We start from the raw sequence: 45,972 nt of genomic DNA on the forward strand, positions 1-45,972 counted from the left end.
CATATGACACATCTATTGATCAAGTTAAAGAATTATTAACTGATATAGCTAAAAACCATGCTTTAATTCTTCAAGATAAAGATATCTTTGTAAGACTTAGTAAACATAACTCAAGCTCTTTAGACTTCACAATGAGGGTTTGGGCTAAGAAAGAAAATTACTGGGATGTTTTCTTTGATTTACAAGAACTTGTTAAAAAGAGATTCGATCAAGAAGGAATTGAAATCCCATACAACAAACTTGATGTTTATCAAAAATAATTAAACGAGGTGCATATTTTTGAAAAATTTTATTTTAACTTTAAAAGAAAGCATAATTAATGGAAATAGTATTACTTTTGATGATGCTGAAAAACTTATAAATTTAGATATAGATATTAATAAAAACGAAATTCTTTTTCTATCAGATTGTGCAAATGAAATTAGAAAATTCTTTTGTGGAGAAAAATTTAACTTATGCACTATAATGAATGCTAAATCAGGAAAGTGCCCAGAAGACTGCAAATATTGCGCTCAATCTGCCCACTTTAAAACGGCTTCACCTGTTTATCCTCTAACTAATAAAGAGGAAGCTTTAAATTTAGCTTTAAATGTTGAGAAAGAAGGAGCTAATCGTTTTGCATTAGTCACTAGTGGTCGAGGATTACTTACAGAAAAAGATACCTTAGAAGTTGCAAATCTTTATAAATATATGAAAAGAAATAGTAATATTCATCTATGTGCTTCACATGGATTACTTACTAAAGAATCTGCAAAATCTTTAAAAGAAGCAGGGGTAAAAACATATCACCACAATTTAGAAACTTCTAGAGATTTTTATGATAAAATCTGTACAACTCATACATATCAAGATAGAGTTGATACAATTCTAATAGCCCAAGAAGCTGGTCTAGAAGTTTGTAGTGGGGGAATTTTTGGTTTAGGAGAAAGTAGAGTCGATAGATTAAATATGGCTTTTGAACTAAAAAATTTAAATGTCAAATCTATACCCCTAAATTTTTTAACACCTATTGCAGGAACACCTATGGCCGATTATTCTCCTTTAGACCCTATGGAAATTATTAAAACAATCGCTGTTTATCGTTTCATAAATCCAGATTCTTCTTTAAGATATGCTGGTGGAAGACTTCAACTTGGCGATTTAGAAATTCAAGGAATTAAAGGTGGAATCAATTCAGCTTTAACTGGAAATTTTCTTACAACAACAGGAAGCACTATAGCCTCTGATAAAGAGATGGTTGTTAAGGAGGGATTTACCCTTGATAAATAAACTAAAAACAGGATACTTTATTATAGGGACAGACACTGATATAGGGAAGACGTATGTGTCTTCCCTTATTTTTAAATCTTTAAAAAACTATAATATCGGTTATTATAAACCACTTCAAACAGGATGCTATTTTGAAAATGAAAAATTAGTTCCATTAGATCCAAAATTTTTATGTGATTTTACTGGAACAACTTTAAAACCTGAAATGACTACTTATCTTTTCAAAACTCCTGTGTCTCCTCATTTAGCTTCTGAGTTAGAAAATATTCCTATTTCTATGAACTCTATCTTTAATCAATGGGATATTTTAAAATCTAAGTACTCAACAACTTTTATAGAAGCTGCTGGAGGTATATACGTTCCAATAATACGGAATAAATATTTTATGTTTAATTTTATAAAAGATTTAAATCTATCAGTAATACTCGTTTGTTCTACAAAAGTTGGAGCTATAAACCACACAATGTTAACTCTTAGCTTTTTAAAAGAAAAACAAATACCTATTCAAGGTATTATTTTTAATAATTATACAAAAGAATTTTATGAAGATGACAATATTAAAGTTGTTTTAGAAACTAGTCAAATTAACAATCATCTTATTATCCATAATGGTGATACTATAATTCCTGAACAAACTCTCATTTCATTTTTAGAAAAATAAAAGAGGTCAAAAATTTGACCTCTTTTTTATACTATCTATTTTTTAATAAACTTTTTCCTGGAATTCCTGGTTTTGTCATTTCAAAAGGATTTAAAATTATATCTAACTCCTCTTTTGTTAACAATTTTCTTTCTAAAATTAAATCTACCACTGAAACTCCTGTCTTTATAGATGTTTTTGCTATATCTGCTGCATTTTTGTATCCTATATGTGGATTCAAAGCTGTTATTGTTCCAACACTCATATCAACTAATTGCTGACATCTCTCTTTATTTGCTGTAATTCCAATTAAACAATTATCTATTAAAGTATTAACTCCATTCTTTAAAATTTCTATCGATTGGAATAAGTTAAAGAACAATACTGGTTCAAATACATTTAGCTCTAACTGACCTGCTTCTGCTGCTTTTGTTACTGTCTGATCATTTCCAAATATTTGGAAACAAACTTGGTTCATTACTTCAGGAATTACTGGATTTACTTTTCCAGGCATTATTGAAGATCCTGGCTGTTGTTGAGGTAAATTAATTTCTGCTAATCCTGTTTTTGGTCCTGATGCCATTAATCTTAAATCATTTGCCATTTTTGATAAATTTACAGCAGCTACTTTTAATGCTGAAGATAACCATACAAAACTATCTAAATTTCTTGTTCCATCAACTAAGTCATCAGCTTGAACAAAATCAACATTAGTTACCTCAGACAAAATTCTAACAACATCCTCTACATACTTTGTATCAGCATTAATTCCTGTTCCTACTGCAGTTGCTCCCATATTAACTGTTTTTAAATCTTCCAAAGCTATCTTTATTCTCTTTATATCTCTAGCTATTGGTTGTGCATAAGCTTTAAACTCTTGTCCTAATCTAATTGGCACTGCATCTTGAAGGTGTGTTCTTCCCATTTTTATAACATTATCAAACTCTATACTTTTATCTAACAAAGTTAAATTTAATCTTTCTAAAGTTTTTAATAACTCTTCTGACATCATTTGTAAAGCTAATTTTCCTGCAGTTGGAATTACATCATTTGTAGATTGTCCATAATTTACATGATCATTTGGATGAACTTTATCATATTTCCCAAGTTCTCCTCCTAGTAACTCTCCTGCTCTATTAGCAATTACTTCATTCATATTCATATTCATTGATGTTCCTGCTCCACCTTGAATAACATCAGTTATAAACTGATCCATAAATTTACCATCTATTATCTCTTCAGAAGCTTTAACTATAGCATTTACAACATCCTCGTCCAGCATTCCTGCTTCTAAGTTTGCTATAGCTGAGGCTTTCTTTACATATGCTAAAGCTTTAATAAAATCATTTCCTAATTTATACCCCGTAATATGGAAATTATTTTTCCCTCTTAATGATTGAACTCCATAATAAGCCTCTGCTGGAACTTGTATTGTTCCAATAGAATCACTTTCTAATCTAAACTTTTCCAATTCTTTCACCATCCCTTTATTTTCCCCAGAACATAAAACATCAAACTATAAAACTTTATTTTCATTTTATTCTTTTTTGAAAATAAACATTTCGTTCTTTATTCGTTCATTCGTGCTTTTATGTTTTAAAGTATACTGTTTTTTTTATAAAAGTCAAGTGTTTTTTATGGATTTTTTATTTTAACAATATAAAAGTGTCATCTTTAGTTACTTCTTCTTTTACCTCAAAATATTCTGGATTCTCAGCTTCTAATTTTTTCAATTTTAGAAGAGTTCTTCCTAGGTGATGTTCTAACATTCCTCTTAATTTATCTATATCTTTTTTTTCCAAGGCCTCTAAAATTTCCTCATGCTCTTTAACAACTGATATATCACTTGTTTTATTTTTAGCGTTTAGAACTCTTACTCTTTGATAATGACCTGTTCCATTTAATGCTAATTCCCACAATCCTGGAATTCCAGCTTTTTCAAAAATCATCTTATGAAAATCATTATCCATTTTATGAAACTCTAGATAATTACGGTTTCCCTCACAATAAACCCTTTGCATCTTTATATTTGTTCTTAAATCCTCTATAAATTCTTCATCTAAAGCTTCAATAACTCTTTCAAAAGCTGCAGTTTCTAAGGCAACTCTCAACACTTTTGCTTCTAAAACTTTTTGAGCGCTAATTTTTGTTACAAATGTTCCTTTTTGTGGAATACTTTCAATCAGTTGATCATGCTTTAATAATATCAAAGCTTCTCTAATAGGAGTTCTACTCATTCCCAATTTTTCACCTATTACTTTTTCACTTAATTCACTTCCAGGTTTTAAATTTAATTCAAATATATTTCTTTTTAATATTTTATATGCGTAAGCTGAGTTACTATTTTCTCTTGACATTTTTCCTCCTCGTTTATTTTTTCACATTTAATTTTAAATAATATATCTTTATAATAAAATATACTAGTTAGTTTGTCAAACTCAATATTTCAACAAAAAAAATAGAGGTGATATACACCTCTATTTTCAATTAAAGTTCAAATCCATATGGTAATAATTCTTCCATTGTCATTAGTTTATAATCTCTTTTTAGATTTCCTAAGATGATTATTGTATCATCATCTGCAAACTCTTTTATAACCTGTCTACATGCTCCACAAGGACTTACTGGTCCTGTTGTGTCCGCAACTACAGCTATTAACTTTATTTTTCTCATACCTTTACTTGCCGCTGCAAAAACTGCACTTCTTTCAGCACAGTTAGAAAGTCCATATGATCCATTTTCAATATTAGCACCTGAAGTTTCATTTCCATTTTCATCTACTAATACTGCTCCAACTTTAAATTTTGAATAAGGAGCATAGGCATTCTCTCTAGCAACAATAGCTTTATCTACATATTCTAAAATTAACTTTTCATTCAATTCTTTTTTCATATTATTACTCCGCTACACTTTCTAATGCTATTTCAATCATATCTGTTAAAGTTGTTTGTCTTTCTTGAGATGTTGTTTCTTCACCAGTAACCAAAGAATCTGAAATCGTTAATATCGTCAAAGCTTTTGCATTATATTTTGCTGCTATTGTATACAGTGCTGCTGTTTCCATCTCAACACAAAGCACACCAAACTCTGCCCATTTTTTATACGATTCAAAATTGTCTCCATAGAACTCATCTGCAGTTAAAACATTTCCACCTTTAACTTCTATTCCTTTTGCCTTTGCAGCTTCAGCTGCCTTCATAAACAGTCCAAAATCTGCTGTTGGTGCATAATCTGCCCCTCCAAATCTCAATCTATTCATTCCTGATGTTGTTGATGATGACATAGCTAATATTACATCTCTTATTTTAACATCTTCTCTATAAGATCCTGCTGTTCCAACTCTAATTAGATTTTTTACTCCATACTCCCTAATTAATTCATTAACATATATTGAAATTGATGGAACTCCCATTCCTGTTCCCTGTACAGAAACTCTTTTCCCTTTATAAGTTCCTGTATATCCATACATTCCTCTAACTTCATTATAACAAACTACATCTTCTAAAAAAGTTTCTGCTATCCATTTAGCTCTTAATGGATCTCCTGGTAATAATACTGTTTCTGCTATTTCTCCTTTTTTTGCTCCTATATGTACGCTCATTTTACCCTCCTAGTTTTCCTTTTATTTTATAATTTTATCAGCAAAACTTCCTTTTAAATTAGTTTTTCCTAATAAAAGATCTTCTACAGTTGCTGCTATTGTTGAGAATCCATTTTGAATTCCTAAATCAACGTTTTCTTTTAACTTCTTTCCATATACTAATAATGGAATATACTCTCTTGTATGATCACTACCTTTATAAGTTGGATCACATCCATGATCTGCTGTTAATATAAGAAGTTCATTCTCTTTTAAATTTTCCATAATTTCTGGAAGATAATTATCAAACTCTTCTAAAGCTAATTTATAACCTTTTGGATCTCTTCTATGTCCATACTTCATGTCAAAATCAACTAAATTTGTAAATATAATTCCTTTTGTATCTTTTTTTAATTCTTCAATAGTTTTTAAAATTCCATCTAAATTATCTTTGTTAGTTCCTCTACTTTCAGTTATTCCTACTCCAGCAAATATGTCACTAGTTTTTCCAATTCCAATAACATCTAAACCAGAATTTTTAACTCTATCTAGCATACTCTCAATTGGTGGCTCAACTGAATAGTCATGTCTATTAGACGTTCTTACAAACTCTCCAGCTTTCTTACCAGTATAAGGTCTTGCAATAACTCTTGCCACAGGAGATAAGTCACTACAAATTTCTAAAGCTTTTTTACAAGCTGAATAAAGTTCATCTAAAGATATCATCTCTTCATTAGCAGCTATTTGAAACACTGGATCAGCTGATGTGTAGACAATCCAAGCCCCTGTTGCTAATTGCTCCTCTCCATATACATCTAAAACATCTGTTCCAGAGTATGGTAAGTTACAAAGCACTTTTCTTCCTGTTGCCTTTTCAAACGCTTCTATTGTTTCTTTTGGAAAACCATTTGCATAAGTTGGAAATGCTTTTTCTTGAACAATTCCAGCAATTTCCCAGTGTCCTGTCGTCGTATCTTTTCCCTTCGAAAGTTCAGCTGCTTTTCCATATGCACCTTTTGCATTCTCAACTTCATCTACACCTAAAATTTCTGTAATATTACCTAATCCTAGCTGCTCCATGTTTTTTAAATTTAATCCACCTGTTGCAAGAGCTATATTTCCCAATGTATTTGTTCCTTCATCTCCAAACTCTTTTGCATCTGGTAAAGCCCCTATTCCAGCACTATCTAGCACTATTAAAGTAACTCTTTCTATTTTTTCCATAACTACACATCTCCTTTTCTATAAGGTAACAAAAGGCTGATCAAAAATGACCAGCCCCTCATTTATTATTTATCGCTTACTTTGATTTCTCCAGCCATTAATTTAGCTTTGATTTCCTCAAATTTAGCTAGTTTATCTGCACCTATAATCTCTTTTGTAAATTCGAAGTTAGTTACTCCAACTCCATTTTCTTTTGCTCCGTAAACAGCTAATCCTGGTACGAATTCACCTTTAGTTAAAGCTTTAACTGTATCGAAAACTCCAACATCAACATTTTTTAACATAGATGTTAAAACTGTTCCTGGTTCAACTGCATCTTGATTTGAGTCAACACCAATAGCAAATACACCCTTCTCTTTTGCTGCTGCTATAACTCCCATTCCTGTTCCACCAGCTGCATGATATATTACATCTGCACCTTGGTTAATTTCAGAAATTGCATTCTCTTTACCTCTTACTGGGTCATTAAATGGATTTGGTCCTGTTGTATATACAGAGAAGAACTTAACTTTCGGGTTAACATACTCTGCACCCTGTTTAAATCCTACTTCAAATTTCTTAATTAAAGGATTCTCCATTCCTCCAACAAATCCTACTGCATTATTTTTAGTCATTAATCCAGCTATAACTCCAACTAAGAAAGATCCCTCTTCCTCTTTAAATACCATAGATTTTACATTTGGTAAATCTATTACATCATCAATCATTAAAAATTTAGCATCTGGATAATCTGCTGCTACTGTTCTTGCTGATTCTGTCATTTGGAATCCTGTAGCAATTATTAAATCATATCCTGCTTCAGCATACTCTCTTAAGAACTCTTCATCTTCAGCAGGTGATGCTGGTTCTACATATTTAAATTCAATTCCTAAATCCTTTTGTGCTTGCTCTAATCCTCTGTAAGCAGCATCATTAAATGACTTATCCCCTAATCCTCCAGTAGAAAGAACTATTCCTACTTTAGTTGGTTTCGCTGCAAATAATCCAATTGCTAACATCATTGACATTACAAAAGTAACTATTTTTCTCATTAATACCCTCCTAAATAACTTTATACTAGTAGAATTTTAACATATTATTTACCTAAATCAAAGAAAAATTTACTATTATTTCATCATTTTTCCTAATGTGTATATTAATTCGTCGATTACTTTGTTCTCTTCATTATTTTTTATCCCTGATACAACACACTTTCTCAAGTGATTTTCTAATATTACTTTTGCTATTCCATCTAATGCCGCTTTTGCTGATGATATTTGATTTAAAACATCATCACAATAAGCATCCTCTTCAATCATTCTTTTTATTCCTCTAATCTGTCCTTCCACTCTATTAGCTCTAGCGATTAATTTCTTTTTATCACCACAGATTTTATTTGAACAATTATCTTCCATAAATCCTCCTGTTACTATTTAAACCATTTCAATCTTAAAGCATTCGATACAACAGAAACAGAACTCATAGCCATAGCTGCCCCTGCTATCATAGGATTTAACAGATGTCCTGTGAATGGATATAATATTCCAGCTGCTACAGGTATTCCTAATCCATTATAAATAAATGCCCAAAATAGATTCTGTTTTATATTTTTCATTGTCGCTCTACTTAATTCTATAGCTTTTGGTACATCTTTTATATTTTTACTCATTAAAACTATATCAGCACTTTCTAAAGCTATATCAGCTCCACCACCAACAGCTATTCCTATATCTGCTTGAGTTAATGCTGGAGAGTCATTTATTCCATCTCCCACCATTGCAACTTTTTTACCTGCAATTTGAAGCTTTTTTATTTGCGAGTATTTTTGCTCAGGGGAAACCTCCGCTATCACTCTTGTAACTCCTACCTCTTTAGCTATAGCTTTAGCTGTTCTTTCGTTGTCACCAGTTAACATTATAACATCAATTCCAATATTTTTTAACTCTTCAATTACACTTTTAGAACTTTCTCTTACTTTATCTGCTATGGCAATCATACCTAAATATGTATCTTTAGCAGCTATATATATCACTGTTTTTCCTTGATCAAAAAGTTCCTCTCCCTCTTTTATATGCTCATCTATATTTATAGAATATCTATCCATTATTTTTTTATTTCCTACAATTACTTCTACATCTCCAACAGGTGTATCTTCTAAAGTCCCTGTTACTCCCTCTCCTGTTATAGAGTTAAAACTTCTTACACTAAACATATCTAACTTTCTTAAATTAACCTCTCTTATAACTGCATCAGCCAATGGATGTTCTGAGTTTTGTTCTAAACTTCCCACAACTTTTAAAAGTACATTTTCTTCTAGTCTATTTGAAAGTATATTTGTCACTGTTGGTTTTCCAACTGTTATTGTTCCTGTTTTATCAAATACAACAGTATCAACTTTACATGTTTTTTCTAAAGCCTCTCCTGATTTTATTAAAATTCCTAATTCAGCACCTCTACCCGTTCCAACCATTATAGCTGTTGGAGTTGCCAAACCTAACGAACAAGGACAAGCTATTACTAAAACAGATATTAATATAGTTAATGCAAATACACTTGGTGTAGCATTTAAAGATACTAATCCTAAACTTCCTACAATATACCAAATTAAACTTGATATTATAGCTATCCCTATAACTATTGGTACAAAATAGCTTGATATTATATCAGCCATTCTTGCTATTGGAGCTTTTGACCCTTGAGCATTTTCAACAAGTCTTATTATTCTTGAAAGAGTTGTATTCTCACCTGTTTCAGTAACTTTCACTTTCAAGCTTCCTGTTCCATTTATTGTTGCACCATAAACTTTACTTCCCTCTATTTTTTTTACAGGAATACTTTCACCAGTTAGCATAGCTTCATCAACACTAGAAATTCCATCTACAACAACTCCATCTGTAGGTATAGATTCTCCTGGTTTAATTAAAAGAACGTCTCCAACTTCTACCTCTTCAATATCCACAGTTACCACTTTACCATCTCTAAAAAGGTTTGCTCTTTTACTTTGTAAGCCCATCAATTTTTTTATAGCTTCTGATGTTTTTCCTTTGCTTACATTTTCTAAATATTTACCCAAAGAAATCAAAGCAATTATTACTACACCTGATTCATAATAAAGATTATGAACAAACTGAATATCACCTTCGTATATTTTAAACGTTCCATAAATACTATATACAAAAGCTGCTCCTGTTCCTAAAGCTATTAAAGAATCCATACTAGGAGCTTTCGATTTTAACTTTTTAAATCCTGATATATAAAAATCTCTCCCAACATAAACAACAGGTATAGAAAGTATTAATTGAACCATTGCAAAAAGTAATGGATTTACATCATAATGAATTACATTTGGAACTGGTAATCCTATCATACTTCCCATAGATATATAAAAAATTATTGCTCCGAATATTATTGCTACTAAAAATTCATTAAACTCTTTTTTTAATTCTAATTTTTTCTCTTCAGCCCTTCTATCAACGACTTCTTCTGTTATTCTTTCTCCAGTATATCCAAACTTCCCTATCATATGAAAAATTTCTGATAATTTTACTATAGTTGAATCGTATGAAACTGTTGCTTTTTCTGTGGCTAAATTAACAGCTATTGATTCTATCCCTTTCATCCCTGAAACAATTTTTTCAACTGTTCCTACACAACTTTGACAATGTAAACCTTTTATAATAAATGTAACTGTTTTTAAATCTTTAATCTCATCTAAGCTATATCCTAAAGGTACTATTTTATTTTTTACTTCATCTTCTTTTATAACTTTTTCATCAAATTTTACAACTAACTCCTCAGTAGCCAAATTCACTCTAGCTTCTTCAATACCATTTGTTGATTTTAATATTTTTTCAATTAAAGCTACACAACTTTGACAAGTTACATTTCCAACTCTATATCTTTTTTCCACTTTAAACACCTCCTATTTTATAGGGTACACCCCTATAGTATGATAATAGCATATTAATAAAAAAAAATCCACTTTTTTTAGTGGATTTTTACTTTTCTAATTCAACAGTTACTTTCAATCTTTTTAAACCTGTTTGAATAGCTTTTATTTTAAATTTACTGATACCTTTAATTTCTAAAAGTTCTTCAGTTGAAGCTTCTTGAATTTTAGATAAGTTACCATAATTATTTACTATTTTATCTATATCTCTCTTCGTTAATTTTGTTATTTTATCTAAAATTCTATATCCTTTTGGTGTCACTCTATTTCCTAAAGCTGAATATGTTTTTCCATAATCTAATACTGCTGATAATTTTTCTAACTCTTTTAATTCATCATCTGTAAGTTTAGATAATCTATCTGTTATCTCATCTAAATCAAAAGGAGCATTTGAGTAATTCCAATAATCTCTTAAGAAATCCTCTTTTTCACTTTCAATATCCTGAATTAAATCGTTTAGATGTAATCTAACAAGTCTTCCATCTACTCCTAATTCTGTCATATAGGCATTCATCTCTTGGAATATTCTTGTTACCTTTTCAAATCTTTGAAGCACAACAGTTACTTCATACAATGTTACTAAATCATCTAATTCAAGAATTGTTAAGTTTCCTAAAGCTTTATCTAAAACAAAACGATAACGCTCTAATGTATTTAGTCCTTGAGAAGCTTCTCCCATTAAATCTGAAGTACTTCTAAGTCTATGCTTCATTTCGCCTTTATATATTGTTACAACTTTTTTTCTTTCTGATACAGCTATAACTAACTTATCTGTTTGTTTAGCTACTCTTTGAGCGGTCCTATGTCTTGTTCCACTCTCATTTGTAGAAAATCTCATACTTGGTTGCAAATGTACATTTGCAGAGTGTATTCTTGTTATATCAGAGTCTAATATTATAGCTCCATCCATTTTACAAAGTTCAAATAGTTTTTCTGGTGTATATTCACAATTTATTTCAAATCCACCATCCATTATTTTCTGAACTTCAGAATCTAAACCGACAACTATTAAAGCTCCCATTTCACCATCTAAAACGTTATATATCCCCTCTCTTAACTTTGTCCCTGGAGCCAAAAGAGAAAGAATCTCTAAGAATTCTGGGTTATTCATCTTTACTCATCCTCTCTAAAAATTCTTCTAAATTTTTTAAATATATTATTTTCAATTTATAACTATTTTTTTCAATCTCTTTTCTGTTAGCCTCAGGAACGTACACACCTTTAAAACCAAGTTTTTCAAGTTCTCTTAATCTTCTATCTATAAAAAATGCTTTTCTAATTTCACCTCTTAACCCCAGCTCCCCTATAGCTGCTATTTTTTGACTAATAGCTACGTTTCTATATAAAGAAACAATTGATATAAGAGCTCCTAAATCAGCTGCTGGATCATTTATAGAAAGTCCACCTGGTATATTTATAAAAAGATCTTTCATTCCCAAATGTAATCCCATTCTTTTTTCTGCAATTGCTGTTAATATTTGCATTCTATTTCTATCAAATCCCTGAACGATTCTTTTCGGAATTCCAATAGTACAATCAGTAAGCAGTGTTTGAATTTCCAAAAGAAAAACTTTGGTTCCTTCTAATACTGGTACCACCATACTACCTATATTCTTTTCATCTCTTTCACTTAAAAAAAACTCTGATGAATTCTTTACTTCGTGTATCCCTGTATCTTCCATACTAAATACTGCTAACTCATTTGTAGATCCAAATCTATTCTTCAAACTTCTCAATATTCTGTAAAAAAGCCCTTCTTCTCCTTCAAAATGAAACACAGCATCCACCATATGTTCAAGTAACTTTGGTCCAGCTACCTTTCCATCTTTTGTTATATGACCAACTATAAAAAACGAAACATCATTCTTTTTAGCAAGTTCAATTATTTTTAAAGTACACTCTCTTATTTGAGTTGGTGTTCCTGGAATAGAGTCTACCTCTGAATTATACAGTGTTTGGATGGAATCAACAATAACTATTTTAGGTTTTTTTGTAATAACATACTCATATATACTTTGGATATCAGTTTCTGACATCAAATATAAGTTTTCTGAATATATTCCAAGTCTCTCTCCTCTAGACTTTATTTGAGCAGGTGATTCCTCCCCAGATACATACAAAACATCGCCATACTCTGTATACTCTTTAGCTGTTTGTAAAAGAAGTGTTGATTTTCCAATACCAGGATTTCCAGTTATTAAAACAACCTCTCCCTTTACTAATCCTCCACCTAAAATCCTGTCAAATTCAGAAATTTTAGTTTTATATCTAAAGTTTTTTTCTAATTGTACATTGGCAAAAGATACTACTTTTTCCTGTATATTAACAAGGGAATTTGTAGATGACTTTATGCTTTTTGCTGCAATTGGTGAAATTTCAATCTCTTCTTCAAAAGTTCCCCATTCTCCACAGCCATCACATTTACCCATCCACTTTATCGTTTTAAATCCACACTCACTACATACATAAAAACTCTTTGCCTTTGCCATTTTTACTCCTCAAATCTTTTTTTTATCTTCTCTATTACAACTTCATCTAAATAATTATCTAATTTCCCTTTATATAACGCTAATTCTCTAACAACTGAAGAGCTTACATATAAATATTCTTTTGATGCTGGAATAAAAACTGTTTCAATTTCACCATTTGAAATATCATAATTTCCATATGCCAGTGATAGCTCATACTCATAATCAATAACTGCTCTCAATCCTCTAATTATATACTTACAACCTATCTCATTCATATAATTAGCTAGAAGACCACTGTGTTCAACTACTTCTATATTTTCTATATCTTTTAAAACTTCCTCTACCATCTCTTTACGCTCTTCTAAAGAAAACAAAGTTTTTTTTGTACTATTATTTAAAACTGCAACAATTAATTTATCACACATTTTACTTGCTCTTTTTATTATCTCTTTATGACCTTTTGTTATTGGGTCGAATGTTCCTGAGTATAAAGCTAATTTCATCCTGCACCTAACTTTCTAATAGTATTTCGTAATCTTTTAGTAAATCTCTATTTTTTGTTGTTATTTCTATTGTTTTTCCAGAAGCTTGCAAAAGAGATTTAATAAAATCAAAATATATCTCCTCTATTTTTTCTTTAACTGAAGATTTTGTGATTATCTTTACATTTTTTATATCTTTTTCACTAACTATGTCTTTTAGTTCTTTTATTATATTTTCTACAATAGCTCTACTTCCCTTTATTTTCCCTGTTCCTTTACATAGTGGACATTCGTCTTGAAAATAGTAACTCAAAGGTTTTCCTAATCTTTTTCTAGTCATCTCTACTAGTCCTAAATCTGTAAAATGAATTATATTTGTTTTAACTCTATCTTTTGCTAAACTCTCTTCTAATACTTTCAATACTTTTTGTTTATCTTCTTCAACTTTCATATCAATAAAGTCAATAATAATAATTCCACTTAAATTTCTTATTCTCAGCTGTCGAGCTATTTCTACTGCTGCTTCTATATTGGTTTTAACTACGGTTTCCTCTAAATTCATAGTTCCTATATTTTTTCCAGTATTAACATCTATACTTACCAAAGCTTCTGTCTTTTCAATTACAATAGAACCACCACACTCTAACATTGTTGTTACTTCTAGTGATTTTTCTATCTCTTTTTGAATACCATATTTATAAAATATCTCCTCTTTTTCTGTATAGAGTTTTATTTTCATTTTTGGTATCCCTTCACTAAAAGCTCTTATATAGTCTATGATCTCCCAATAAACATCTTCATTATCTACGACTATTTCATCAATATCATTACCTATAATATCACGTAAAACTTTACTAACAATACCATTGTCTTTATATAGTAGCTCACCTGTTTTTGCTTTCTTTATTCTAACCTCTATCTCTTCCCATTTTTTTATTAGATATTGCAATTCTTTTTCAAAATGGTAGATACTTTTTCCTTCGGCTGCTGTTCTTATTATAACACCCATACCCTCTGGAACTATTTCTGAGAATAACTTCTCTAGTCGTTCTCTTTCTGTTTCATCTTTTATTTTTTTCGATATAGCTATATGATTATTATTCGGCATTAAAACCAAAAATTTCCCAGGTATAGTATAGTGCGTTGTTACTCTTGCACCCTTACTACCTCTAGGATCACTTAAAACTTGAACAACTACTTCATCTCCAACATTTAATAGCTCTTCTATTGGTTTTCCGCTATTTACTATTCCAGTTAAATATTTTTCTTCAAAATCTCTCAAATCCTTAACATACAAAAATCCATTTTTTTCAAGTCCAATATTGACAAAAGCTGATTCCATACCTGGAAGAACATTAGCAACTTTACCTTTGTATATGTTCCCATTTAATGTTCCTTCACCCTCTCTTTCAATATGAACCTCCATAACTTTTCCATTTTCTAAAACAGCAGCTCTTGTTTTAAATTTATTGGTATTTATTATCACTTGGTTCATTTATCTCTCCCCTAAGAACCTGTTTCCATGAGTAAATTTTTTCATTTATTTTGATTCTATCTATCTCTAACATATTATTCATTTTTATTACTAAATCTTTTCCTAATTTTTCTCGATTAATTTTATTTATACCTACAATTTTGGAAACATTCTTTTCATTAATTTCTACTTCTAATTTTTTTTCTCTATCATATATCTCTTTAAGAAAATCATAATATATCTCTCCAACCACTAGCTCTCTAAAAGCTGGATGGAAAGGTCCCCCTAAAACATTTTCATTATCATTTAATTCCTCTGTTGGTTGTAAACCAACTCTAACAATGTTTATATCATTATAATCTAAAAGCGAATATATTTTTTTACACCTTTTAACAGCCTCTTCTAAACTTAACGGAATATAACTCCCATTTTTAAACATATCTGCCATTTCAGTTTCTTTTATAACTAAAGTTGGGTAAATTCTTGCAATATCTGGTTTTAATTCAACTGTTTTAATAGCACTAGCTAAATCACTTTCATCAGTTGATCCTGGTAATCCCAGCATAAGCTGTATTCCTAATTCAATTCCAGCTTCTTTTATTAATTTTGCAGCTTCATATACTTTTTCCATTGGATAAAATCTATGTGTTTTTATCAACACCTTTTCATCTAAAGATTGAACTCCTAACTCTACAGTTGTAACTCCGTATCTTTTTAACATATCTACTATTTTTTTGTCAATATAATCAGGTCTTGTTGATAATCTTATTCCATCAATCAAACCATTTTTTATATATTCAAAAACTACAGATAGATACTCTTCTTGTAATTTTATAGAAATTCCTGTAAAAGTTCCACCAAAAAAAGCCACCTCTTTCTTGGATTTTTTTGGAAGAGTTTTTAAGTATGTTTCAATTATATTTTTTATATCCTCTGTGGTTACGTCTGTCTCTCTACCATTTATCTTTTTTTGATTACAAAATACACAATCATTAGGACATCCAAAATGACTTATAAAAATTGGAATATTATAATGTTTCATAAAGCTTTACTCCTAACTTTTTACAAATATCTTTTGCTGCCGATTGTTCTGCACTTTTTTTATTTTTACCTTTTCCATAACCTTTTAAATCATCTTTTATAACTGCAACAACCTCAAAAACTTTTAAATGATCTGGTCCAGCTTCACTAACTACTTGATAAGTTGGAATTATTTTGTATTCTTTTTGACTATACTCTTGTAATATTGTTTTAAAATCTAAGATATCCTCATTTTCATTTATATGTTCAATTGGATACTTTAAAAATTTCATAGCTATATCTTTTGCCACTATAAAGTCTGAATCTAAATATATAGCACCTAATATTGCTTCAAAAACATCACCTAATATCGAATTTCTTTCTCTTCCACCAGTTAACTCTTCACCTTTACTCAGCATTAAATATTGTCCAAAATCTAAACTTTTTGATATTCTTGCCAATACAGGCTCACTTACTACCATAGCTTTTAGTTTCGCTAAGTCTCCCTCTAAAGCATTTGGGTAACTTTTATATAAATATTCTGTCACAATAAGATCTAGAACTGCATCTCCTAGCAGTTCTAGTCTCTCATTATTTAGTTTTCTATATTTAGCGTGTTCGTTTCCAAAAGATCTATGGATAAGTGCATTTTTTAACAACTCCTTATTTTTAAAGGCATAACCTATTTTATCCTCTAATTCTAAGTATGATCTTTTCACTTATCTCTCTCCTTTTTACTTATATTTTCTCATAGCGATTACAGCATTGTGTCCACCAAATCCTAATGAACTTGACATTCCAACTTCTATTTCTCTTTTTACCATTTCATTTGGTGTATAGTTTAAATCTAATGCTGGATCAGGATTATCTAAATTTATTGTTGGAGGCACTACTCCTTCTGCTATTGATAATGCTAAAATTACTCCTTCAATTCCTCCAGCTGCTCCTAGCCCGTGACCAGTAGCTCCTTTTGTTGAAGATATATTCATAGTATATGCTGAATCTCCAAAAGCATCCTTTATAGCTGCAGTTTCATTTCTATCATTTGCAGGTGTTGATGTTCCATGAGCATTAATGTATCCTACTTCTTCTGGTTTTATATTCCCCTCTTCCATAGCCATAATAAAAGCTCTAGTAGCTCCTTCTCCACCTTCTGCTGGTGATGTAATATGGTATGCATCACAAGTTTCTCCATAACCTACTACTTCTGCATATATCTTTGCTCCTCTAGCTTTTGCTGATTCTAACTCTTCTAAAATTAGAACTCCTGCACCCTCTCCCATTACAAATCCATCTCTGTCAGCTGTAAATGGTCTTGAAGCTTTTTCAGGCTCATCGTTTCTTGTTGATAATGCTTTCATATTTGCAAATGCATTTATTGCAAATTTTGTAATACATGCTTCTGTACCACCTGTAATCATTGCATCTGTTCTTCCTGATTTTATCATTTCATAAGAATCACCAATTGAATGAGTTCCTGCAGCACATGCTGTTACAACAGCTTTATTTGGTCCTTTTGCACCAAAATAAATCCCAACATTTCCTGATGCCATATTATTTATCATTGCTGGTATTGTAAATGGAGATATTCTTCTTACACCTTTTTCTAACATTGTTCCATATTGATCTTCAAAAATTTCTATTCCACCAATTCCTGATGATACTATTGTTCCAACTTTAGTTGCATTTTTATCATCTATAACAAGTCCTGAGTCTTCTAATGCCATTTTTGCAGCGGCAATTGCAAATTGTGTATTTCTAGCTAATTTTTTTACTTCTTTCTTTTCTATTCCAAACTCTGTTGGGTCAAAGTCAGTAACTTCTCCAGCTATTTTAACGGCACTTTCTGTTGTATCAAAAGATTTAATCTCTTTTATTCCACATTTTCCAGCCTTAATAGCTTCCCAAGATTTTTCCGTCCCAGTACCTAGTGAAGTTATTAAACCAACTCCTGTTACAACTACTCTTCTCATTATTTATCCACCTCTTCGTTATTTTTCCAAAAAATATAACTAAAGGGGTACTTTCATACCCCTTTAAATTTATCTTACTTATTTGACTCAATGTAGTTTACAACGTCTTGAACAGTTTTAATTTTTTCTGCTTCTGTATCAGGAATCTCTACGTCGAACTCCTCTTCGAAAGCCATTATTAACTCAACTGTATCTAATGAATCTGCTCCTAAATCCTCTACGAAGTTTGCCTCTAAAGTTACTTGATCAGCGTCTACTCCTAATTGCTCTACAACTATTTCTCTTATTTTATCTAACATGTGTTTTCCTCCTAATTTTTAAATTATTTATATTAATATATTAGCAAATTTAATATATTTTTTCAAGTTTTATAATCTTTAGTATTTTATACTAAATCTGAAAGTTTTTCAATATTGATAACTTCAATCTCTTTATCAATCTTTTTTATTAAACCATTTAATACTTTTCCTGGTCCAATTTCATATATGGTAGTTACTCCTGCTTCTTTTAAAGCTAATATTGTATCAACCCATTTTACTGGTCCAAAGCTTTGTCTATATAATTCATCTTTTAATTCATCAACTTTTGTAATCTCTTTTGCTGTTGTATTAGCAATTAAAACTACTGAAGAATCTTCAAATTTAAATTCTTCTAAAGCTTCTTTTAATATTTCACCAGCTGGCTGCATTAAGCTTGAGTGAAATGGTCCAGAAACTGATAGTTCCATAGCTCTTCTTGCTCCTGCTTCTTTTAAAGCTATACAAGCTTTTCCTATCGCTTCTTTTTCTCCCGCTATTACAGTTTGCTTAGGTTCATTGAAGTTAACTGCCTCAGCTATTCCGTCTACTGATTTTAAAGTTTCAACTATTTTATCAGCATCAAGTCCAATTATCGCTGCCATTGTTCCTGCAACTTCTCCTGATACCTTGCTCATTGCTTTTCCTCTTAAAGAAGTTAGCTTTACAGCATCTTCCATAGATAAAAATCCTGCTGATCCAATTGCTGCATACTCTCCTACAGAGTGCCCTGCTACATAATTTGGCTCAATTCCTTTTTCTCTTAACATTTTTTCTAAAACTAAACTCATTGCTACTATTGCAGGTTGAGTATTCTTAGTATCTTTTAATTCTTCTTCACTACCTTCAAACATAACTGATTTCAAATCAAAATCTAAATTAGAGAAGATTTTATCAAACTCTTTTTTAGCTAATTCATTATTTTCATAAAGTTCTTTTCCCATGCCAACATACTGTGTTCCTTGACCTGGAAAAACAAAAGCTATTTTGCTCATATTAACTCCTTTTTTATAAATAACATGTGTTTTTTAATATACCATATTATTACTACTCTGTCAATTTTAAATTTAGTAAGACCACTTAATTATCATTGAAGCATATGTTAATCCTGCTCCAAATCCTGTTAATGCTATTGTATCTCCTTTTTTTACAAGACCTTTATCTAAAGCTTCACCTAAAGCTAATCCAATTGAAGCTGATGATGTATTCCCTAATTTATTTAAGTTTAAATAAAACTTATCCATTGGAATTTCTAATCTTTTTGAAGCTGCCTCTATTATTCTAACATTCGCTTGATGTGGAAATACCATATCTATATTTTCTGCTTTTAAATTAGCTCCCTCTAACGCTTCTAATGTTGCTTTTGGAAGAGCTTTTACAGCAAATTTAAATACATCTTGTCCTTTCATTTGTAAGAAATTTGATCTCTCATCTAAAACTTCTTGACTTAACGGTTTTCTTGTTCCTCCTGCTGGTGTTCTAAGAGCTCCTTTTACATCAGCTTCCGCTCCTAAGAACTGTGATAACATTCCGTATCCCTCTTCTACTTCAGCTACTACTGCTGCTGCTGCTCCATCTCCAAATAAAACACAAGTATTTCTATCTTGCATATCTACACACTTAGATAGAACCTCTGCTCCTATTACTAATATTCTTTTATTCATTCCAGAAGCAATTAAACCTTTTGCCATCGTTAAAGCATAAACAAATCCACTACATGCTGCATTTATATCTACTGCTGCTGCGTTTATAGCTCCTATTAACTCTTGTACAACACATGCTGTACTTTGAATTGGATAATCAGGCGTTGTTGTTGCTAGAATTATCATATCAATATCTTCTGCAGAAAGTCCTGCTTTTTCTAAAGCTTTTTTTGATGCTTCTGCTCCTAAGTCTGATGTGGCTTGATCTGCACTTGCAAACCTTCTTTCTTCTATTCCTGTTCTTGTTCTAATCCACTCATCTGATGTATCTATAATTTTTTCAAAATCAAAATTTGTCATTACATTTTCTGGAACATAAGTTCCTAACCCTATTATACCTACATTTTTAAGCTTCATCGCTTCCTCCTTGATTCTGTTTCATTACCTCTGTTAATCTATCTATAAATTTGTCTTCTGCAAACTTATTGGCAACTTTTAAAGCATTTTTGATTCCTCTAGCTGTTGAGTTTCCATGAGCCTTTATAGAAATTCCATTTATTCCTAAAAAAAGAGCTCCTCCATACTCAGATGAATCCAGCTTTCCTTTTAATTTTTTTAAAATAGGTTTTAATAAAAGAGCCCCTATTTTTCCTAAAGTACTTTTATTTATTTCTTCTTTTAAAATTGAAAATATAAATTTAGCAGTTCCTTCTGCTGTTTTTAAAACCATATTTCCAGTAAAACCATCAGCTACAATGACGTCGACTTCTCCATCCATCATCTCTCTACTTTCAATGTTTCCTATAAAATTTATTTTATCATTACTTTTCAAAAGATGGAAGGCCTCTCTTGTAATTTCATTACCTTTTCCTTCTTCAGTTCCTATATTAAGCAATCCAACTTTAGCATTTGAAACACCAAACATCTCTTCATAATATAGAGTTCCCATTGTTGCAAATTGATTTATAAACTCAGGTCTACAATCAGCATTTGCTCCCACATCCATTAAAACAATATCTCTTTTTTTACTTGGAAATATTGTTGTTATTGCTGGTCTTAAAACTCCTTTTATTCTTCTAAGTTTAAGTTGACTAGCACTTATTAATGCTCCTGTATTTCCTGCTGAAACTGATGCTTCAACCTCTCCAGATTTCACTAATTCTAACATTCTATTCATAGACGAGTCTTTTTTAGTTCTTACAGCTGACATTGGATCATCTGTCATCTCAATAATTTCTCTAGCATCGTAAATTTCTATTCTATTTTTATCATAAGTATACTTCTCTAATTCTTCTTGTATTTTTTCTTTTTTTCCAACTAAAACCACAGTTAAACCTTTTAGTTCATCCAAAGCTTGTATAGCACCTTTTACTGTTTCTAAAGGCGCAAAATCTCCACCCATGGCATCTAAAGCAATTCTCATATTTTCTCCTCAATCAATATATAATTATTAACTATTATATCATATTTTTGGAAATAAAAAAAAGCAAGATTTAACTATCCCGCTTTTTTTTATAAGATATTACTCTACTTCTGTAGCTAATACTTGCTTTCCGTTGTAATCTCCACATGCAAGACAAACTCTGTGCGGTCTTCTTGGTGCTCCACATTTGTCACAAGTTGCTAAAGTAGAACCTGTTAATGCGTGGTGAGATCTTCTCATGTTTTTCTTAGCTTTCGAAGTTTTCTTCTTAGGTACTGCCATCTTAGTTTCCCTCCTAATACATTCATATTTAAAAATTTAAAATTTTATGTCTAATAATTGCTGCCATCTTGGGTCAACATCCTCTTTAGAGTATTTTTCTACTTCAGAAGTATCTGAACACTCTGGAAGACATGCCTCATATTGTGACAAATCAAGTATTATATATTCTCTAACCAGATCAGAGATATCTATTTCGCTGTTTATAGCTTCTTCAAAATGTTTGTCTCCAAACTCCTCTTCTGGCTTCAGACTAGATATATACTTAGAATATTCTTTTGGATCTAGATATTCTCCTTTAAATTCTCCTTGAATTAAAGGTTCTATTTCTGCTAAACATCTAACACACTCTAATCTTAGTACTGTTCTATAAGACCCTTCAATTACATAACCATTTCCCTCTTTATAGGCTTTTCCTTTTATAGTTACACCCTCTGGAGTGTCCATAGAATCCATAGTCTTCTCAACATAATCAAAGGCTACCTCTGATTCATTAATAATTTCACTAAGCTTGATTATCAATGTTATCCTCCTTATAATTACAATACCTTAATATTTTACTAGTTTTTTTAAAGGTTGTCAAGTAATTTTTCTTAACAACCTTTTATATTTTATACATTAAATAAAAACTCCATTAAGTCCCCATCTTTTACAATGTATTCTTTTCCTTCTAGTCTTAGAACTCCTGCTTCTTGAGCTCCTTTCCATCCAGAACACTTTATAAAGTCCTCATATCCAACTACTTTTGCTCTAATAAATCCTCTTTCAAAATCTGTATGGATTTCTCCAGCTGCCTTTGGAGCTGTATCTCCTATCTTTATAGTCCACGCTCTTACTTCTTTTACTCCTGCTGTGAAATAAGTTTGTAGTCCTAATAGTTTAAATCCTGCTCTGATTAATCTATTTAATCCTGGCTCTTCTACTCCTAAAGCCTCTAAAAACTCTTTTTTATCCTCTTCTTCCATCTCTTGAAGTTCTGATTCTACTTTTGCAGATACTACAACAACTTCTGCTCCTAAACCTGCTGCATATTCTTTTACCTTTTCTACATATTCATTTCCTGTAGCTAATTCATCTTCTGATACATTTGCTGCAAACATCATTGGCTTTTGTGTTAAAAGTTGATATGTTCTCATTAACTCTTGCTCTTCAGGTGTTAATGCAAGTGTTCTTAACATCTTATACTCATCTAAATGTGCTTTACACTTTTCTAAAACTGGCATTAATGCTAAAGCTTCTTTATTTTTTGCTTTGAACAATTTTGATTGCTTTTCTATAGCTTTTTCAACAGTTTCCACATCAGCTAAAATAAGTTCTCCGTTTATAATTTCAATATCTCTTATCGGATCTACACTTCCACTTACGTGAATAATGTTCTCATCTTCAAAACATCTAACAACTTGACAAATTGCAGCAGTAGTTCTAATGTTTGATAGGAATTTATTTCCTAGACCTTCACCTTTTGCTGCTCCTTCAACTAAACCTGCAATATCCACAAATTCAACTGTTGCGTGCTGAACTCTTTGAGGATTTATTATTTTTGATAACTCATCTAATCTTTGATCTGGAACTGTTACCATTCCTACGTTTGGTTCTATTGTACAGAACGGATAGTTTGCTGCTTCTGCCGCTCCAGCTTTTGTTATTGCGTTAAAAAGAGTTGACTTTCCAACATTTGGAAGTCCTACTATTCCTATACCTATCATTTTAGAGATTCCTCCTGAAATTTTATTTTACTTTAGATTTTACCATATATAAAACCTTTTGTAAATAAAAAAACCCTCACTTTATTTAGTAAGGGTTTTAATTTTTAAGCTTTTTCACCTACACAATTTTCTACAGTTGCCTTTTTTAATCTTACTTTTGGTTCACTTGGTAATCCAAATCTTGGAATAAATCTATCTAATCCTGTTAATGTTGCTATTAAAATTGTTGATACTGCTATTAATGCTAAGAAATTGAATTTGATTATATCCATTGCACTAAATTTATATAATGGATAAACAGCTTGAGCTATTCCTAAATAAAATCCTATATATACATGCCATGGAATTAGTTGTGATCCAAACACTCCTAGAGCATCACTAAATGTCGCATTTCTAAGTCTTAATGTTTCAATATCCTCTGGTGAACCTTCAACATTTTTCTCAACAATCTCTCTTATAATTGGTCCCATAGTAACTATCTGAGCCATCTCATCTGCTAAACCAGCATTTCCTAATATAGATAGTACTCCATTACAAAACATCAATTGTCTTACATTTTTTGAAACTGCAACCACTATATTTGATAACGGTCTAAACGCATCCATCAACTTCATTATTCCACCGAATGCTGCAACCCACATCATCATTACAATTACCCAAGATCCTGCACCCTCAAATCCAGAATATAGTAGATTTAAAAATGCACCTGTACTTTCAACTGTTCCTGCAAACATACCTAATATATATGCTGCAAATATTCCTATGAACAAACATAAAAGTGTTGTTAATCCTCTAAACGCTGCTATCAAAACAAGAATTAATGGTATTATCATATAAGTTGGTACACCTGTTTTTACTTGATTTAGTAACGTAACTGCAGACTCTCTTTTTTCAGCAAGTACTGTCCAAACCTCTTCTGGTATTTGTCCAATAGCTGTTGCTGCATCTCCTGTAGTTGTAGGTAATCCCATTGCTACTCCAGCTACATAAAAAGCTACAATTCCTAATATTAAAACTAGTCCAGACCAATATCCTTGGTGTCTTATTCTCTTTATTACTTCAACTTTTTGAATTCCAGAACTTACAATTGTTGTATCTGATATAAGTCCTATGTTATCTCCAAAACATGCTCCACCAGCTATTGCTCCTACTGTTAAAGCAATATTCCCTCCAACAATATGGTTAAGCCATAAAAATATCGGTGCACAAGCAGCAAATGTTCCCCAGCTTGTTCCTGTTGCTATTGATAAAACTGATGTTACGATTATTCCTACAACTGCTACTGTTCTCCCTGTCAATCCCACATTTAAAGCTAAATTTATAATAGAAGCTCCAACCCCTGTTGACATGAACACTTCTGCCATAGCATATGCTACCATTAAAATAAAAAATGCAACCTGCATCTCTTTTGCATTATTTATAACTGCTTCAATTATATCATTTACTTTCTTCTTTTCAACAAATCCTGCAACTAATGCTGCATATACTGTTGCTATAGGTGCTGCTATTAAAGCATCATATCCCATAAACATTAACATTGCTAATATAGCAACTGGACTTAATTTTAATAGTTCTGTTATTCTGTTCATCCTAAAACCTCCAAGTTTAATTTTATATTTTAGTTTCACTGAAATTTTAGGTAAAAAAAACTACCGTATGGAAAATACGGTAGCTAATCTGCAAAATATATCACAAATTTTGGATAGCACAACACCAGATTCTATCTGATGACAGTCATATGAATATTTTTCACATGCCCAACAAAGATTTTTGACTTAATCTTCATTTCGGCGAACTTCCCTTTCTCTCAACTTCAGCGCTCTGTCCAGCTCTATTGAGTTACTCTTGTTATTCGCAACCTCTACCTAAAATATTAAATTTTCGAAACTTTAAATTATAGTATCATTATTTGTTTTCTCTGTCAATTATTTTTTTATTAAAGAAACTCCATTCATTTCAGCTGGTTTCTCAATATTTAATATTTCTAACATTGTTGGAGCCACGTCAGCTAACTTTCCATGGTTTAGTTCTCCTTTAAAATTATTAGAAACATATATAAATGGTACCTCATTTGTTGTATGCGCAGTAAATGCCTCATTTGTTACTGGGTCTACCATTTTTTCAGCATTTCCATGGTCAGCTGTTATTAATACTGTTCCATCTAATTCTAGAACTTTATTAACAATCTCTCCCACACCTTTATCAACAGCTTTTATTGCTTTTACAGCTGCGTCAAATACACCAGTGTGTCCAACCATATCAGGATTAGCAAAGTTCATTACAATAACATCAAACTTATCAGAATCTAATGCTTCTAAAACTTTCTTTGTTAATTCTGGAGCTGACATTTCTGGTTGTAAGTCATATGTTGCAACTTTTGGAGATGCAACTAATATTCTCTCTTCACCTTTGAATTCAGTTTCTTTTCCTCCGTTAAAGAAGAAAGTAACGTGTGCATACTTTTCAGTTTCAGCTGTTCTTAACTGAGTTAAGTTGTGATTTGATATAACTTCTCCTAAAGTGTTAGTTATGTCTTTATCTGTATAAATGATTTCTGCATCTATAGTTGAATCATACTGTCTCATGCAGTAGTATTTAGGCTCTAAATATTCTCTTTGGAATCCTTTAAAGTCTTTATCTGTTAAAGCTCTTGTTATTTGTCTAGCTCTATCTGGTCTGTAATTGAAATTAATTACAACATCACCTTTTTTGATTTCTCCAGATTTTGTTAATAAAACTGGCTTTATAAATTCATCTGTTATTTTTTCAGCATATGAATCTTCTATAATTTGTTCAGGAGTTTTTTCAGTTACTTCTACTTTTCCAACTATAGCATCATAAGCCTTTTCTGTTCTATCCCAGTTAGTATCTCTATCCATTGAAAAATATCTTCCAGAAATAGTTGCAATTTCTCCTACTCCTATCTCTTTTATTTTTTCTTCTAATTTTTTTATAAACTCTAATCCTGAAGTAGGAGCAGTATCTCTTCCATCCATAAATGCATGGATATATACTTTTGTTAATCCTGTTCTTTTTGCCATCTCTAATAATCCAAATAGGTGATTAATATGAGAGTGAACTCCTCCATCTGATAAAAGTCCCATGAAATGAATTGCTTTATCATTATTTTTAGCATAGTTAAATGCTTCTACAACTTTAGCTTTTTCAAAAAATTCTCCATCTCTAATCTCTTTTGTAATTTCTACTAGAGGTTGATAAATAACTCTTCCAGCACCTAAATTTAAGTGTCCTACCTCAGAGTTACCCATTTGTCCTTCTGGTAATCCTACAGCTTCTCCAGATGCTTTTATTAATGTATGTGGATAAGTATTAAATAATCTTTCAAAATTTTCTGGTTTTGCTTCTGCAATAGCATTTTTTTCTGTTGCATTTGGGTTGTATCCCCAACCATCAAGAACCATTAACATTAAAGGTTTTTTAGCCATTTTTTAGCCTCCTAATTTTTATTATCTTGCTCCTGCTTTTATAACTTGAATAAATGTTGGTGCATCTAACGAAGCTCCTCCTACAAGTCCACCATCTATATTTTCCATTGCTAATAACTCTGCTGCATTTTTAGCATTCATTGATCCTCCATATTGGATTGTCATTTCTGATGCTGCTTCTGCTCCAAACATAGCTATTAATACATCTCTAATCTCTTTATGAGTCTCTTCTGCCATTTCTGGTGTAGCTGTTTTTCCAGTTCCTATAGCCCATACTGGTTCGTATGCCACAACAACTTTAACTGCCTCTTCAGGTGTTAATCCTGCTAATCCTTCTCTAATTTGCTTTTCGTTTACTTCAGATGTTTTTCCTGATTCTCTTTCCTCTAATTTTTCTCCAATACATAATATTGGAATTAAATCGTGAGCTAAAGCTGCCTTTACTTTTTCATTAATGAAAGCATTAGACTCATGGAAATACTCTCTTCTTTCTGAATGTCCTAATATAACGTATTTTACTCCAATTTCTTTTAACATAACTGGTGATATTTCTCCTGTGTATGCTCCTGAATCTTTTGGATGCATGTTTTGTGCAGCTATTGCAACATTTGATCCTTCAACTGTTTTTACAGCTGATTCTAAAGCTGTGAATGGAGCTCCAATTACAATTTCTACTCCTTCTACACCATTTGTTAACTCTTTTAACTCTGATAATGTAGCTTTTGTTTCTGCTACTGTTTTATTCATTTTCCAGTTTCCTGCGATTATTGTCTTTCTCATTGATTTCTCCCTCCAAAACTTTTTTATTAATTTTAATTTTATAATAACATAATTTCTAGTTTTTTAACACGCACGACATTGTCTATATTTTCATCCTATTTTGAGTATTTTTTTCTCTAATTTAGTAATTTTCTTCTACCTTCTTCTTTTAAAACCTCTTTTAGGTAATCTTTTGAGTTTGCTAATAAATCCTCTAGTAATGGTACTATTGCTCCTTCTAAAAGCTCTATAATCCCTACAAAATCCTCCTTTTTAAAGGCTTCGAAAATCTCTTCTGCATATTTCTTAAACTCTTCTACATACTCGTTGTAATCAGAGTATAATAAATCTATCGCCGTTGCTTCTTTTAGAGACAGTACTATTCCAAATACCCACTCAACAAAACTTACCATCTCTATTATTTTTCCAATATCATTCATCTCTTCTTCTACTTCAGATAAATTTTCAAAAAATCTATCAGAATAAGGCTCTAAAAGATATAAAGATTCTATTAAAATCTCTCTATGTGAACGTGTTGTTAACTCTAAAATCTTTACTTTTTTATTTAAAGGTAAAGATTTACCATCCACCATCTCTCCATCAAGTTTTAATTCAACAATAACTTCACCATTTTGAATTACATTTGCCTCTAATTTTTCTAATACATTCAATAACTTTGTATTCTTTATTCCTATATTTATCTTTTCACCATTTATAAAAATCTCCATTTCTACCCATCCTCATTTTAGTCATTTAAAATAATCTCGCACTACAGCTATTGTAAAAAAAACTACACTTTTTGCCTTCTGATTTTCTAAAAATTCTTTTTCTATCTCTTTTATTGTTGCACCTGTTGTTACAATATCATCAACTATTAATATATTTTTTTGAAAATAATCTCTTGTTACTTTAAATGCTTTTTTTACATTTTCTTTTCTTTTTTCATGTTCTTTTATCTCATACATATGTTTTGTATTTTTTATTCTTTCAATATTTTCAAATTTTATATCTGCTGATTTTAGTATTTCATCAACTTGATTATATCCTCTTTCTAGAAATCTCTTTTTATTCACAGGGACAGATATTACCACATCAATCTCTTCTTTTATTTGAATCTGTTCTATAGACTCTTTTACATGTCTACTTAGACTGTTTGCAACACCTTTTCTGTTTTTAAATTTTAAGTCAAAAATTATTTTTTTTACATCTGTATAATAATATAAATAGTATAAGTTTTCTCTTTGTTTTAAGTCACTCATTTTTTCTAGTTTTATAATACATTTAGAACACAAATACCCTTTATTTTCGAGATGGCACCCACATAAAGAACAGGTATTATCAAATAATAGTTTTCTAAGGAGTTGCTTTAGCATATCTTTTGCCTTTTTTATTTTTTGCGAACTCTTTATCTACTATTTTCGCTGAATAAAACTCCGTATAACCACATTCTACACAAGTTTTTACATAGTACGTTCCAATCTCTATTTTTAATCCAGGGCTTTTTTCTGGTATCACTGCAGTTTTGACTATATATCTATCACTTCCACACTTTAAACATTTATAATCCAAGTTCATCACCCCAAAAAATATTCTTAATCCATTCTATTTTTTCACCTAGAAAAACTACTGCATCAAATCTTATTTTTTCATTTTCCAATCTATTTCTTCTTATAAACTCTTTTGCTGTTATATATATCTTTTTCATCTTTTTTTTATCTATCGCCTCTTGTGGCATTCCAAAAGATAAGTTTTTTCTATATTTAACTTCAAAAAAAACAAGGGTCGTTTCATCGTATCCGATTATATCTATCTCTCCAAAGGAACCTTGATAATTCATAGCCAACACCTTCACTCCAATGTTTTCTAAGTATTCTTTACCTTTTTCTTCATAAATCTTACCCTTGCTTCTTTTATTCATATTTTACTCTCCTAAAATTTTCTTTAAAAAACTTTTTCTATGAACTGTTTCAATAGGTCCTTTTTCTAATATCATTTCACGATGAGCTTTTGTTCCATACCCTTTATGTTTTTCAAAAGTATATTCTGGATAAAGTTTTGCTGTTTCAAGCATCATTCTATCTCTAGTAACTTTTGCTATTATCGAAGCTGCTGCTATGGCTAAACTTTTCGAATCACCTTTTATTACAGGTTCTTGTTCGCCTTCATATTCTCTAATTTTATGATTTCCATCTACTAAAACTTTTTCGAATGTTGTTTCTTTTTCTATTTGTTTTATCGCTCTTCTCATAGCTAAAAATGTAGCATTCAATATATTTATTTCATCTATCTCTTTAACATCAGCAATTCCTATACCTATATAAAAATTATCCATAATAACATCAAAAAGTTCCTCTCTAACTTTTTCAGTTAATTTCTTAGAATCATTTATCTTATCTAACTTCTCATCATACTTTTTTAATTTAGCTACTGCTGCAACTACTGGTCCTGCTAATGGTCCTCTTCCAGCTTCATCTACTCCTATGATATCTCCATTTTCTAAATCAAAAAGATACATTGTATTTTTTATATCCATTTCATCTCCACTATTTATAGGTTGTACCTATACATCTATATTTTTCCTTTTATTATTTCTGCAATCTTGCTATCTTATTTATATCTAATTTTAGCCTCTTTGCCACATCTTTAAAATCCTCTTTCAACTCTCCTAAAACTACCATTTCTTTTCCTGTTATAGGGTGATTAAATTTCAAATAATAAGAGTGAAGCATTTGTCGTTTTATTAAATCTGAACTACTTCCATAAACTTCATCTCCTAAAATAGGATGGTTTAAACTTTTCATATGCACTCTTATTTGATGAGTTCTACCTGTTTCTATTCCTACTTCTACTAAAGAGAATCCCTGTACGCTATCTATAACTTCATAATTAGTTATTGCTATTTTCCCATTTTCTGTTACAACAGCCATTTTTTTTCTATCTTTAGAATCTCTACCAATTAAAGTTTCTATTCTACCACCTATATTTTTAAAATTCCCTTTACATATACAAACGTATCTTTTTTCAATAGTTTTATCTTTAAACATATCAGTTAATTTTACATGAGCTATATCATTCTTAGCTATAACTATCAATCCACTTGTATCTTTATCCAATCTATGGACAATTCCAGGTCTAATAACTCCATTTATTGTAGATAAATCCTTTATATGATAAAGAACTGCATTAACCAAAGTTCCAGTATAGTACCCTTGAGCTGGATGAACAATCACTCCTGGATCTTTATTAATTATAACCATATCTTTATCTTCATATACTATATCTATTGGAATATTTTCAGGTAACACTTCTAGTACTTCATCTTCAGGAATTTTTACTATTATCGTTTCTTTTCCTTTGAGTTTATTTCCACTTTTCGTTTTAGATTTATTATCTATTGCTACATTTTCATTATCGATTAACTTTTGAATATAACTTCTCGTAGCATCTTCAAAAAATTCATTTAGAAAAGCATCCAATCTTTTTCCCTTATCTTTTTCTTCAACCTTTATTTCTATAACTTCTTTATATTTTTCCATCTTTCACTTCCTACCTAAACTCTATACTTTCTAAACAAAATTATATCACAAGTTATTTTCTATTACAAAATTATTACTCAAAAAAAAAGAAATCTATTTTTTTGGAGTATATATGTTACAGAATGGTAAAATTATTAATTCCATTTTTAATTTTAGGAGATTAATTAAAACGAGGAGGTTTATTTTTATGAAAAAATTAACACTTTTAGCATGTTCTTTATTCGCTTTTGCTGCTGTTGCTCAAGCAAAAGAAGTGGCTGCTCCTGTTACAAGTTCTAAAGAAGTTGTAGCTGAGCCTGTTATTATTGAAGAAGTTGTTGTAGCTCCTGTTGTTGAAAACCCTTGGGGATTTATTAACTTAAGAGCTGGATGGGATTTCTGGAGTGAATACGGAAACTTCAACAGACATGAAAATTATGACACTAATCTTTCTAAGAAAACTAAAGATTTTGGTGGAGAGTTAGCTATTGAAGCTTACAAATCTTGGGACTACTTTGATTTAGGTCTTGGTGTTGCTTATCAGCATCATATGAAAAGAAAATCTACTGATAATGTTTCTGGAGCAGAGTTCTCTTCAGTTCCAGTTTATGTAACTGGTAGATATGATATCAACTACTGGGATTGGGCTGCAACTCCATATATTAAAGCTAACGTTGGTTACTCATTTAACTTTAATTCAAAAGATGTTGATGGACCAGACTTTAGCTATGGTACAAAAGTTGACGATGGATTATATTGGGCAGCTGGTGTTGGAGTTCAATATGAGGACTTTAACGTAGATATCCTTTATGGTGCTAACTATGCTAAAACTAAAGTTAGTGACGGTCCAGACAGTATGAAATTCGATAACGACTATGAGAGAGTTACTCTTTCTGTAGGTTATAGATTCAATATCTGGTAAAAAGCATTTTAAATATATAAAAGGAGATAACTAATAGTTATCTCCTTTTTCTTTTATTATTTATAGCTTATAACTCTCGTATTATCTAATACTCTAAATGTAAATGTTTCTGTTATAAATAACTCCACTTCTTGATTTGTATGTCCTTGATACCCTAAAGAAAAATCTTCTCCTAATACAAGCTCAATATTTTCATTATCATAAGGAACTAATAATCCTCCAGTTATACTATTTGAAACTATTATTGGCATCCCTAATATCTTTTCTAATCTTTTTGCTAACGAATCATTTAAATTTACCATATTTAAATATATAAATTTTTCAAGACCTACAACTAATGCATAAGGTCCTTTACTAAATCCTGTATTTCTTAATTTTGAAACTCCGTACATTAAATTTTTTATTGTTTCTTGTTCTGTTTTTCCAAAATCTAAAGCTTGTTTTTCATCTTTTAACAACCCTACTATACAAGCTTCATCTAATCCAAAATATACTGCCTCTTCTTCAAATTTAGCTGCATTTTTCAAAGCTTCATCTAAATTTGTATAATCAATATCTCTAGCTCCTCTTTCAAAATTGTCTAATTCCCATCTACTTAACTTAAAAGTTATTCTATTTTCTACGAAAGGTTGTGTTTGATAAACACCGTAACTTAAATCACCTTTTTTATGTATTGCTAATCTTCCTGTATTTACTCCACCTTTTTCTTTTCCAATAGGTCCTGTTACTCTTACAAATCTTCTAGCTGATAACTGAGTTGTTAAAACCTCTTTTGCTCTTTCCTCTATATCTTTCCAAACTTTCCCACTAATTGGTGCTAATTCTTTTTTTAGAAAATCCATATTATTCCTCCTTATCCTTTTAATGAACCTATATTTAATGATTTTACATCTGCTACTACTTCACTGCTTCCTGAATTTTGCTCATTTCCACCATTTCTTCCCATTAATTGAGCTTCTATTCCTACAATTTTTCCCTGTCTAAATATATAATCTTCCATCTCTTTTCCGAATTCAAATTGATTTCTTCTTAGCCATTCAACTATCATAACAGCATGCTCCATCTCTTCATTTCTATTATGAATCATAATTTCTTTAAGTTCAGGATCTACTGCCATTTCAGCTCTTTGGTTATAATCATCCACTGCCTGTAGCTCCTCCTTTAAACTTTGTATTGCATAGTCTAAATCTGTAGCTTTTTTACTAATTCCATCTAACATATTTCCTACACCTCCACATAATAAAATACTCTTTTAATTTTATTATGTCTTTTCTCTATTTTTCCTTCTTTAATTTTTTATTTATCTAATTTTTAAATTTACAATCCAAATAATAACTGAGTTTTAGAAAATTTGAAATATAGATAAGTATAGTTTTTTTTGGTATCATATTAATATAGTATTGTTTTTTATAAGGGTTCTTTTAAATGTTTAGCTTTTTTTATTTTTTATTTAATTTCTAGAAAGGTCGGGGGACATGACTATGATTGAAAAAGAAGATATAATTTTAGCACAAAACGGAGATGAAGAATCAATTGAAAAAATTATCAAAGAGTATCAAGGAGCAATCTATAAAAATAATCGTTCATTTTTTCTTAAAGGTGGAGATAGTGACGATTTAATGCAAGAAGGATTAATAGGTCTTATTAAAGCTATTAAATCTTACGACGAAACTAGGAACGCGTGTTTTAGTACTTTTGCAAATCTTTGTATTAGAAGACAAATGATTACAGCTGTTAAAAATCATAACTCTGATAAATACAAAAATCTAAATCTTGCAATGCAAGGTGAAGGTTATTCTGCACAAGAGGAAAGTATTCATTACTCGCGTCCTTCTCTAGGATTTTATTCACCTGAAGATATCTTTTTAGGTAAAGAGTTAGTTAATCTTCTAACTGGTTTCCTTGAAGAAAATCTAAGTACTCTAGAGAAAAAAGTTTTTACGTATTTATGCAAAGAGTATACTTATGTTGAGATTGCTGATTTTTTAAATGAACCTCCAAAAAAAATAGACAATACTATTCAAAGAATTAAAAAGAAAATTTTAACTTATCTGGGTTCTTACTCAAAGTAAATAAAAAGAAGGAGAGCAATTACTCTCCTTCTTTTTATTTATTAGTACTGCTTCATTAATTCTTTTACTTTTGAAACAACTTCATCTTTAGAAACTTCTAAAGTTTCATTAGTTCTTCTAATTTTTAACTCAACAATTCCTTCAGCTGCTTTTTTACCAGCTACAACTTTAAATGGATATCCAATTAAATCTCCATCTTTAAATTTAAATCCAATTCTTTCATCTCTATCATCTAAAGCTACATCTATGCAACTGTCTTGGAAATTTTTATAAATCTCTTCTGCTAATGCCACTTGCTCTTCAGATTTCATATTTGCTGGTATTACTTCAACTACAAATGGAGCTATTGCTGATGGCCAAATAATTCCATTTTCATCATTGTTTTGCTCTATTGCTGATGCCATAGTTCTAGAAACTCCTATTCCATAACATCCCATCTCCATAATTTGACTCTTTCCATTTTCATCTAAGAATGATGCATTTAATGCTTTAGAGTATTTATCTCCTAGTTTAAATATATGTCCACTTTCAATTCCTCTTGCACTTGCAAGCTCTCCTCCACACTTAGGACACTTTTCTCCAACTACTACCGTTCTTACATCAGCAACTACTTCTGCTTCATAGTCTCTTCCATAATTAACGTTTATATAGTGTGTATCTAATTTATTTCCACCTGCTGTGTGATTAGATATTCCTACAATACTCTTATCAGCTATAACTTTTATTTTTGTTAAATCAGCACCAACTGGTCCTATAAATCCTTTTATTAATCCTAAATCCTCAATTTCTGAGTCAGTTAGTAATACAACATCTATCGTATCAATTATATTTTTTAGCTTAACTTCATTAACTTCGAAGTCTCCTCTTATAAGAACCATATAAACATCATCTGTTACGACATCTTTATACATCATAGCTTTTACAGTTTGCTCTACAGGTACATTTAAATATTCCACAACATCAACAATTTTTGATACGTTTGGCGTATCTACTAATTTAATATCTAAAGTTTCAGCTTTTGGTAACTCAACTATTGTACTTGTTGCTGTTTCAACGTTTGCTGCATAATCACATGATGTACAGTAAATGATTTCGTCCTCTCCTGACTCTGCTAGAACATGAAACTCTTGTGATCCGCTTCCACCAATTGCTCCTGAATCTGCTTCAACTGCTCTAAATTTAAGTCCACATCTTTCAAATACTCTTGTATAAGCAGCTTTCATATTTTCAAATTCTTCATCTAAAGACTCTTTACTAGCATGGAATGAGTATGCGTCTTTCATCATAAACTCTCTTCCTCTCATAAGTCCAAATCTAGGTCTTCTCTCATCTCTGAATTTAGTTTGAATTTGATATAAGTTTAATGGTAAAGACTTATAAGATGATATATCATTTCTAATAATATCTGTTATTACCTCTTCATGAGTTGGTCCTAATGCAAACTCTCTTGAATGTCTGTCTTGAATTCTCATCATTTCAGCACCCATTACATCCCATCTTCCACTTTCTTTCCAAAGTTCCGCTGGTTGTAACACTGGCATGAATATCTCTTGAGCTCCTGCTCTATCCATCTCTTCTCTTACAATGTTTTCAACTTTTTTTAAAGCTTTTAAACCTAAAGGAAGGTATGTATAAACTCCACTTGCTAATCTTTTGATCATTCCTGATCTAAGTAATAATTTATGACTTATTACTTCTGCCTCTTTAGGAGTTTCCTTAAGAGTTTTTACATAATATTTACTTAATCTCATCTTATCCTCCACTTTTTTTAATTAATTTTACCTCATATTCTATCATAACCTCTTTTAAGAGGTCAAACTTTTGTTAAACTTTTCATCAATATCCCATTGTAGAACTTGATTATTTATTTTACCTTTATTTTCTTTTAAGTATTCCATACAAATATCTTTAACTAACTTTATTGTTTTAACATCATGAACTATATCTATAAATTTCAAGTCACTCAATCCACTTTGCTTTACCCCAAAAATTTCTCCAGCTTTCCTTAATCTTAAATCTTCCTCTGCTATTTTAAATCCGTCTTCAGTACTTTCTAAAACTTTAAGTCTTGCTGCTGAATTATCATTTTCTGTATTGGAAAGTAAGAAACAATAAGATTGATGTTCTCCTCTTCCAACTCTCCCTCTAAGTTGATGTAGGGTTGCTAGCCCAAAACGTTCAGAGTTTGTTATTACCATTATACTTGAGTTAGGAACGTTTACTCCAACCTCAATAACTAAAGTAGAAACTAGTATATCTAATTTATTATTTTTAAAGAGATGCATAACTTCATCTTTTTCTTTATTCTTCATTCTTCCATGCAAAATTCCAACTCTATATCCTGGTAAGTTTTTTAAAACTTCATTATACAACTCCTCTGTGGATTTGGCTGAAAGCTTTTCACTTTCATCTATTAAAGAAGCTACAAAATATGCTTGACGTCCCTCTTTTAATTTTTTATCTATGAAGTGATACATCTTTTCTTCATCCTCTTCTTCACTAATCCATTTAGTTTTTATAGGTTTTCTTCCAGGAGGTAACTCATCTATTACTGCTACATCCAAATCTCCATATATACTCAAAGCTAAAGATCTTGGAATAGGAGTTGCACTCATAACAATAAGGTTTGCTAAAACACCTTTATCTCTAAGTCTTTTTCTTTGTAAAACTCCAAATCTGTGCTGTTCATCTATAACTATTAATCCTAATTTTTGAAATTCAACACTATCCTCTATTATAGCATGAGTTCCTACTACAATATTTGTTTCCCCTGTTTTTATTCTACCTAACAATTCAATTTTCTTCTTTCCTTTTACGCTTCCTGTTAAAAGTTCAACTTTTACCCCTAACAATTCTAAAGTCTCATAAATAGAAAGGTAATGTTGCGTTGCTAAAATCTCTGTTGGAGCCATCAAAACTCCCTGATAACCGTTTTCTACCATATATAAAAGAAGTAGTACAACAACTATTGTTTTTCCGCTTCCTACATCTCCCTGAATTAAATAATTTATTATTTTTCCAGCATTTATACCTTTATATATCTCTGTTATAACTTTTTTTTGAGCAGTTGTTAGTGAAAAAGGTAAACTTTCTAAAAACTTTGAAACTAACTTTTTATTTCCCTCAATTTCATATAGTCCAGCATTAGTTAAATCTATCTCAAAACGCTTTTGAAGTATTCCCATCTCCAATATTAAAAGTTCTTCTATTGCAAAACGCCTTTTTGCTTCCTCTAAATTTCTTGGATTTGTTGGATAATGAATCTCTTTTAAAGCATTTTTTCTATTCATAAGTTTATATTTTTTTATTATTTCATCTGGTATATTTTCTTGAAATATATCTAAATAATTTTTTAACGCCTCTTTTAAAACTCTTCTTAAACTGTTTTGATTCAAGTCTTTTATAGCGCTGTAAATAGGTAATATTTCTCCAGTATTTTCTTGTCCTTTATACAATTTAAACTCTGGATTTACCATTTGAAATGTATATCCTCTTTTTACATTTCCTATAAAAATATATTCTTCTCCTATTTTTAAACTATTTCTTAAATAAGGCCTTTGAAACCATACAACTTCGAGAACTCCTGTTCCGTCATTTACTGTTGCTTTTATCATTTTCATTCCTGTTCTTGTAGGAGGAGCAGATATATTCATTATATTTCCTTTTAATACAACATATTCATCCCCTCGTAATTCACCTATTTTTTTAATATTTGTTCTGTCGTCATAAGCTCTCGGAAAATAATATATTAGGTCATAGAGTGTTTCTATATTTAATTTTTTCAACTTCGAATATGTTGCACTCGAAACTCCCTTTATATTAAAAAGTTCTATCTCTTTATAAATATCTTTATATATCTTAATCACCACCTTTTTTTAATTATAACATACTTATATATCCTTTTGTACAATTTATAATGCGTTTTGTATTTTTGTAACAAACCCTCTTAAAACAAGGCTTTGTGAAAAATATTTCTTCATATTTTTTGTAATTTTTGTTTGACATTTTTTAGATTTTAATATATCATTATTATATAATATAAATCGGCAAAGTAGGGGAAATCCTATGACGCAAAACTATAGGGTCTTTAAAATGACAGCCAGTTGCAGTTACATTTTGGTTAAACCAAAATATAAGTGCAACTGGCTTTTGTATTTTATAAACTTTATGAAATTACGGGAGGGAACAAATTATGAAAAAATTATTAATACTTTTATCTTTAACTACAGCTATGACAGCTTTTGGAAACAACAATACAAATCCTGCTAATATGAATGTATCTGCTACTATTATGGAAACTTTAACAGTTAGGGTTGATCAACCTGCTGAATTTGGAAAAATTGCTAAAGGAACTTCTGGAAATACTGCTATTGGAAGATTTTCTGTAAAAGGTCAGGGAAACAATCAAGCTAAAATTACAATTTCCGGATTAACAAATAATGGTAAATTAACTCTAAGAAATATAAGTGGAGCAACTATTTCGGCAGATGTTGATCATACTGAAGAGACTTTATCTCTTAAACATGACGAATTTGTTGCTGCAACTCCAATTAGATTCACTTTAAATGTTCCAGATAATCAACAAACTGGATTATACGAAGGAAATGTTACAATCCAAGCAAGATATAACTAAAAAATAAAAACTGAGGAAATTACTCCTCAGTTTTTTTATGCTACAGATACCTCTACTTTTTCATTTTTCTTAGGTAATATCAGGTTCATCACAACTGCTAAAGTTCCAGCTACAACAAATCCTGAATCTGTAAATATATATCTTATACTTTCAGGGAATGCCTCAATTACTCCTGGAACTAATCCTATTCCATACCCTAGTCCCAGCGAAACTGCTAATATAACTGCATTTCTTCCTTCTAGTGGTTCTTGATTTATAAGATTTATTCCACTAATTGAAATCATAGAAAAAATCATCACCAAACTTCCACCTATAACACTTTGAGGAACTAATGTAAAAGCTGCTGCAACCTTTGGTATAAATGCACTTACTACTAAAAACATTGCTCCTATCCCTACAACAAATCGACTCATTACTCCTGTCATAGCAATTATACCTGTATTTTGACTAAATGATGTTGTTGGCAATACTGAAAATATAGTTGCAAATGCACTCCCTATTCCATCACATATTATTCCACCTTTAAGCTCACTATCTTTCAATTCTCTCTTAGCGCCACCCATTGTAATTCCTGACATATCTCCCATCGTCTCTATAGCAGACACTACAAACATCATCACCATAGGGATAATTGCCTCTATATGAAATGAATACCCAAAAGAAAATGGTCTCGGTACACTTACTATATCTGCTTGTAAAAGTGGAGTTATATCTATCTTTCCCATTAAAAAGGCTATTACTGTCCCCACTATAGTTCCTATAAAAATCGCTCCTGAACTTGTTACACCCTTTGTAAACTCCTTAAAAAATATTACTACTGCTAAAACTATTGTTCCCAAAATTAGATTCTCTTTCGATGCAAAATCAGGTGCTCCATATCCTCCAGCAAAACTATTTATTCCAACTGGTAAAAGGTATAATCCTATAGCTAATATTACAGTTCCTGTAACTATTGGTGGAAAAAATTTTCTTATTCTCTTCATATGAAACCCTAGAAAAGCTTCGAAAATTCCTCCTATTAATGCTGCTCCTAAAACCCCTTCATATCCAAATTTGCTAGCTACCGATATAGCTACCGGTGCAAAAGAAAAGTTTGTTCCTACAACTACGGGCAGTTTAGCTCCCATAGGTCCTAATGTGTAAACCTGTACCAAAGTATTTAATCCCGCTACAAGTATTGTTGCTTGTATTAAGTTTATTTTTATATCTTGAGCAAACCCAAGTATTCCAGCAACTATTATTATAGGAGTTATATTCCCCATAAACATTGCCATAATGTGTTGTAAACCTAAAGGAATCGCCGTATTTAAATCTGGCACTCCATTTAAGTCATAAGGTGATTTGTTTCTCTGCATATTTAAAATTTCCTCCATATTTTAAATAAAAAAGCATAGACTCATGGATAGAATCTATGCTTAAATGCAGTCAGTTCTACCCATAGTGTCTTCATTTACGGTAAAGACGTAGAAACTATTGGACCATATTTCCAAAAATATATGAGTATGTTTTTTATTGTTTTTTATTTTACAGTTGCTCTAATAACTCATCTGATATATCAAAGTTTGAATAAACATCATTTACATCATCTAAATCATCTAAACCTTCATATAATGCCATTACCTTTTTAGCAGTCTCTAAATCAGTAATTTGTACTTTATTATCTGGAATCATTGCAACTTCAGCTTCAGTTACATTATAACCAGCTTTTTTTAACTCTTCTGCTACTGCATTACAGTCTGCTGAATCTGTTAAAACAGTAAACTCTCCATCTTCCTCTTTAACATCTTCTGCTCCAGCTTCTAAAGCGGCCATCATTAGCTCATCTGCATCTACACCTTCAGCTGCAACTATGATTTCTCCCTTTCTTTGGAACATCCAAGATACAGCTCCATCTGTTCCTAAATTTCCATTTCTTCTAGAAAAAGTTGCTCTAACTTCTGAAGCTGATCTATTTTTATTATCTGTTACAACTTCAACTATGAAAGCTGTCCCTTCTGGACCATACCCTTCATATCTAATTTCCATATAATCTACACCATCAAGTTCACCAGTACCTTTTTTAATAGCTCTCTCAAGGTTATCTTTTGGCATATTAGCAGCTTTTGCTTTATCTATTGCAAGTCTTAATCTAGGATTAAAGTTTGGATCTCCTCCAGCTTCCTTCGCTGCGATTGTTAACTCTTTTCCTAATTTTGTGAATAGCTTTCCTCTTTTAGCGTCTTGAGCACCTTTTCTATGCTTTATATTAGACCATTTACTATGTCCTGCCACAAAAACTCCTCCTTATTTTTTAAATATCTTTTTAAATTTTATCATAACCACTATTTTTTTTCAATATATTTGGGTACAAGCTCCATTTTTTCCCTTACTTTTTCTAAAACAATATCTGGAGTAATTAATCTATACTTTTCTTCATACGATAAATTATCATATGTTTTATCTGAAAGTACATCTTTTGGCTCTATCCCCTCATGCCTTTTATTATCTCTTGAAAGCCAATCTCTTTTACTTGAACCTGGACTAAATATAGAGAAGCTTGGAATGTCTATAGCTTGAGCTAAATGTCTAGGTCCACCTTCATTTCCTACAAATATGTCACAATTAGACAATAATGCTCCCAACTCTCTTATACTTTTTGTATTTATATCTGATATTATTCTTTTATCCCAATTTAACTCTTCATGAAACTTTTTAGCAAACTCTTTTTCATTTGGTGAGTAATATAAAATAATTTGACAATCGAATTCATCTAATATTTTTTTTGCTAACTCTTTCATTAAATCTATAGGATAAACTTTACTTTCTCTTCTAGAATTTATAGCTAAAGGTATTATTATTTTGTTAAAATCCACTCCAGCTTCTTTCATTCTTTTTCTTAAATCATTTTTTTCTTCTGATAAAAATGTTAAAGAGTAATTTTTATCTAGTTTTACATCTACTCCATCATCGATAAGTGGTTTTAACATTTTTAAAAACTTTTCAGCTTTATCAAATTCACTTGAAGGTTCCGGTATACTATGTGTATATGTATACCCTCTTTTTGGTTTCCATCTTCCTATTTTATACTTTGCTTTCCTAGAAAATAATGTAAAGGCTTCACTTTTAGGTGTAGACATTATATCAATAACTATATCATAATCGGTTCTTGTTACATTCCAAACTTTTTTTAAATATTTAAATGGATTTTTTTGCTCATCTTTTGATATAGATATAACTTTATTTAAATAATCTTGGTGTTCAAATAATGGTGCAACGTGATCATATAATACATAATCAACTTTTGCATCTGGATACGTTTCCTTTAAACTTTTACATATTACAGAAGATAATATCGCATCACCAATTTGTTTAAACCTTACTACTAAAATTTTCATATTAGATCCCCTCGATTGCATTTTTTATAGTTTTTAAATCTCCCCAAAATTCTACTGCTACTTTAGACCTTTTTCCACCATCATCTCTTGATTTTTTAGCAAAATTAGCATCATATGTTGCCAATAACTTTATATTCCCTCTCCACTCTAAAATCTTTCCTTTTTCTTGAAGAAATTTAAACTCTCTTTCTAATAATAACTCTGCTACATCTTGGCCTAAAGCTACAATAACTTCTGGGTTCATTAACGATATCTGCATCATTAGATATTCTTTCAAATCTCTTTTATCTCTTTCTTCTAACTCTCTATAATTTTTCTCAGATTTTGTTAATGTTGTAATATAATAATCTTCTGGTAATAACCCTACTATATCACAAAGCTTTATCAAAAACTCACCGCTAGACCCTGGTCTTACTTTTAAATTTTCATCTATATATAAATTAGAATCATCTCCTACAAAAAGTACCTTTCCATAGAAATTTCCTGTTCCTAAAACTATTTTTTCATTACTATCTTTTAGCACATCTGTAGTTCCTATTTCAAACTTCAATTCTTCTAATAGTTTTTCAATCTCCTCCATAACTCCTCCTAAAATTTAATTAACTTACTACATACATCTTGTTGAGCAATCTCTACTGAAATATCAATATTATGTCTTAATAATTCATCTAAAACTGCATCGATAGCCAATTTGGGATCATTACTATCTTTACTCATATGAGCTAAATAAACTTTTTTTAATTTTTCATGATGTGATTCTCTAATAAATCTAGCACAATCATTATTTGATAGATGTCCATTTCTACTTTTTACACGAGCTTTTAAATCCCACGGGTATGAACAATCCATTAATTTATGATAGTCGTAGTTGCACTCTATTACCATAACATCTACCTCTCTAAAAGCTTCTCTAACAGTATTATCAATATAGCCCAAGTCTGTTGCTATCGCAACTTTACTCCCTGAACTTTCTTCTATTCTAAACCCTATTGTTCTTTCAGCATCATGCATTACATCAAATGGATATACCATACTATCTCCAACCCAAAAAGCATCCTCTATAAACCTTAAATTTTCATCTTTTATTTTCCCAATTTTTAATATCCCAGCCTCGTAGCTCTCTTTTGTAATATAGATAGGAATATCATATTTTCTCGATAATATTCCAGCGCCCTGAATATGATCTCCATGTTCATGAGTTATTAAAATCCCATCTATATTACAAATCTCTATATTTATTTTCTTTAACTGTTCCTCTATTTTTTTCCACTAAATCCAGCATCGATTAATAAGTTGATATTATCAGTTTCTACAAAAAGAGCATTCCCTTTACTTCCACTTCCTAGTACTGCTAATTTCATGACACTTCCTTTCTAAATATATATCTTAAGCATATATTATATCATAAAAAAACCTCTTAGCAAATACTGCTAAGAGGTCAGATATTATAAATTAACTAAATTTCTTCAAAATGGTCTTTTCCAACATAACATAATGGACAAACCCAATCTTCTGGTACATCTTCCCACTTTGTTCCTGGAGCTACTCCATTTTCTTGATCACCTATTGATTCATCGTAAACATAATCGCAAATTACACATCTCATATGCTTTCCCATTTTATACCCCCTTAATAATTAATTACTCCATAACCCGTGAATATTACAATATTCTCTTGCACATACTGATTTCCCCTTAGGTACTTTAAAATATGCTTCAGGCGCTTCCCCTGGCTTTAAATATTTTCTATATAAAAAGTCATCTACACAGATTTCTATCATTTGAATATAATGCTCTTCTGTCATAGGATGAGCCATCTCTTTACCAACTTTTACTAAATATCCATCCTCTTTTTCCTCAACAAATGGAACATGTTTTTCTGTTGATGCATCTTGAGTCTTCTCTTTTACCAATTCTAATCCTTCTACAGAAACACCATCTTTATCTGCTACAATTACCTCTAATAATACTGGGTTTTCTTTCACTTTAAAAATTTCATAAACTTTCATGACAACCTCCTCTAATTATTAAACATATTTTTTATAATTTGACAATTATTTATTCTGGCACTTAGGACAAGTTCCTTTAAAATAAACATGATATTCATCAATTTTGAAATCTTTCATATCCCCTACTATAAGTTGATCTATTGTCACTGGAATATCAAAAACCTTTTTACAATTTACACACTTAAAATGACCGTGTACATGTGTGTCCACATCATATCTAGTTTCATTTTCTTCTATTGTTATTACTTTAGCAATTCCTTTTTCTATAAAAAGATTTAACGTATTATAAACTGTAGTTTTAGAAAGAGTGGGAATTTCAGGGCATAAAGCCTTATAAATCTCATCAACTGTTGGATGAGTTTTATTCTCTAACAAATATTCAAATACTTTCATTCTTTGATATGAGGGTTTTATATCATGTATTTTTAAATGTTCACTTATATTTTCAATATACATGCTTCCTCCTTTTGAAACAATTACAATTTTGTAATTATTCTTTTTAATTTAATATACACCTTTTTAGTATTTTTGTCAAGATATCATAGTAAATTTTTAATCATCAAATATCGATCAATTCCTTTTCCATATTCATCTTTTTGTAGTTCCTCTATTATATAACCAGCTTTTTTATACATATCTATAGCTTTAGCATTAGCAGGATCTACTGTTAGATATATTTTTTCCATACCTAATTCTTTTAATCTATTATGACTTTCTTCTAAAAGTATCTTTCCATATCCCTTCCCTCTTTCCTTTAAAGAAGTTGAAAATCCATATAAAAAAACCTCTTTTTTTCCTAACACACCTTGATATTGAGCAACTGATAACAAATCATTACTTTCATTTAATAGCACGTAAAGTTTTCCATATCGAATAAAGCTCATAATCATCCACATGTCAGCTCCACCCATCACACCGAAACTTTCAAGTTCATTATCAAATATTTTTTTGATTAATTCTCTATTTTTTGCATCAACTTCTATTACTTTCATCACTCCTCCTAATATCCTATATCGAATAAATGAAGACCAAAGGGTTCAGCTACTATTTTTGCATACTGAACATTTGGATTTTTTAACATTTCTATTAAATAATTTTCTGGTTTTTTTCCAAAATAAATAGATAAAATTGTTCCCACTATTATTCTAATTTGAGATTTTAAAAATGCATTTCCTTTAACATACAATTTAATTGTCTTTTCATTCACTCTTTCAAATTTAGCTTCATAAATCTCCCTAATTGTAGTATTACTTCCACAATCTGAAAGTCTAAAATTTGAAAAATCGTGTTGCCCTACTAAAGGAGAAACTATTTTATTTAACCTTTCTAAATCTAACTGCTCATCTACAAAAGTAACATATCTAGACTGAAATGGATTTCTATCCTCTCCTATATAATATTCATATGATCTATATGTTGCTGAAAATCTTGAACTAAACTCTAAATCTACCTCTTCAACATCTAATATAAATATATCATTGGGTATTAAACCATTTATAATTCTTTTTATTTTTTCTAAAGGAATACTTGAAGTAGTATAAAAATTTGAAACTTGTTTTTTAGCATGAACTCCTCTATCAGTTCTTCCTGCAGAAACTAAATCTATTTTATTTTTAAAAATTGTTCCTAAAACTTTCTCTAGCTCTCCTTGTACAGTTCTAAAACCAGGTTGTCTTTGAAAGCCAAAAAATTCACTTCCATCATAACTATATGTCAATTTTATATTTCTTTCCACACTATTCTCCTTTTCCTTTTTTCTATATATAAAAAAAAGTCTTGAATATTCAAGACTTTGTAGTATCTTATATGGTGCGAGAGGAGGGACTTGAACCCTC

The 45,972-nt window shown here is 30.6% G+C and carries 49 protein-coding genes, 2 pseudogenes and 3 riboswitches; of the genes and pseudogenes, 6 read left to right on the forward strand and 45 right to left on the reverse strand.

Annotated features, from left to right (window positions below; translation table 11 throughout):
* The 3 genes and pseudogenes from HMPREF0202_RS01735 to bioD all read left to right on the forward strand — a co-directional run.
* Nucleotides 1-260, forward strand: a pseudogene (locus tag HMPREF0202_RS01735) (mechanosensitive ion channel domain-containing protein); the annotation flags it as partial.
* Nucleotides 261-279: 19 nt separating this feature from the next.
* Complete coding sequence (bioB, locus tag HMPREF0202_RS01740; RefSeq protein WP_023051669.1) at nt 280-1,269, forward strand: biotin synthase BioB; 990 nt, start codon at nt 280-282, stop codon at nt 1,267-1,269.
* Nucleotides 1,259-1,930 carry a dethiobiotin synthase gene (gene bioD, locus HMPREF0202_RS01745; protein WP_023051670.1) on the forward strand — a complete coding sequence of 224 codons (672 nt, stop codon included), beginning with the start codon at nt 1,259-1,261 and terminating at the stop codon, nt 1,928-1,930. The genes bioB and bioD overlap by 11 nt, the downstream gene beginning before the upstream one ends.
* Before the next feature lie 31 nt (nt 1,931-1,961).
* Here the strand turns inward: bioD and HMPREF0202_RS01750 are convergent, their stop codons facing one another.
* The 31 genes from HMPREF0202_RS01750 to HMPREF0202_RS01900 all read right to left on the reverse strand — a co-directional run bounded on the left by HMPREF0202_RS01750 (nt 1,962) and on the right by HMPREF0202_RS01900 (nt 31,149).
* Entirely contained in the window at nt 1,962-3,392 is a 1,431-nt protein-coding gene (locus HMPREF0202_RS01750; RefSeq protein ID WP_023051671.1) for an aspartate ammonia-lyase, read from the reverse strand.
* A 163-nt stretch (nt 3,393-3,555) separates the two neighbouring features.
* Complete coding sequence (locus tag HMPREF0202_RS01755; protein WP_023051672.1) at nt 3,556-4,266, reverse strand: GntR family transcriptional regulator; 711 nt, start codon at nt 4,264-4,266, stop codon at nt 3,556-3,558.
* Nucleotides 4,267-4,396: 130 nt separating this feature from the next.
* A complete protein-coding gene (cdd, locus tag HMPREF0202_RS01760; protein WP_023051673.1) occupies nt 4,397-4,801 on the reverse strand; it encodes a cytidine deaminase in 405 nt (134 codons plus the stop codon).
* A gap of 4 nt (nt 4,802-4,805) precedes the next feature.
* On the reverse strand, nt 4,806-5,510 hold the full coding sequence (deoD, locus tag HMPREF0202_RS01765) for a purine-nucleoside phosphorylase (protein ID WP_023051674.1): 705 nt from the start codon (nt 5,508-5,510) through the stop codon (nt 4,806-4,808).
* A gap of 21 nt (nt 5,511-5,531) precedes the next feature.
* On the reverse strand, nt 5,532-6,713 hold the full coding sequence (locus HMPREF0202_RS01770) for a phosphopentomutase (protein ID WP_023051675.1): 1,182 nt from the start codon (nt 6,711-6,713) through the stop codon (nt 5,532-5,534).
* Nucleotides 6,714-6,778: 65 nt separating this feature from the next.
* Nucleotides 6,779-7,744, reverse strand: coding sequence for a BMP family lipoprotein (locus tag HMPREF0202_RS01775; protein WP_023051676.1), 966 nt, complete (start codon nt 7,742-7,744; stop codon nt 6,779-6,781).
* A 75-nt stretch (nt 7,745-7,819) separates the two neighbouring features.
* Entirely contained in the window at nt 7,820-8,107 is a 288-nt protein-coding gene (locus tag HMPREF0202_RS01780) for a metal-sensitive transcriptional regulator (protein WP_023051677.1), read from the reverse strand.
* A gap of 14 nt (nt 8,108-8,121) precedes the next feature.
* Nucleotides 8,122-10,602 carry a heavy metal translocating P-type ATPase gene (locus HMPREF0202_RS01785; RefSeq protein WP_040406070.1) on the reverse strand — a complete coding sequence of 827 codons (2,481 nt, stop codon included), beginning with the start codon at nt 10,600-10,602 and terminating at the stop codon, nt 8,122-8,124.
* A gap of 88 nt (nt 10,603-10,690) precedes the next feature.
* Complete coding sequence (gene disA, locus HMPREF0202_RS01790; RefSeq protein WP_023051679.1) at nt 10,691-11,752, reverse strand: DNA integrity scanning diadenylate cyclase DisA; 1,062 nt, start codon at nt 11,750-11,752, stop codon at nt 10,691-10,693.
* Nucleotides 11,745-13,130, reverse strand: a complete 1,386-nt coding sequence (gene radA, locus HMPREF0202_RS01795; protein ID WP_023051680.1) for a DNA repair protein RadA — start codon at nt 13,128-13,130, stop codon at nt 11,745-11,747. Before radA ends, disA begins: the two co-directional genes overlap by 8 nt.
* A gap of 2 nt (nt 13,131-13,132) precedes the next feature.
* Nucleotides 13,133-13,615 carry a pantetheine-phosphate adenylyltransferase gene (coaD, locus tag HMPREF0202_RS01800; RefSeq protein WP_023051681.1) on the reverse strand — a complete coding sequence of 161 codons (483 nt, stop codon included), beginning with the start codon at nt 13,613-13,615 and terminating at the stop codon, nt 13,133-13,135.
* A 7-nt stretch (nt 13,616-13,622) separates the two neighbouring features.
* On the reverse strand, nt 13,623-15,089 hold the full coding sequence (locus tag HMPREF0202_RS01805) for an Rne/Rng family ribonuclease (RefSeq protein WP_023051682.1): 1,467 nt from the start codon (nt 15,087-15,089) through the stop codon (nt 13,623-13,625).
* Nucleotides 15,061-16,110: an elongator complex protein 3 gene (locus tag HMPREF0202_RS01810; RefSeq protein ID WP_023051683.1), complete on the reverse strand. Its 1,050-nt coding sequence runs from the start codon at nt 16,108-16,110 to the stop codon at nt 15,061-15,063. Before HMPREF0202_RS01810 ends, HMPREF0202_RS01805 begins: the two co-directional genes overlap by 29 nt.
* Nucleotides 16,097-16,807 (reverse strand): ribonuclease III, encoded by a 711-nt coding sequence (gene rnc, locus HMPREF0202_RS01815; RefSeq protein ID WP_023051684.1) that lies wholly within the window; start codon nt 16,805-16,807, stop codon nt 16,097-16,099. The genes HMPREF0202_RS01810 and rnc overlap by 14 nt, the downstream gene beginning before the upstream one ends.
* A 15-nt stretch (nt 16,808-16,822) precedes the next feature.
* The gene (fabF, locus tag HMPREF0202_RS01820) at nt 16,823-18,061 is read right to left on the reverse strand and encodes a beta-ketoacyl-ACP synthase II (protein ID WP_023051685.1); all 1,239 of its coding nucleotides are present in this window, start codon (nt 18,059-18,061) and stop codon (nt 16,823-16,825) included.
* 74 nt (nt 18,062-18,135) lie between these two features.
* Nucleotides 18,136-18,360 carry an acyl carrier protein gene (acpP, locus tag HMPREF0202_RS01825; protein ID WP_023051686.1) on the reverse strand — a complete coding sequence of 75 codons (225 nt, stop codon included), beginning with the start codon at nt 18,358-18,360 and terminating at the stop codon, nt 18,136-18,138.
* Between the two features lie 86 nt (nt 18,361-18,446).
* A complete protein-coding gene (gene fabD, locus HMPREF0202_RS01830) occupies nt 18,447-19,352 on the reverse strand; it encodes an ACP S-malonyltransferase (protein ID WP_023051687.1) in 906 nt (301 codons plus the stop codon).
* A gap of 72 nt (nt 19,353-19,424) precedes the next feature.
* Nucleotides 19,425-20,417 carry a beta-ketoacyl-ACP synthase III gene (locus tag HMPREF0202_RS01835; protein ID WP_023051688.1) on the reverse strand — a complete coding sequence of 331 codons (993 nt, stop codon included), beginning with the start codon at nt 20,415-20,417 and terminating at the stop codon, nt 19,425-19,427.
* Entirely contained in the window at nt 20,407-21,423 is a 1,017-nt protein-coding gene (gene plsX / locus HMPREF0202_RS01840; protein WP_023051689.1) for a phosphate acyltransferase PlsX, read from the reverse strand. Before plsX ends, HMPREF0202_RS01835 begins: the two co-directional genes overlap by 11 nt.
* 99 nt (nt 21,424-21,522) lie before the next feature.
* Nucleotides 21,523-21,705 (reverse strand): 50S ribosomal protein L32, encoded by a 183-nt coding sequence (gene rpmF, locus HMPREF0202_RS01845; RefSeq protein WP_023051690.1) that lies wholly within the window; start codon nt 21,703-21,705, stop codon nt 21,523-21,525.
* Between the two features lie 36 nt (nt 21,706-21,741).
* Entirely contained in the window at nt 21,742-22,224 is a 483-nt protein-coding gene (locus tag HMPREF0202_RS01850) for a YceD family protein (protein WP_023051691.1), read from the reverse strand.
* Between the two features lie 89 nt (nt 22,225-22,313).
* Complete coding sequence (ychF, locus tag HMPREF0202_RS01855; protein ID WP_023051692.1) at nt 22,314-23,408, reverse strand: redox-regulated ATPase YchF; 1,095 nt, start codon at nt 23,406-23,408, stop codon at nt 22,314-22,316.
* A 104-nt stretch (nt 23,409-23,512) separates the two neighbouring features.
* Nucleotides 23,513-24,988, reverse strand: coding sequence for a Na+/H+ antiporter NhaC family protein (locus HMPREF0202_RS01860; RefSeq protein WP_147524914.1), 1,476 nt, complete (start codon nt 24,986-24,988; stop codon nt 23,513-23,515).
* A 115-nt stretch (nt 24,989-25,103) separates the two neighbouring features.
* A riboswitch (Lysine riboswitch) is annotated at nt 25,104-25,280 on the reverse strand.
* A gap of 53 nt (nt 25,281-25,333) precedes the next feature.
* Nucleotides 25,334-26,854, reverse strand: coding sequence for a 2,3-bisphosphoglycerate-independent phosphoglycerate mutase (gpmI, locus tag HMPREF0202_RS01865; RefSeq protein WP_023051694.1), 1,521 nt, complete (start codon nt 26,852-26,854; stop codon nt 25,334-25,336).
* A 21-nt stretch (nt 26,855-26,875) separates the two neighbouring features.
* The gene (gene tpiA, locus HMPREF0202_RS01870) at nt 26,876-27,634 is read right to left on the reverse strand and encodes a triose-phosphate isomerase (RefSeq protein ID WP_023051695.1); all 759 of its coding nucleotides are present in this window, start codon (nt 27,632-27,634) and stop codon (nt 26,876-26,878) included.
* Nucleotides 27,635-27,750: 116 nt separating this feature from the next.
* Nucleotides 27,751-28,341, reverse strand: a complete 591-nt coding sequence (locus HMPREF0202_RS01875) for a hypothetical protein (protein WP_023051696.1) — start codon at nt 28,339-28,341, stop codon at nt 27,751-27,753.
* A 21-nt stretch (nt 28,342-28,362) separates the two neighbouring features.
* Nucleotides 28,363-28,872, reverse strand: coding sequence for a ComF family protein (locus HMPREF0202_RS01880; RefSeq protein ID WP_051364114.1), 510 nt, complete (start codon nt 28,870-28,872; stop codon nt 28,363-28,365).
* 94 nt (nt 28,873-28,966) lie between these two features.
* A complete protein-coding gene (locus tag HMPREF0202_RS01885; RefSeq protein WP_023051698.1) occupies nt 28,967-29,188 on the reverse strand; it encodes a zinc ribbon domain-containing protein in 222 nt (73 codons plus the stop codon).
* Nucleotides 29,172-29,531, reverse strand: a complete 360-nt coding sequence (locus HMPREF0202_RS01890) for a YraN family protein (RefSeq protein ID WP_023051699.1) — start codon at nt 29,529-29,531, stop codon at nt 29,172-29,174. Before HMPREF0202_RS01890 ends, HMPREF0202_RS01885 begins: the two co-directional genes overlap by 17 nt.
* 3 nt (nt 29,532-29,534) lie before the next feature.
* Nucleotides 29,535-30,146, reverse strand: a complete 612-nt coding sequence (locus HMPREF0202_RS01895; RefSeq protein ID WP_023051700.1) for a ribonuclease HII — start codon at nt 30,144-30,146, stop codon at nt 29,535-29,537.
* A 52-nt stretch (nt 30,147-30,198) separates the two neighbouring features.
* Complete coding sequence (locus tag HMPREF0202_RS01900) at nt 30,199-31,149, reverse strand: RluA family pseudouridine synthase (protein WP_023051701.1); 951 nt, start codon at nt 31,147-31,149, stop codon at nt 30,199-30,201.
* A gap of 187 nt (nt 31,150-31,336) precedes the next feature.
* On the opposite strand from HMPREF0202_RS01900, the gene HMPREF0202_RS14650 reads away from it, so the two are divergent.
* A complete protein-coding gene (locus tag HMPREF0202_RS14650) occupies nt 31,337-32,050 on the forward strand; it encodes an outer membrane protein (RefSeq protein ID WP_051364115.1) in 714 nt (237 codons plus the stop codon).
* Nucleotides 32,051-32,106: 56 nt separating this feature from the next.
* Here the strand turns inward: HMPREF0202_RS14650 and HMPREF0202_RS01910 are convergent, their stop codons facing one another.
* Nucleotides 32,107-32,892: a family 1 encapsulin nanocompartment shell protein gene (locus tag HMPREF0202_RS01910; protein WP_023051703.1), complete on the reverse strand. Its 786-nt coding sequence runs from the start codon at nt 32,890-32,892 to the stop codon at nt 32,107-32,109.
* 11 nt (nt 32,893-32,903) lie between these two features.
* Entirely contained in the window at nt 32,904-33,269 is a 366-nt protein-coding gene (locus tag HMPREF0202_RS01915) for a ferritin family protein (protein WP_023051704.1), read from the reverse strand.
* 262 nt (nt 33,270-33,531) lie between these two features.
* Between HMPREF0202_RS01915 and HMPREF0202_RS01920 the strand changes: the two genes are divergently transcribed.
* Nucleotides 33,532-34,122, forward strand: coding sequence for a sigma-70 family RNA polymerase sigma factor (locus HMPREF0202_RS01920; RefSeq protein ID WP_023051705.1), 591 nt, complete (start codon nt 33,532-33,534; stop codon nt 34,120-34,122).
* Between the two features lie 41 nt (nt 34,123-34,163).
* Here the strand turns inward: HMPREF0202_RS01920 and HMPREF0202_RS01925 are convergent, their stop codons facing one another.
* On the reverse strand, nt 34,164-35,873 hold the full coding sequence (locus tag HMPREF0202_RS01925; RefSeq protein WP_040406076.1) for a proline--tRNA ligase: 1,710 nt from the start codon (nt 35,871-35,873) through the stop codon (nt 34,164-34,166).
* A 54-nt stretch (nt 35,874-35,927) separates the two neighbouring features.
* Nucleotides 35,928-37,988 (reverse strand): ATP-dependent DNA helicase RecG, encoded by a 2,061-nt coding sequence (recG, locus tag HMPREF0202_RS01930; protein WP_040406087.1) that lies wholly within the window; start codon nt 37,986-37,988, stop codon nt 35,928-35,930.
* 169 nt (nt 37,989-38,157) lie between these two features.
* Nucleotides 38,158-38,233: riboswitch (cyclic di-GMP riboswitch) on the forward strand.
* Nucleotides 38,234-38,314: 81 nt separating this feature from the next.
* Here recG and HMPREF0202_RS01935 point away from each other — a divergent pair.
* Nucleotides 38,315-38,755: a DUF4402 domain-containing protein gene (locus tag HMPREF0202_RS01935; protein ID WP_023051708.1), complete on the forward strand. Its 441-nt coding sequence runs from the start codon at nt 38,315-38,317 to the stop codon at nt 38,753-38,755.
* A gap of 35 nt (nt 38,756-38,790) precedes the next feature.
* Here the strand turns inward: HMPREF0202_RS01935 and HMPREF0202_RS01940 are convergent, their stop codons facing one another.
* From HMPREF0202_RS01940 to truA, 10 genes and pseudogenes are all read right to left on the reverse strand, one after another.
* Nucleotides 38,791-40,110 (reverse strand): uracil-xanthine permease family protein, encoded by a 1,320-nt coding sequence (locus HMPREF0202_RS01940; RefSeq protein ID WP_040406078.1) that lies wholly within the window; start codon nt 40,108-40,110, stop codon nt 38,791-38,793.
* 63 nt (nt 40,111-40,173) lie between these two features.
* Nucleotides 40,174-40,275, reverse strand: a riboswitch (purine riboswitch).
* A gap of 4 nt (nt 40,276-40,279) precedes the next feature.
* Nucleotides 40,280-41,026: a YebC/PmpR family DNA-binding transcriptional regulator gene (locus HMPREF0202_RS01945; protein ID WP_023051710.1), complete on the reverse strand. Its 747-nt coding sequence runs from the start codon at nt 41,024-41,026 to the stop codon at nt 40,280-40,282.
* Nucleotides 41,027-41,076: 50 nt separating this feature from the next.
* Entirely contained in the window at nt 41,077-42,129 is a 1,053-nt protein-coding gene (locus HMPREF0202_RS01950; RefSeq protein WP_023051711.1) for a glycosyltransferase family 9 protein, read from the reverse strand.
* A 1-nt stretch (nt 42,130) separates the two neighbouring features.
* The gene (locus HMPREF0202_RS01955; RefSeq protein WP_023051712.1) at nt 42,131-42,709 is read right to left on the reverse strand and encodes a uracil-DNA glycosylase family protein; all 579 of its coding nucleotides are present in this window, start codon (nt 42,707-42,709) and stop codon (nt 42,131-42,133) included.
* A gap of 8 nt (nt 42,710-42,717) precedes the next feature.
* Nucleotides 42,718-43,490, reverse strand: a pseudogene (locus HMPREF0202_RS01960) (MBL fold metallo-hydrolase).
* A gap of 95 nt (nt 43,491-43,585) precedes the next feature.
* On the reverse strand, nt 43,586-43,747 hold the full coding sequence (locus HMPREF0202_RS14910) for a rubredoxin (protein WP_023051714.1): 162 nt from the start codon (nt 43,745-43,747) through the stop codon (nt 43,586-43,588).
* 18 nt (nt 43,748-43,765) lie between these two features.
* Nucleotides 43,766-44,137 (reverse strand): desulfoferrodoxin family protein, encoded by a 372-nt coding sequence (locus HMPREF0202_RS01965; protein ID WP_023051715.1) that lies wholly within the window; start codon nt 44,135-44,137, stop codon nt 43,766-43,768.
* 45 nt (nt 44,138-44,182) lie between these two features.
* The gene (locus HMPREF0202_RS01970) at nt 44,183-44,593 is read right to left on the reverse strand and encodes a Fur family transcriptional regulator (RefSeq protein WP_023051716.1); all 411 of its coding nucleotides are present in this window, start codon (nt 44,591-44,593) and stop codon (nt 44,183-44,185) included.
* A gap of 83 nt (nt 44,594-44,676) precedes the next feature.
* Nucleotides 44,677-45,129, reverse strand: a complete 453-nt coding sequence (locus HMPREF0202_RS01975) for a GNAT family N-acetyltransferase (protein WP_023051717.1) — start codon at nt 45,127-45,129, stop codon at nt 44,677-44,679.
* 8 nt (nt 45,130-45,137) lie between these two features.
* Complete coding sequence (gene truA, locus HMPREF0202_RS01980; RefSeq protein WP_040406079.1) at nt 45,138-45,872, reverse strand: tRNA pseudouridine(38-40) synthase TruA; 735 nt, start codon at nt 45,870-45,872, stop codon at nt 45,138-45,140.
* Nucleotides 45,873-45,972 lie beyond the last annotated feature (100 nt).

The sequence above is a fragment of the Cetobacterium somerae ATCC BAA-474 genome (assembly GCF_000479045.1).
Taxonomy (GTDB): Bacteria; Fusobacteriota; Fusobacteriia; order Fusobacteriales; family Fusobacteriaceae; genus Cetobacterium_A; species Cetobacterium_A somerae.

Coding starts and splice junctions, on each gene's coding strand:
- HMPREF0202_RS01750 (WP_023051671.1), bottom strand. CDS start 3,392: ATGGTGAAAGAATTGGAAAAGTTTAGATTAGAAAGTGATTCTATTGGA.
- HMPREF0202_RS01755 (WP_023051672.1), bottom strand. CDS start 4,266: ATGTCAAGAGAAAATAGTAACTCAGCTTACGCATATAAAATATTAAAA.
- cdd (WP_023051673.1), bottom strand. CDS start 4,801: ATGAAAAAAGAATTGAATGAAAAGTTAATTTTAGAATATGTAGATAAA.
- deoD (WP_023051674.1), bottom strand. CDS start 5,510: ATGAGCGTACATATAGGAGCAAAAAAAGGAGAAATAGCAGAAACAGTA.
- HMPREF0202_RS01770 (WP_023051675.1), bottom strand. CDS start 6,713: ATGGAAAAAATAGAAAGAGTTACTTTAATAGTGCTAGATAGTGCTGGA.
- HMPREF0202_RS01775 (WP_023051676.1), bottom strand. CDS start 7,744: ATGAGAAAAATAGTTACTTTTGTAATGTCAATGATGTTAGCAATTGGA.
- HMPREF0202_RS01780 (WP_023051677.1), bottom strand. CDS start 8,107: ATGGAAGATAATTGTTCAAATAAAATCTGTGGTGATAAAAAGAAATTA.
- disA (WP_023051679.1), bottom strand. CDS start 11,752: ATGAATAACCCAGAATTCTTAGAGATTCTTTCTCTTTTGGCTCCAGGG.
- radA (WP_023051680.1), bottom strand. CDS start 13,130: ATGGCAAAGGCAAAGAGTTTTTATGTATGTAGTGAGTGTGGATTTAAA.
- coaD (WP_023051681.1), bottom strand. CDS start 13,615: ATGAAATTAGCTTTATACTCAGGAACATTCGACCCAATAACAAAAGGT.
- HMPREF0202_RS01805 (WP_023051682.1), bottom strand. CDS start 15,089: ATGAACCAAGTGATAATAAATACCAATAAATTTAAAACAAGAGCTGCT.
- HMPREF0202_RS01810 (WP_023051683.1), bottom strand. CDS start 16,110: ATGAAACATTATAATATTCCAATTTTTATAAGTCATTTTGGATGTCCT.
- fabF (WP_023051685.1), bottom strand. CDS start 18,061: ATGAGAAGAGTAGTTGTAACAGGAGTTGGTTTAATAACTTCACTAGGT.
- acpP (WP_023051686.1), bottom strand. CDS start 18,360: ATGTTAGATAAAATAAGAGAAATAGTTGTAGAGCAATTAGGAGTAGAC.
- fabD (WP_023051687.1), bottom strand. CDS start 19,352: ATGAGCAAAATAGCTTTTGTTTTTCCAGGTCAAGGAACACAGTATGTT.
- HMPREF0202_RS01835 (WP_023051688.1), bottom strand. CDS start 20,417: ATGAAGCTTAAAAATGTAGGTATAATAGGGTTAGGAACTTATGTTCCA.
- plsX (WP_023051689.1), bottom strand. CDS start 21,423: ATGAGAATTGCTTTAGATGCCATGGGTGGAGATTTTGCGCCTTTAGAA.
- rpmF (WP_023051690.1), bottom strand. CDS start 21,705: ATGGCAGTACCTAAGAAGAAAACTTCGAAAGCTAAGAAAAACATGAGA.
- ychF (WP_023051692.1), bottom strand. CDS start 23,408: ATGATAGGTATAGGAATAGTAGGACTTCCAAATGTTGGAAAGTCAACT.
- gpmI (WP_023051694.1), bottom strand. CDS start 26,854: ATGGCTAAAAAACCTTTAATGTTAATGGTTCTTGATGGTTGGGGATAC.
- tpiA (WP_023051695.1), bottom strand. CDS start 27,634: ATGAGAAAGACAATAATCGCAGGAAACTGGAAAATGAATAAAACAGTA.
- HMPREF0202_RS01875 (WP_023051696.1), bottom strand. CDS start 28,341: ATGGAGATTTTTATAAATGGTGAAAAGATAAATATAGGAATAAAGAAT.
- HMPREF0202_RS01880 (WP_051364114.1), bottom strand. CDS start 28,872: ATGAGTGACTTAAAACAAAGAGAAAACTTATACTATTTATATTATTAT.
- HMPREF0202_RS01885 (WP_023051698.1), bottom strand. CDS start 29,188: ATGAACTTGGATTATAAATGTTTAAAGTGTGGAAGTGATAGATATATA.
- HMPREF0202_RS01890 (WP_023051699.1), bottom strand. CDS start 29,531: ATGAATAAAAGAAGCAAGGGTAAGATTTATGAAGAAAAAGGTAAAGAA.
- HMPREF0202_RS01895 (WP_023051700.1), bottom strand. CDS start 30,146: ATGGATATAAAAAATACAATGTATCTTTTTGATTTAGAAAATGGAGAT.
- HMPREF0202_RS01900 (WP_023051701.1), bottom strand. CDS start 31,149: ATGGAAAAATATAAAGAAGTTATAGAAATAAAGGTTGAAGAAAAAGAT.
- HMPREF0202_RS14650 (WP_051364115.1), top strand. CDS start 31,337: ATGAAAAAATTAACACTTTTAGCATGTTCTTTATTCGCTTTTGCTGCT.
- HMPREF0202_RS01910 (WP_023051703.1), bottom strand. CDS start 32,892: ATGGATTTTCTAAAAAAAGAATTAGCACCAATTAGTGGGAAAGTTTGG.
- HMPREF0202_RS01915 (WP_023051704.1), bottom strand. CDS start 33,269: ATGTTAGATGGAATTAGTAAAAAAGCTACAGATTTAGACTATGCAATA.
- HMPREF0202_RS01920 (WP_023051705.1), top strand. CDS start 33,532: ATGATTGAAAAAGAAGATATAATTTTAGCACAAAACGGAGATGAAGAA.
- HMPREF0202_RS01925 (WP_040406076.1), bottom strand. CDS start 35,873: ATGAGATTAAGTAAATATTATGTAAAAACTCTTAAGGAAACTCCTAAA.
- HMPREF0202_RS01935 (WP_023051708.1), top strand. CDS start 38,315: ATGAAAAAATTATTAATACTTTTATCTTTAACTACAGCTATGACAGCT.
- HMPREF0202_RS01940 (WP_040406078.1), bottom strand. CDS start 40,110: ATGCAGAGAAACAAATCACCTTATGACTTAAATGGAGTGCCAGATTTA.
- HMPREF0202_RS01950 (WP_023051711.1), bottom strand. CDS start 42,129: ATGAAAATTTTAGTAGTAAGGTTTAAACAAATTGGTGATGCGATATTA.
- HMPREF0202_RS01955 (WP_023051712.1), bottom strand. CDS start 42,709: ATGGAGGAGATTGAAAAACTATTAGAAGAATTGAAGTTTGAAATAGGA.
- HMPREF0202_RS14910 (WP_023051714.1), bottom strand. CDS start 43,747: ATGGGAAAGCATATGAGATGTGTAATTTGCGATTATGTTTACGATGAA.
- HMPREF0202_RS01965 (WP_023051715.1), bottom strand. CDS start 44,137: ATGAAAGTTTATGAAATTTTTAAAGTGAAAGAAAACCCAGTATTATTA.
- HMPREF0202_RS01970 (WP_023051716.1), bottom strand. CDS start 44,593: ATGTATATTGAAAATATAAGTGAACATTTAAAAATACATGATATAAAA.
- HMPREF0202_RS01975 (WP_023051717.1), bottom strand. CDS start 45,129: ATGAAAGTAATAGAAGTTGATGCAAAAAATAGAGAATTAATCAAAAAA.